This is a genomic window from Kitasatospora sp. NPDC056651 (assembly GCF_042792155.1).
In the GTDB taxonomy this organism is placed as follows: Bacteria; Actinomycetota; Actinomycetes; order Streptomycetales; family Streptomycetaceae; genus Kitasatospora.
The window spans coordinates 1-42,690 of sequence record NZ_JBHTWX010000079.1 but is presented as its reverse complement, the minus strand read 5'-3'; the positions used below and the strand labels follow the sequence as shown (position 1 = coordinate 42,690).

General features: G+C 74.2%; 38 protein-coding genes. 13 read left to right on the top strand and 25 right to left on the bottom strand.

What is annotated here, in order from left to right; translation table 11 throughout:
• Positions 1-403 precede the first annotated feature (403 nt).
• Entirely contained in the window at positions 404-1,408 is a 1,005-nt protein-coding gene (locus tag ACFRAR_RS26895; protein WP_380700773.1) for a stage II sporulation protein M, read from the bottom strand.
• Between the two features lie 355 nt (positions 1,409-1,763).
• On the opposite strand from ACFRAR_RS26895, the gene ACFRAR_RS26890 reads away from it, so the two are divergent.
• Positions 1,764-2,795, top strand: coding sequence for an RDD family protein (locus ACFRAR_RS26890; protein WP_380700772.1), 1,032 nt, complete (start codon positions 1,764-1,766; stop codon positions 2,793-2,795).
• Positions 2,796-2,827: 32 nt separating this feature from the next.
• Here ACFRAR_RS26890 and ACFRAR_RS26885 read toward each other — a convergent pair whose 3' ends face one another.
• Positions 2,828-3,466 (bottom strand): hypothetical protein, encoded by a 639-nt coding sequence (locus ACFRAR_RS26885; protein ID WP_380700771.1) that lies wholly within the window; start codon positions 3,464-3,466, stop codon positions 2,828-2,830.
• A 107-nt stretch (positions 3,467-3,573) separates the two neighbouring features.
• On the opposite strand from ACFRAR_RS26885, the gene ACFRAR_RS26880 reads away from it, so the two are divergent.
• Positions 3,574-4,086: a SigE family RNA polymerase sigma factor gene (locus ACFRAR_RS26880; protein WP_380700770.1), complete on the top strand. Its 513-nt coding sequence runs from the start codon at positions 3,574-3,576 to the stop codon at positions 4,084-4,086.
• A complete protein-coding gene (locus ACFRAR_RS26875) occupies positions 4,083-5,093 on the top strand; it encodes a hypothetical protein (RefSeq protein WP_380700769.1) in 1,011 nt (336 codons plus the stop codon). Before ACFRAR_RS26880 ends, ACFRAR_RS26875 begins: the two co-directional genes overlap by 4 nt.
• A 75-nt stretch (positions 5,094-5,168) precedes the next feature.
• Here the strand turns inward: ACFRAR_RS26875 and ahcY are convergent, their stop codons facing one another.
• The 6 genes from ahcY to ACFRAR_RS26845 all read right to left on the bottom strand — a co-directional run bounded on the left by ahcY (position 5,169) and on the right by ACFRAR_RS26845 (position 11,573).
• Positions 5,169-6,617 (bottom strand): adenosylhomocysteinase, encoded by a 1,449-nt coding sequence (ahcY, locus tag ACFRAR_RS26870; protein WP_380700768.1) that lies wholly within the window; start codon positions 6,615-6,617, stop codon positions 5,169-5,171.
• A 334-nt stretch (positions 6,618-6,951) separates the two neighbouring features.
• Entirely contained in the window at positions 6,952-7,929 is a 978-nt protein-coding gene (locus ACFRAR_RS26865; protein ID WP_380700767.1) for a cation diffusion facilitator family transporter, read from the bottom strand.
• A 78-nt stretch (positions 7,930-8,007) separates the two neighbouring features.
• A complete protein-coding gene (locus ACFRAR_RS26860; protein ID WP_380700766.1) occupies positions 8,008-9,249 on the bottom strand; it encodes an SIS domain-containing protein in 1,242 nt (413 codons plus the stop codon).
• A 153-nt stretch (positions 9,250-9,402) separates the two neighbouring features.
• The gene (locus tag ACFRAR_RS26855) at positions 9,403-9,585 is read right to left on the bottom strand and encodes a Trm112 family protein (protein WP_350509615.1); all 183 of its coding nucleotides are present in this window, start codon (positions 9,583-9,585) and stop codon (positions 9,403-9,405) included.
• Positions 9,586-9,694: 109 nt separating this feature from the next.
• Positions 9,695-11,077 (bottom strand): phosphomannomutase/phosphoglucomutase, encoded by a 1,383-nt coding sequence (locus ACFRAR_RS26850; protein WP_380700765.1) that lies wholly within the window; start codon positions 11,075-11,077, stop codon positions 9,695-9,697.
• A 127-nt stretch (positions 11,078-11,204) separates the two neighbouring features.
• A complete protein-coding gene (locus tag ACFRAR_RS26845; protein ID WP_380700764.1) occupies positions 11,205-11,573 on the bottom strand; it encodes a DUF3499 domain-containing protein in 369 nt (122 codons plus the stop codon).
• Positions 11,574-11,737: 164 nt separating this feature from the next.
• Here ACFRAR_RS26845 and ACFRAR_RS26840 point away from each other — a divergent pair, with 164 nt between their 5' ends.
• Positions 11,738-12,190: a metallopeptidase family protein gene (locus tag ACFRAR_RS26840; RefSeq protein ID WP_380700763.1), complete on the top strand. Its 453-nt coding sequence runs from the start codon at positions 11,738-11,740 to the stop codon at positions 12,188-12,190.
• Positions 12,191-12,231: 41 nt separating this feature from the next.
• Here the strand turns inward: ACFRAR_RS26840 and ACFRAR_RS26835 are convergent, their stop codons facing one another.
• The 3 genes from ACFRAR_RS26835 to ACFRAR_RS26825 form a co-directional block, all read right to left on the bottom strand.
• Positions 12,232-13,941: a DUF5719 family protein gene (locus ACFRAR_RS26835; RefSeq protein ID WP_380700762.1), complete on the bottom strand. Its 1,710-nt coding sequence runs from the start codon at positions 13,939-13,941 to the stop codon at positions 12,232-12,234.
• Positions 13,942-13,947: 6 nt separating this feature from the next.
• Positions 13,948-17,802, bottom strand: coding sequence for a glycosyltransferase (locus ACFRAR_RS26830; RefSeq protein ID WP_380700761.1), 3,855 nt, complete (start codon positions 17,800-17,802; stop codon positions 13,948-13,950).
• A gap of 237 nt (positions 17,803-18,039) precedes the next feature.
• A complete protein-coding gene (locus tag ACFRAR_RS26825; RefSeq protein WP_030062195.1) occupies positions 18,040-18,312 on the bottom strand; it encodes a WhiB family transcriptional regulator in 273 nt (90 codons plus the stop codon).
• A 623-nt stretch (positions 18,313-18,935) separates the two neighbouring features.
• On the opposite strand from ACFRAR_RS26825, the gene ACFRAR_RS26820 reads away from it, so the two are divergent.
• The 3 genes from ACFRAR_RS26820 to ACFRAR_RS26810 are packed head-to-tail and all read left to right on the top strand — an operon-like array spanning position 18,936 to position 21,902.
• Entirely contained in the window at positions 18,936-19,613 is a 678-nt protein-coding gene (locus ACFRAR_RS26820; RefSeq protein WP_380700760.1) for a cysteine dioxygenase, read from the top strand.
• 40 nt (positions 19,614-19,653) lie between these two features.
• The gene (cofD, locus tag ACFRAR_RS26815) at positions 19,654-20,613 is read left to right on the top strand and encodes a 2-phospho-L-lactate transferase (protein ID WP_380700759.1); all 960 of its coding nucleotides are present in this window, start codon (positions 19,654-19,656) and stop codon (positions 20,611-20,613) included.
• Positions 20,610-21,902 carry a coenzyme F420-0:L-glutamate ligase gene (locus ACFRAR_RS26810; protein WP_380700758.1) on the top strand — a complete coding sequence of 431 codons (1,293 nt, stop codon included), beginning with the start codon at positions 20,610-20,612 and terminating at the stop codon, positions 21,900-21,902. The genes cofD and ACFRAR_RS26810 overlap by 4 nt, the downstream gene beginning before the upstream one ends.
• 3 nt (positions 21,903-21,905) lie before the next feature.
• Here ACFRAR_RS26810 and ACFRAR_RS26805 read toward each other — a convergent pair whose 3' ends face one another.
• The 4 genes from ACFRAR_RS26805 to ACFRAR_RS26790 all read right to left on the bottom strand — a co-directional run bounded on the left by ACFRAR_RS26805 (position 21,906) and on the right by ACFRAR_RS26790 (position 24,857).
• Complete coding sequence (locus tag ACFRAR_RS26805; protein ID WP_380700757.1) at positions 21,906-22,175, bottom strand: type II toxin-antitoxin system RelE/ParE family toxin; 270 nt, start codon at positions 22,173-22,175, stop codon at positions 21,906-21,908.
• Entirely contained in the window at positions 22,172-22,444 is a 273-nt protein-coding gene (locus ACFRAR_RS26800; protein ID WP_380700756.1) for a type II toxin-antitoxin system Phd/YefM family antitoxin, read from the bottom strand. The genes ACFRAR_RS26805 and ACFRAR_RS26800 overlap by 4 nt, the downstream gene beginning before the upstream one ends.
• A 47-nt stretch (positions 22,445-22,491) precedes the next feature.
• Complete coding sequence (locus ACFRAR_RS26795; RefSeq protein WP_380700755.1) at positions 22,492-23,403, bottom strand: DNA-3-methyladenine glycosylase family protein; 912 nt, start codon at positions 23,401-23,403, stop codon at positions 22,492-22,494.
• Between the two features lie 203 nt (positions 23,404-23,606).
• Complete coding sequence (locus ACFRAR_RS26790; RefSeq protein ID WP_380700754.1) at positions 23,607-24,857, bottom strand: peptidoglycan recognition protein; 1,251 nt, start codon at positions 24,855-24,857, stop codon at positions 23,607-23,609.
• 112 nt (positions 24,858-24,969) lie between these two features.
• On the opposite strand from ACFRAR_RS26790, the gene ACFRAR_RS26785 reads away from it, so the two are divergent.
• The 3 genes from ACFRAR_RS26785 (at position 24,970) to ACFRAR_RS26775 (ending at position 28,919) form a co-directional block, all read left to right on the top strand.
• Positions 24,970-25,761: a TIGR03089 family protein gene (locus ACFRAR_RS26785; RefSeq protein WP_380700753.1), complete on the top strand. Its 792-nt coding sequence runs from the start codon at positions 24,970-24,972 to the stop codon at positions 25,759-25,761.
• 36 nt (positions 25,762-25,797) lie between these two features.
• Positions 25,798-27,087 carry an LCP family protein gene (locus ACFRAR_RS26780; RefSeq protein ID WP_380700752.1) on the top strand — a complete coding sequence of 430 codons (1,290 nt, stop codon included), beginning with the start codon at positions 25,798-25,800 and terminating at the stop codon, positions 27,085-27,087.
• Between the two features lie 215 nt (positions 27,088-27,302).
• Positions 27,303-28,919: an LCP family protein gene (locus tag ACFRAR_RS26775; protein ID WP_380700751.1), complete on the top strand. Its 1,617-nt coding sequence runs from the start codon at positions 27,303-27,305 to the stop codon at positions 28,917-28,919.
• 137 nt (positions 28,920-29,056) lie between these two features.
• Here the strand turns inward: ACFRAR_RS26775 and ACFRAR_RS26770 are convergent, their stop codons facing one another.
• The 5 genes from ACFRAR_RS26770 to ssuE all read right to left on the bottom strand — a co-directional run bounded on the left by ACFRAR_RS26770 (position 29,057) and on the right by ssuE (position 36,591).
• Positions 29,057-30,097, bottom strand: coding sequence for a glycosyltransferase family 2 protein (locus tag ACFRAR_RS26770; protein WP_380700750.1), 1,041 nt, complete (start codon positions 30,095-30,097; stop codon positions 29,057-29,059).
• A 160-nt stretch (positions 30,098-30,257) separates the two neighbouring features.
• The gene (locus tag ACFRAR_RS26765; protein WP_380700749.1) at positions 30,258-32,249 is read right to left on the bottom strand and encodes a hypothetical protein; all 1,992 of its coding nucleotides are present in this window, start codon (positions 32,247-32,249) and stop codon (positions 30,258-30,260) included.
• 185 nt (positions 32,250-32,434) lie between these two features.
• Positions 32,435-35,005, bottom strand: coding sequence for an ABC transporter permease (locus ACFRAR_RS26760; RefSeq protein ID WP_380700748.1), 2,571 nt, complete (start codon positions 35,003-35,005; stop codon positions 32,435-32,437).
• A 19-nt stretch (positions 35,006-35,024) separates the two neighbouring features.
• On the bottom strand, positions 35,025-35,807 hold the full coding sequence (locus tag ACFRAR_RS26755; RefSeq protein ID WP_380700747.1) for an ABC transporter ATP-binding protein: 783 nt from the start codon (positions 35,805-35,807) through the stop codon (positions 35,025-35,027).
• Positions 35,808-36,036: 229 nt separating this feature from the next.
• Positions 36,037-36,591 (bottom strand): NADPH-dependent FMN reductase, encoded by a 555-nt coding sequence (ssuE, locus tag ACFRAR_RS26750; protein WP_380700746.1) that lies wholly within the window; start codon positions 36,589-36,591, stop codon positions 36,037-36,039.
• A 745-nt stretch (positions 36,592-37,336) separates the two neighbouring features.
• Between ssuE and ACFRAR_RS26745 the strand changes: the two genes are divergently transcribed.
• Complete coding sequence (locus ACFRAR_RS26745; protein ID WP_380700745.1) at positions 37,337-38,305, top strand: LCP family protein; 969 nt, start codon at positions 37,337-37,339, stop codon at positions 38,303-38,305.
• Between the two features lie 40 nt (positions 38,306-38,345).
• Positions 38,346-38,819, top strand: coding sequence for a hypothetical protein (locus ACFRAR_RS26740; protein WP_380700744.1), 474 nt, complete (start codon positions 38,346-38,348; stop codon positions 38,817-38,819).
• Here ACFRAR_RS26740 and ACFRAR_RS26735 read toward each other — a convergent pair.
• From ACFRAR_RS26735 to ACFRAR_RS26725, 3 genes are all read right to left on the bottom strand, one after another.
• The gene (locus ACFRAR_RS26735) at positions 38,816-39,388 is read right to left on the bottom strand and encodes a hypothetical protein (protein WP_380700743.1); all 573 of its coding nucleotides are present in this window, start codon (positions 39,386-39,388) and stop codon (positions 38,816-38,818) included. The genes ACFRAR_RS26740 and ACFRAR_RS26735 overlap by 4 nt on opposite strands.
• Before the next feature lie 270 nt (positions 39,389-39,658).
• Positions 39,659-40,162: a peptidylprolyl isomerase gene (locus ACFRAR_RS26730; protein ID WP_380700742.1), complete on the bottom strand. Its 504-nt coding sequence runs from the start codon at positions 40,160-40,162 to the stop codon at positions 39,659-39,661.
• 66 nt (positions 40,163-40,228) lie between these two features.
• Positions 40,229-40,882, bottom strand: a complete 654-nt coding sequence (locus tag ACFRAR_RS26725) for a class I SAM-dependent methyltransferase (RefSeq protein ID WP_380700741.1) — start codon at positions 40,880-40,882, stop codon at positions 40,229-40,231.
• Between the two features lie 71 nt (positions 40,883-40,953).
• Here ACFRAR_RS26725 and ACFRAR_RS26720 point away from each other — a divergent pair, with 71 nt between their 5' ends.
• Complete coding sequence (locus ACFRAR_RS26720; RefSeq protein ID WP_380700740.1) at positions 40,954-41,550, top strand: NAD(P)H-dependent oxidoreductase; 597 nt, start codon at positions 40,954-40,956, stop codon at positions 41,548-41,550.
• On the opposite strand, the gene ACFRAR_RS26715 is transcribed toward ACFRAR_RS26720, so the two are convergent.
• Both ACFRAR_RS26715 and ACFRAR_RS26710 read right to left on the bottom strand, forming a co-directional pair.
• Positions 41,543-42,022 carry a GNAT family N-acetyltransferase gene (locus tag ACFRAR_RS26715; protein ID WP_380700739.1) on the bottom strand — a complete coding sequence of 160 codons (480 nt, stop codon included), beginning with the start codon at positions 42,020-42,022 and terminating at the stop codon, positions 41,543-41,545. The genes ACFRAR_RS26720 and ACFRAR_RS26715 overlap by 8 nt on opposite strands.
• Before the next feature lie 80 nt (positions 42,023-42,102).
• Positions 42,103-42,690, bottom strand: a 588-nt coding sequence (locus ACFRAR_RS26710; RefSeq protein ID WP_380700738.1) for an acyl-CoA dehydrogenase family protein, incomplete at its 5' end; no start/stop codon positions are given.

Sequence of the window (42,690 nt, the reverse complement as noted above, 5' to 3'; positions counted from 1 at the left end):
CGCTGTTGAGTTCTCAAGGAACGGACGCTTCCTTCGGACTGCCTTCCAGCAGGCCCTCCGGGCTTCGTTCTTTCGTGTTTCCAGCTTACCAGACGTTTTCCGCTCCGTTTTCCGGAGTTTCATTCATCCGATTCCCACTGGCGGGATTTCCTGCGAACTTCGTCCCGAAGCTTATCAAAGCTTCCGGAGTGGTCAGTCCGTGGGATTTGCTTCGTCGGAGGGTGCGCATTTCGTGAAATGCGCTCGCCTCGATTCGGCGGTGTCGTAGACACTAACGCCCGGGCCCGACTGTTGTCCAGTCAGTCCCAACCGTTCAAACCTACTAGCCCACCCTCACCACGTCAATGGTTTCGGCCGGGGTGAGAGAAGACTAGCAGGTCAGAGACGTGTTGATCGCCATGGCTCAGGCCGCGACCGGCTGGAGGTCCGCCCGGTCGGCGGCGTCCAGGTCGCCGGACTCTCCGCCCTCGGCGGCCCTGCGGCCCAGCACCAGGGCATAGAGGAGGAAGGCCGCCTCGGCCAGGACGCCGATGCCGATGCGGGCCCAGGTCGGCAGGCCGGACGGCGTCACGAAGGCTTCGAGGACTCCGGAGACCGCCAGGACGGTCGCCAGACCGATCGACATCCCGATGATCGCTCGGCCCTGTTCCGCCAGCGCCACCGCGCGGGTCCGCGGGCCGGGGTCGATGACGGTCCAGCCGAGGCGCAGGCCGAGGCCGCCGGCCACGAAGACGGCGGTCAGCTCCAGCAGGCCGTGCGGGATGAGCAGTCCGAGGAAGACGTCGAGGCGGCCGGCGGAGGCCATCAGCCCGATGCCGACGCCGAGGTTGAGCACGTTGGTCCACATCACGTAGAGCACCGGAATTCCCAGCGCGATCCCGAACAGCAGGCACTGCACGGCGATCCAGGCGTTGTTCGTCCAGACCTGTGCGGCGAAGGAGCCGGCCGGCCGGTCCGAGTAGTACGCCTCGTACTGGCCGCCGGGGCGGGTCAGCTCGTCGAGGTGCTCCGGTGCGACCAGGCTGTTGCGGACCTCGGGGTGGGTGGCCGTCCACCACGCCAGCAGTGCGGTGGCGACCAGCGAGACGATCGCGACCGGCACCCACCAGCGGCGCGCGCGGTAGAGCGCGGCCGGGAAGCTCACCGTGTAGTAGCGGGCGACGTCCTGCCAGCCGTTGGTCCGGGCCCCGGTCACCGCGCTGCGGGCGCGCGAGACCAGGCCGGTCAGCCGGCTCACCAGCGCCGGGTCCGGCGCGGCGGCCTGGACCTTGGCGAGGTGGCCGGTGGTGCGCTGGTAGAGCGTGACCAGTTCGTCGGCCTCCTCCCCGCTGAGCCGGCGCCGACGGGCGAGGGCGTCCAGCCGGGCCCACTCCCCCTGGTGGGTGGCGACGAAGACGTCCAGGTCCATTTCGGCGGCTCCATGATCGGCGGCGGGCGCGGACGGGCAGGTGCGGACGGGTGTGCCCGGGTCGCGTGCCCGGGCCACGTGCCCGCCCCGCGTGCGCGGGACTGCGGCCACGGCGGGCCCGGGCGGACACGTCCGGCCCAGCATGCCAGCAGCGGCCACCGCGTCGGCCGTCGGGATCTCACTTCCCGTGCGCCCGCCGGGACCCGTATGTTTGCGGCTGCTGATCAGACTGCGGAGAGCGGGTCACGGGGAGCCGGTCCGGGGTGGCTCCCTCCCCCGGGTGCCGCCGCCCGCGCGGTCCCGGATCTCCATGGGCGAGCCGCACGGGCTCCAAGAGCGTGAACGGACAGGTGTCTTGAGCGACCTGGTGACGGGTGAGGCGATCGTCCTCGGCCTCCAGACGGCGAAGCTCCCGAGCAGGGCGCTGGCGATCGTGATCGACCTGCTGGTCGAGTTCGCCGCCCTGCTGGTGTTCACGCTGCTGCTGAGCCTCGCCCTGATCGGCCTCGACGGCGCGGCCCTGGCCGCCACGATGATCGGCCTGACGGTGTTCTTCCTGGTGGCCGTGCCCGTCATGGTCGAGACCTTCACCCGCGGCCGTTCGCTCGGCAAGGCCGCGCTCGGCCTGCGGGTGGTGCGCACCGACGGCGGGCCGGTGCGGTTCCGGCACTCGCTGGTGCGCGGGCTGGTCGGCTTCTTCGAGCTCATCATGCTGAGCGGGGCCCCGGCCGTGATCACCTCGGCGGTGCACACGGAGGGCAAGCGGCTCGGCGACATCTTCGCCGGGACGGTGGTCGTCCGCGAGCGCACCCCGGGCCCGGGCGGCTCCGTCTCCCCGCTGCCGCCGGTGCACCCGCACCTGCTGCACTCCATGGGCCGGGAGCTGGTCGCGATGGACCTCTCCGCGGTACCGGAGCCGCTCTGGCTCGCCATCCGCCAATTCCTCGCCCGGGCAAGCCAGTTGGACCCTGAGGTGATGCACCGGATGTCAGTCGGGCTGGCCGGGGACCTGTCCGCCCGGATCGGCCACCCGATCGCCCCGGGGCTGCACCCGGCGGCTTTCCTGGGCGCGGTGCTGACCGAGCGCCAGCGCCGGGAGTGGACGCGGGTCCAGGAGCGGCAGTGGGCGGCCGGGCCGATGGCCGCCCAGGTGCCCGCGCCCCGTCCGGCCTCCGGCCCGTTCCCCGCGCCGGTTCCGACCGGCGCGGCGCCCGAACAGCCCGTCCGGGTCCTCGGCGTGCCGCCGCAGCCCGCGCCCCTGGCGACCACCGCGCCGGTCACGCCACCCGCGCCACCGCAGCCCGTCCCGGCCGCGCCGACCGCACCCGCCGCGCCGACCGCACCGTCCCTGGACAAGCCCGGCCCCGGCTTCGCCCCACCCGCCTGAGGCCCACCCCGGGCGGGAGCGGACGCGCCCCGTCACTCCTCCTCCGCCCCCACCCGCCAGGCGTTCGGCGACGACTCCAGCTCCTCCAGCTCGATCCCCGCCGCCGCCAGCACCACGTCCCCCGCCAGGTGGACGACCTGCTGCTCCCCCGTCTCCAGGTCCGCCACCTGGTACCGCTCGACCAGCAGCGGCCCAGAATCCGTCAGGTGGGTGTCCACCCCCTCCAGCAGCCACCCCTGGTCGAGGGTGCGCGGCGCCAGCACCGGCTCGGTGAACGCCACCAGCCGCACCCGCGCGCTCGCCCCCTCCTCCAGCCGCAGCAACCGGGCGGTGGCGACCAGGAAACCCGGCGAGCGGCCGGTGAAGGCGTGCGCCCGGTCGTGCCCCTCCGCGGCGTGCTCGCCGCGGGGGTCGGCCGCGTCGGTCCGCACCCAGGCCACCCCGTCCACCGCCCCGCCACGCACCTGCCAGCCCCCGGCCCGCAGTTCCATCCGCAGCGGCCGGGCGCGCGAGTCCAGCGTGAGGTCGGTGCTGCCGAGCACCCGGCCGTCCGGCGCGTAGGTCTTGGAGACGTACCGCCACCCGGCCGCCCCGGGGGCGCAGCTGAAGCGCTCCTCACCGAGCGGAACGTGGTCGTGCGGGTCGTGGAGCGAGTACCGGCCGTTGGGCATGCCCGAAAGCCTACGTGCGCACCCGCGTGCAACCTTCCGCACCGGCGCCGCATTAGAGCGGCGGACGGCGCGCCAGTGCGCCGACACCACGACGAGAGGGGGTGCGGATGGCGAAGCAGAAGCGCGACGTGGAATTCACGGAGTACCTGGCCTCCAGGAGCGGCTGGCTGCGCAAGGTCGCCTATCTGCTGTGCGGGGACTGGCACCGGGCCGACGACCTGGTGCAGGAGTGCGCGACCAAGCTGTACGTGAACTGGTCCCGGGCCGGCCGGGTCGAGAACCTGGACGGCTACGCCCGCCGGGTGCTGGTCAACACCTTCCTCGCCGAGCAGCGTTCGCCCTGGTGGCGGCGGACGGCCCGGACCGCGCCCACGGAGGACGTCGCCTCGGTGGTCGCCGACCTCGACGTCCAGCTCGACCTGCGCAAGGCGCTGGCCGCGCTGCCGCCCAGGCAGCGGGCCACCGTGGTGCTCCGGTACTACTGCGACCTCACCGTCGACCAGACCGCCGAGGCGATGAACTGTTCCTCGGGCAATGTGAAGAGCCAGACCTCGCGTGCCCTCGCCACCCTCCGGACGACGCTCGCCGTCCGCCCCGCCACCGCCGAGAGGACGTCATGAGGACGCACGAGCAGCGTGATCTGACCACCCGGCTGAGCTTCCTCGCCGAGACCCCGGCGCCGCCCGCCGTCCTCGACCCCTCGGCGGTGATCGCCCGCGGCCAGGCCCGGCTGCGCCGCCGCCGGCACGCCCTGGTCGGCGTGGTGGCCGGGTCGACCGCCGCCGTCCTGGCCGGCGTGCTGCTGCTGCGCCCGTCCGGCGGGGTGCCCGCGCCGGCCGCCCCCGCTCCCCCCGCCTCGTCGTCCCCGACCGCCGCGCCGACGGCCGCCAATGGTCCGCTGAGCACGGAGGTCCGCTTCGGCTGGCTGCCGTCGTGGCTGGCCGGACCGTCGTCCGTCGGCTACGCGAACACCGACGGGCGGTCCGTCGCCACCGCGTCCACGAGGACCGCCGTCCTCAACGCGGTCCCCGACCTGAAGCTCGAACTGCTGCGCGACACCGAACAGACCCTCGCCCCCGGGCTGCACACGGTCGCCGCTCCCAAGGTCTCCGGCCGGGACGCCCTCTGGCTGGTCACCGACGAGTCGGGATCCACCACCGGCCTGCGCTGGATGACCGAATCCGGCCGCTGGGCCCAGCTTCGCGCCACGCTGTGGCTGAACGCGAAGGTCCAGGACGACCTGCTCCGGGTCGCGGCCGATGCCCGGTTCGGCAGCTCGGACGTCCCGTTCCCGGTGAAGCCGACGGGCGTGCCCGCCGACCTCAGGCTGCGGACCGCCGAGGTCCACCGGCCCACCAGGGACTCCGAGCCCCCGTGGAGCGCCATGCTGTCCTACACCGTCGGCGACAAGTGGCTGAGCGTCACGGTCCAGCCGGACGGCTTCGGGAGGTTCGTGGACGGCCGCCCGAACGGTGGCACCCCGCAGTGCCGGGTCGAGAAGGGCGTCCAGCTCTGCGCCAACGGCACCGCGGCGGGGATCCCGTCGGTCCAGGCGGTCGGCGGGCTCACCGGCCTGCTCAAGCAGTTCGACGTGCCCGGCGCCGACGAGGCCTCCTGGCCCCGCTGACGCGCCCCGCACACGCCGACGGCCGGCGCCCCACGAGGGGAGGGCACCGGCCGTCGGCGTTCGACGCTCACCGCATCAGTAGCGGTACTGGTCCGACTTGAACGGGCCCTCGACCGGGACGCCGATGTAGTCGGCCTGCTCCTGGGTCAGGGTGGTCAGCTTCACGCCCAGCGCGTCGAGGTGCAGGCGGGCGACCTTCTCGTCCAGGTGCTTCGGCAGCACGTAGACGCCGATCGGGTACTGCTCGGTCTTCGTGAACAGCTCGATCTGGGCGATCGTCTGGTTGGCGAAGGAGTTGGACATCACGAAGGACGGGTGGCCGGTCGCGTTGCCCAGGTTCAGCAGGCGGCCCTCGGACAGCATGATGATGGTGTGGCCGTCCGCGAAGCGCCACTCGTGGACCTGCGGCTTGACCTCGGTCTTCACGATGCCGGGCAGCTTCGCCAGGCCCGCGATGTCGATCTCGTTGTCGAAGTGGCCGATGTTGCCGACGATCGCCTGGTGCTTCATCTTCTCCATGTGCGAGGCGAGGATGATGTCCTTGTTGCCCGTGGTGGTGATGAAGATGTCGGCGATCGAGACGACGTCCTCCAGGGTGGCGACCTGGTAGCCGTCCATCGCGGCCTGCAGCGCGCAGATCGGGTCGATCTCGGTGACGATGACGCGGGCGCCCTGGCCGCGCAGCGACTCGGCGCAGCCCTTGCCGACGTCGCCGTAGCCGCAGACGACCGCGACCTTGCCGCCGATCAGGACGTCGGTGGCGCGGTTGATGCCGTCGATCAGCGAGTGGCGGCAGCCGTACTTGTTGTCGAACTTCGACTTGGTCACCGAGTCGTTGACGTTGATGGCCGGGAACAGCAGCTTGCCGTCACGGTGCATCTCGTACAGGCGGTGGACACCGGTGGTGGTCTCCTCGGTCACGCCCTTGATCGTGGCGGCGACCTCGGTCCACTTGTTCGGGGTGTCCTTGAGGGTGCGGTTGAGCAGCTCCAGGATGATCCGGAACTCGTCGTTGTCCGCGGTGGACGGGTCCGGCGCGGCACCGGCCTTCTCGAACTCGACGCCCTTGTGGATCAGCAGGGTGGCGTCGCCGCCGTCGTCCAGGATCATGTTCGGGGTCTTGCCGTCGGGCCAGGTCAGGGCCTGCTCGGTGCACCACCAGTACTCGTCCAGGGTCTCGCCCTTCCAGGCGAAGACCGGCACGCCCTGCGGGTTCTCCGGGGTGCCCTCCGGGCCGACGGCGATGGCGGCGGCCGCGTGGTCCTGGGTGGAGAAGATGTTGCAGGAGCACCAGCGGACCTCGGCGCCGAGCGCCGTCAGGGTCTCGATCAGGACTGCGGTCTGGATCGTCATGTGCAGCGAGCCGGTGATCCGGGCGCCGGCCAGCGGCTGCGCCTCGGCGTACTCGGCGCGGATCGCCATCAGACCGGGCATCTCGTGCTCGGCCAGCTGGATCTCCTTGCGGCCGAACGGCGCCAGGGAAAGGTCGGCGACCTTGAAGTCACCGGTGATGTCGGTCGACATGCGTCTGCTCCTCGCTGATGGGGGGTGGGGCCGAAGGTCCGGGCGTGCGTCGCGTGCGTCAGGCCGTACGGGTGCACGGCCACGCCGGGGCCACCGGGTCCTGGTGGACCGGCTCCCCGCTGCGCGGCACAAACCGTCGGAGGACCTCTCTCCCTCGACCGGCGCGCACCCCGGGAGGTGCGGACCGCCGATCGACCGCCATCAGCAGCGACGTTCTGGCTCTGGTGACGAATCTACACCGATGGCCCCATCGGCCGTCCGCGGATGACCGATTTCGGCCCCCGGTCCGACCGGGGCTCGACCCGGGCCCCAGGCCCGGCGGGCCCGCCGCGCCTCAGTGGTCGACGGCCGGGCCGGGGCCGCCGGGCGTGGCGGCCGGGTCCTCGCCCGCCGCGGCCTTCTCGGCGCTGTAGACGTCGGGTTCCAGGTAGATCGCCCGGGCGATCGGGACGACCGCGCGGACCCGCGCCTCGGCCGCGTCGATCGCCTCCACCACCCGGGCGGCGCTGTCCTCCGCGTTGACGGCGATCTTGGCGGCGACCAGCAGCTCCTCCGGACCGAGGTGCAGGGTGCGCATGTGGATCACGGCGGTGACGGCGTCGCCGTCCACCAGTGCCTCCCGGATCCGGCGCACCGACTCCTTGGAGGCGGACTCGCCGAGCAGCAGCGACTTGGTCTCCAGGGCGAGCACCACGGCGATCACCACCAGCAGGACGCCGATGCACAGGGTGCCGACGCCGTCCCAGACGCCGTTCCCGGTGATCACGGTGAGGCCGACGCCGAACAGCGCGAGCACCAGGCCGATCAGCGCGCCGCTGTCCTCCAGCAGCACCACCGGCAGCTCCGGCGCCTTGGCGGTGCGGACGAACTGGGCCCAGCTCTGCTTGCCCTTCGCCTTCTCCGACTCCCGCACCGCGGTGAGGAAGGACCAGCCCTCCATGGCGATGGCGAAGGCCAGCACGCCCACCGCCCAGCCCCAGGAGTCCAGCACCTCAGGGTGGCTGACCTTGTGCCAGCCCTCGTAGATCGCGAACAGACCACCGACGGTGAACAGCACGATGGCCACCAGGAAGCCGTACACGTAGCGCTCGCGGCCGTACCCGAAGGGGTGCTCCTCGTCCGCCGCCCGGCGCGCCCGCTTTCCACCGATCAGCAGCAGCACCTGGTTGCCGGAGTCGGCCACCGAGTGGACGCCCTCGGCCAGCATCGAGGAGGAGCCGGTGAAACCGAAGGCGGTGAACTTGGCGGCCGCGATCGCGAGGTTCGCGGACAGCGCCGCCACCAGAGCCTTGGTGCCGCCTTCGGTACTCATGCCACAGCTTCCTCACGGTCGGTCAGCGTCATCGAGCGCCAACCGTACCGGCCGGACGGCCCCGCCCGGCCGACCGTCTCAGGACTGCGCGGCGGCGAGCCCCAGGTAGACGGCGGCGAAGTCGGTCAGCGCGACCAGGTCGGCCAGCGCGTGCAGCGCGTCCGGGCGGGCGCTCGCGTACTCGGTCAGCCGGACGTCGTGCGCGGCGGCCAGCCGGTGCGCCCGGGACACGCCGAAGCTGCGCGGTCCGGCGTCCTCCTCCGGCACCTCGGCCGGGCCGTCCCGCCCGTCGTCCGCCGCCGAGCCCGGGGCGTGCCGCAGCAGCAGCACCTGGAGGTGCAGCGGGTCCGGCTCCTCGACCCGGTCGCGGAAGAAGTCGTCCGGGTCCGCGCCCGCGCCCAACTGGCCGGTGAACATGCCGCGGTGGGCGGTGAGCACCTGCGGCAGCGGCCCGGCCAGGGCCGGGCGCCCGGCCCGGTCGGCCAGCTGGGCGGCGAACCGGGCGGCGGCCGCCCCGGCGATCGGGCCCTCGGCCCAGAGCAGCGGAACCGTCCCGGCCAGCCGCGCGGCCAGGCCCTTGGCCGGGTTGGTGTACGCGGCGGCGTCCGGGCGGCAGCGCACGGCGGCGGCGTCCAGCAGGTCGGCGACGCCCGGCAGCGCGTCGTACGGGAGCTGGGTGACGCCGATCTTCTGGGCGAGCGCCAGCATCGGGGTGAGGTGGGACCAGAGCGCCGCCGGGTCCTCGGCCGGCAGGTCCGGCTCGGCGGGCGCGACGGGGGTGAGGTCCTCGGGCAGCACCGAGGCCACGAAGGGCAGCGGCAGCGCCCGCACCTGGAGCGCGGCCTCGGCCAGCGCGCTGCCCGCCGGGGCGGTGACGACGATCGCGCAGCCGCGCGCGTACGCCTGCTCGGCGAGGCTGACCAGGCCCTGCTCGCCGCCGTCGGCGGAGCTGATCACCAGCAGGTCCAGCGGGCCGGCCCAGCCGGGCAGCTGCCAGCCGAGGCCCGCGGTGAAGGCGGGCCGGGCGCCGGCCCGGTCCACGCGCGGGGCGGCCGCCTCGGTCGGCGGCAGCGGGGCGACCAGGGACGCGGTGCCGGCCAGCACGGCCAGCATCTCGGCCGCGGTCAGCGCGCTGCCGTGCCCGGCGACCAGGACGGCGCGCGGGCGGCCGTCCGGGCGCAGCCGGTCGAGGCCGGCGGCCTCGGCCTGGCGCAGCGCGGTGCGGACCCGTGCGCCGGCGCCGGCCAGCGCCAGCAGCGCGCGGTCGTGGTCGGCGCGCTGGAGGGCGGCCGGGTCGTCGAGCAGGGTGTCGTCGAGCATGCGGCAAGCCTCCGGCTGCGGTCCTGGGCGCGCGCTCCGTCGGCGCGCCGGGCGGTCGGGTGGGGCGGCTGACCCCCCGCGGGTGCGGGGAGGACCTTTCGCGACTTGCGGTGGGACGGTCGAGCGTCGGGGTCGGGGCTCTCGCCCCCAGGATCAGGCCGGGCGGCGGGCCTCGTCCACCAGGAGGACCGGAATGCCCTCGCGGACCGGGTAGGCGAGACCGCAGTCCGCGCCGGTGCAGAGCAGCTCGGGCTGCTCCTCGGTGCCGCCCTCGACGAGCGCGGCCCGGCACTGCGGGCAGACCAGGATCTCCAGCAGGAAGGATTCGAGCTTCATGGGGCTCTCCAAAGTTCGGGGGTGGCACGGAGGTGCCCCGGCCGATAGGAAACCCTACCGGCCGGGGCGCCGGGGCCCGTGGTCAGGCGCGTGGCCCGGCCCGCGGGGCTCAGCCGCGGACGATGGCGAGCACGCCGTCGCGCAGCTCGGCCATCTTCGCCGGGTCCTTGGCCTCGACGTTCAGGCGCAGCAGCGGCTCGGTGTTGGAGGCGCGCAGGTTGAACCACCAGTCCGGGCCGGCCACGGTCAGGCCGTCCAGCTCGTCCACCGAGGTGCCCTCGCCGGCGTAGGCGGCACGGACGGCGGCGGTGCTGGCGGCCTGGTCGGCCACGGTGCTGTTGATCTCGCCGGAGGCGGCGTAGCGGTCGTACTCGGCGGTGAGCGCGGACAGCGTGCCCGGCTGTCCGCCGAGCGCGGCCAGCACGTGCAGCGCGGCCAGCATGCCGGTGTCGGCGCGCCAGAAGTCGCGGAAGTAGTAGTGCGCGGAGTGCTCGCCGCCGAAGACGGCGTCGGTCTCCGCCATCTCCTGCTTGATGAAGGAGTGGCCGACCCGGGTGCGCACCGGCTTGGCGCCGAGCTCGCGGACCACCTCGGGGACGGTCCAGGAGGTGATCAGGTTGTGGATGACCGTCGGCTCGGCCTCGCCGGCGGCCCGGGCGCGGGTGATCTCGCGGACGGCGACCAGGGCGGTGATCGCCGACGGGGAGACCGGCTCGCCGCGCTCGTCCACGACGAAGCAGCGGTCGGCGTCGCCGTCGAAGGCCAGGCCCACGTCGGCGCCGACCTCGCGGACCTTGGCCTGGAGGTCGACCAGGTTCTTCGGGTCGAGCGGGTTGGCCTCGTGGTTCGGGAAGGTGCCGTCCAGCTCGAAGTACATCGGGACGAGCTCGATCGGCAGGCCGTCGAACACGGTCGGCACGGTGTGGCCGCCCATGCCGTTGCCGGCGTCGACCACGACCTTGAGCGGGCGGATCCCGGTCAGGTCGACCAGGCCCAGCAGGTGGTCGGCGTAGCCGCGCAGGGTCTCCTGGCCGGACAGTGCGCCCGGCTTGACGTCCCTGGCCGGGACGGTGACGGTGTCGTCCTCGGCGGTCCAGGACTCGACCAGCTCGCGGATCTCGGCCAGGCCGGTGTCCTGGCCGACCGGGGCGGCGCCGGCCCGGCACAGCTTGATGCCGTTGTACTGGGCCGGGTTGTGGCTGGCGGTGAACATCGCGCCGGGCAGGTCGAGCTTGCCGCTGGCGTAGTACAGCTGGTCGGTGGAGCACAGCCCGATCTGCACCACGTCGGCGCCGTAGGCCGCGGCGCCCTCGGCGAAGGCCAGGCTCAGCGACGGGGACGAGGGGCGCATGTCGTGCCCGACCACGATCGCGGACGCGCCGGTGACCTGCACGAACGCGGCGCCGAAGGCCCGGGACAGGCTCTCGTCCCACTGGTCCGGGACGACGCCTCGGACGTCGTACGCCTTCACGAGCTGCTTGAGGTCGCGCACTGCGGCTCCACCCTGGTCTCAGAACTGATCAGATGCCGCCGGACCACCACCCGTACGGTCGACGGGCGTGGTGACGGTAGACGGGCAGCGTACCCGGGCCGGACGAACGACCCGTGCCGGGTGAGCCTCAGTTGTTGTCGGGAGAGCGCAGGACCCGGAGGTGGCCGCGGCGGCTGCCCTCGGTGGACTCGCCCTCGACGCCGCGTCCCTGACGGGGGGTCTGCGGGCGGGCGGCCTCGCGCACCGCGTTGGCGAGGGCCTCCAGGTCGTCGCTGCTGCGGCGCAGCGGCCCGGCCTCGGCGATGAGCCGGACGACCTCCCAGCCGCGCGGGGCGGTGAGGCGCTCGGCGTGCTCGGCGCACAGGTCGTAGCAGTGCGGTTCCGCGTAGGTGGCGAGCGGGCCGAGGACGGCCGTCGAGTCCGCGTAGACGTACGTCAGCGTCGCGACGGCCGGTCGGCCGCACGCGGTCCGCGAACAACGACGTACAGAGCTCACGAGGGTGGACGGTACCGCACTCCTCGCCGGGGAGCGAAGACCGCCTGCCCGGAGGGGGTGCCGTGTCGCCGTCCGGGCGCCGGGGCCGCGTCTCCGCCGCCCCGTGCGATTCCCCGTCGGAGTGGTCCACTTCCGACCGTCCAAGGACTACCCTCGGCAGTGATATGGACAGCTCCGCACCGCAGTCATCGACAGGCCCAGCGCGCCGCCCCCGGCACCGTGACCGGCACGGCAGGGGCCTGCGCGGCCCGTTGGCGCCGCCCCAGGTGCCGATCTCGCTCACCCGCTCCGAACTGTTCGACGACTACGTGCGCGAGTCGGTCGAGCGCCTCGAACGGCGGTGGCCGCAGTTGATCGAGGTCGAGTTCGCCGTCCAGGAGGTGCCGCTGCACGAGCCGGACGCCGCCGACGCCGAGGACGGAGTGCCGCTCGGGCGGGTGTCGCCGGGCGGGCAGGGGCGCAAGAGCCAGATCGTGGTGTACCGGCGGCCGGTGGAGATCCGGGCGAAGACCCGGGAGGACCGGGCGGCGCTGGTGCACGAGATCCTGATCGAGCAGGTCGCCGAGCTGCTCGGGCTGTCCCCGGACGCCATCGACCCGCGCTACGACGAGGACTGACCGACCGGGGCGGGCGCCGGAGGGCCCGCCCCGTCGGCCGCTCAGCGCAGGACGACGCCCGGGTCCTGGCCGGCCTGCGGGACCTTGACGGTGCTGCGGTCGTCGCGCAGCGCCTGGACGGTGAACATCGGCACGTCCTTGGCCGGCAGGGACAGCATCCGGGCGGCGGCCACCGGGCCGCCGGAGACGGTCTCCACGGTGAGGGAGAAGACCCCGTTCAGCCCGGCGGGCTCGGGCGCCGGCAGGGCGACCGTGCCGCCGGCCGGGAGCTGGACCTCCTTGGTGGCCGGGGTGCCGCCGCCGCTGCCGGCCGAGGCGGTGACCCGGACCGTGGCGGCCTCGCCGGTGGAGGTCAGGAAGAGCGTGGAGGCGCCGGCCCGGTTGTCGGCGACGGTGGCGCGGGCGCCGACCGGGTTGCTGCCGGTCAGCCAGGCCGCGTCGGTCTTGCCGTTGGCCGCCGCCCGGTCGACCCGCAGCCCGGCCACGACCGGGGTGCGGTGCTTGTCGTCGCTGGGTGACAGCCGCAGCCCGGCGACCTCCTCCCGGGTGACCTTGCCGAGGTCGACGGCGGCCACCATGCCCGCCTTGACGTGGATCGACTCGTTGCCGGCCGGGCTGAACCAGCCGTTCTTGCCGGACAGCTGGATCTTCAGGTCGGCGTCGTCCTCCGGCGGCGCCCAGACCACCAGGCGGGCCGCGGCGGTGTCGGCGGGCAGGCCGGGCAGCACCTGGGTGGGGGCCGGGTCGGCCGAGGCCGGGACCCAGTCGGCGCCCTTGCCGCCGTCGGCGGCGTGCAGCGCGGCGCCGATCCGCCCGGAGCGCACCACCACGTGCACGGCGAGATCGGCGACCGCGCCCTTGCTGAGGGTCGACAGCAGGACGGACTGGGAGCTGCCGGGCGCGACGGTGAGTCCGTTGGCGGCGTCGTTGTCGATCAGGCCCTTGTCGCCGTACAGCTTGATGTCCACCACGGCGGCGGTGGACTCGGTGTTGACCAGGCTGAGGTAGTCGACCCGGTCCCCGGCGGTGCCGGCCCCGGCGAACCAGAAGCTCGTCCCGGCCGGGGTGCAGGTGAGGCCGGACAGGCCGAGGCCGCGCTGCTCGGTGACCACGGTGGTCTGGGTGACGGTGAAGCCGGGGGCGAGGGCGCCGTTGGCGACGGCCCCGGTGCCGGGCGCGGCGTCGCCGTTGGCGGCCGGGCCGGTGGCCGGGGTGCCGGGCTTGGCCAGGGTCAGCCGGGCGTCGGCGGGCGCCGCGTTCTTGTCCTGGGCCGGCCCGCTCGGGGTGCCCGAGCCGGTCGGGGCCGGGGTGGCCGGGGCCGGGGCGGCCGGGGCGGCGGTGGTCGGCTGGGCGGCGGGCACGGCGGGGGCCGCCGCGTCGGAGAGCCAGCCGGCCCCGCCGGTGGCGGAGCCCGTCCCGGGCGGGGTGTAGGCGGTGAGCGTGGTCGAGCCGGTCAGGCCCTGGAGCGGCTGCGGGCAGACCGCCGCCGTCCGCTCCACCTGCGCGGTGGCCGGGGCCGTTCCGGCGCCCGCCTTGGCGGGGGCAGCCGGCGGGCGCAGCTCGGCGATCCCGAACACCGCCGCGAGCACCACGGCGGCGGCGAGCAGGGACTGGGTGGTCTTGGCCGCGCCGTTGCCGGCTCCGCCGAACCGGCCCGGACGGGCGGCGGCCGGGGCCGCGGACGCGCGCTTCGCGGGCGCGGCGGGGGCCTCGCCGGCGCCGGACTTCTTCCTGAATGCGGGCTTCTTCATCGCGGGTCAGCTCCCCGATCCGTGCTGGTGCGGGTACCGGCCGGGGCCGTTGGGGTCGTTCGGGTCGTAGTAGGGCTCGGCCTGCTGCCCGCCCGGCACCCAGGGCTGCTGCCCCGGCTGCTGCCCGCCGTCGTACCCGTGGGCCTCGTAGCCGTACGGCTGCGGCTCGGGCTGGTACGGCTGCTCGTAGCCCTGCTGCGGGTAGGCCTGCCCCCCGCCGTCGTACCCGTGGGTGTCGTAGCCCTGGCCTCCGTACGGGGCGGCGACCGGCTGGGCCGCGTACTGGTCGTAGCTGTACGGGTCGGCCTGCTGGTACGTCTGGTACGGGTCGGTGTACTGCTCGGCGTCCTGGACGGCGGCGGCCGCCCGGACGGCTCCGGTCACCGGCTCGCTGGCCGGCTGCGCCGGGATCGCGCCCGGCCGGCCCTCGTACACGCCGCCCTCGTCGGCACCGCTCTCGGTGCCCTCGCCGCGCTCGGCCATCCGGCGGGCCCGGCGGCTGCCGGGGGCGGGGGCCTGCGCCTGGGCGGCGGCGGCCAGCGCGGCGGCGGCGACCACCTCCTCGGGCAGGTCGTCGTCCTTGTGGCTGCGGCGGCCGGGCAGGGCCAGCACCAGGATGGTGAGGCCGAGCAGCACCTGGGCCCAGATCCAGCCGGTGTGGGCGGCGCTGCCCTCCCGGGTGACGGTCAGCTTGCCGCCGGCGGCCGGGAGCTTGAAGCCCTGCGCCCAGCCGTCGACCGTGGTGGGCTCCAGCGCGGTGCCGTTCACGGTGGCCTTCCACTCGGTGGCGGCGGACTCGGCGAGCCGCAGCACCCGGCCGTCCGGGCCGGCCGGGACGGTGGCGGACAGGTCGCGGGAGCCGGACGGGACGACCACCGGGTTGGCCCCCGGCGCGGTGATCACCGCGCGGACCGCGGGGGCGCCGTTGACCTGCCAGAGCGCGGCGGCGTTGTCCTGGTTGGCCTTGACCAGGCCGGGGGTGGTGTCCAGGACGTCCTTGAAGGTGTCGACCACCGGCTGCTGGACCAGGACGTAGGCGATGCCGTAGCCGGCCAGGGCGCTCGCCTGGTCGGCGCCGGAGCCGGCCAGCAGGCTGCCGACCATCTTGTCCACGCCGTCCCGGGTGCCGGTCGCCGGGTCGACGGTGGACTCGGCCTGGCCGAGCGTCAGACCGGCGCCGCGCAGCACGGTGTAGCGGACCGCGCCGCCGCCCTTCTCCCCCGTGACGACCAGGGTGCGGGCCCGGTCGGTGGTGCCGGCCTCCTCGGCGATGAACGCGGGGACCTGGTCGCCCAGGCCGCGGTGCAGCGGGCCGCCGGCGCCGGTCAGCGCCCACCACAGGCCGGTGCCCAGCGGGGCCAGCACGGCCGAGGCCACCACCAGGGCGGCCACCGGCTGGCGCCAGCCGAAGGCGATCCCGGCCACTCGGGTGTTGGCGCCGTCGGCGCCGATCGCCGCGGCGGCCAGCAGGGCGATCCCGGCGATCAGGGTGGCCGGGCCGGCCCAGGCGGGCACCGCCGGGCCGCCGGAGGCCGGGGTGACGGAGGTGCCCGCCACCGCGACCGAGAAGACCAGTCCGGCACCGGCCGCGCCCCAGGCGGCGAGCACCGCGCGGCGGCGGTCGGCGCGCAGCAGCGCGGCCAGCGCGGCGAGCACGACACCCGCCGAGAGCCAGACCGGCGGCACTCCGGCGCCGCCCGGGTTGACCAGCAGCAGGCCGGCCGCGCTCGCGCCGGTGCCGTGGTGGCCGGGCAGCCCGGCCTCCAGCAGCAGCGACTTCGGGTGCGACAGCACCTTGAGCGACCAGGGGGCCAGCACCGCGACGGGCACCGCGAGGATCACCAGGACGCGCAGGCCGAGCAGCCGCAGCGCGCTGACGCCGGAGCCGAAGGCACCGCCGCGCACGATCGCGACCACCAGCATCGCCAGGCAGAGCGGCACCGCGAGCGCCCACGTTATCGGGACGAAGGCGGTGGCCAGGGTGAGCAGCAGGACGGTCATCCAGACCGGGCGCCAGCCCGGGCGGGCGCCCTGGGCGGCGCTCTCGTCGCGGATGCCGAGGCCGGCCGCGATGGCGGCGGCGCGGGCCAGCGGCGGCAGCAGCACGGCGAGCACCGCGGTGCCGATCCGGCCCTGGGCGAGCGCGCCGGTCGCGGCGGGCAGCAGCGCGTAGGTGGCGCTGGCCCAGGCGCGGACCAGCTTGGAGTCCAGCAGCGGCCGGGACACCAGGTAGGCGCTGACCGCGGACAGCGGGACGGCGAGCACCACGATCAGGGTGAGTGCCAGGTCCGCGTGGTCGAACAGCAGCCAGGAGAGCACCGCGAGCACGCCGAGGTACGGCGGTGCGGCGGCGGTGGAGCCGGTGCCGACCGGGTGCCAGGCGTCCGCGTACATCGCCCAGAGGCCGCCGGCGCCGTCGGCCGCGGGCAGCAGGGCGCCGCCGAACAGCGAGCCGCTGCCGAGCAGGCCGCGGCAGGCGACCAGGGCGAACACCAGCAGGACGGCGAACAGCACCGGCGCCGGGCGCCGGGCGAGCTTCCTGACCAGCGCGAACTGCTCGACGACCAGGTCCTCGGCGTCCTCGTCGCCGCCGGCCTCGGCCGAGCCGTGCCGGCTGCCGGCGTCGTCGGCGCCCCCTATCCCGAGCGAGCCGATGACGCCCTCGACCGCCTGCCGGGTGGTGGCACCGGGGGCCGGGAAGAGCGTGCGGTCGTCCAGGGCGTCCGCCGACCTGGCCTTGGCCCGGCGCTTGCGCGCGGCCAACAGCCTCGGGAAGCGGACGAGTTCGTGGCTCAGCCCGGCGAGCTCGTCGACCGCCTGGCGGGGGTCCTTGCCGAGCAGGTTGGTGACGGCCCGCAGCAGGGTGCCGAGCACCAGCCGCAGCAGGACGTAGGGGAAGAGCGCGCCCTTGCAGTTGGTGAGCAGGGTGTAGACCGCGCCGGCCTTGTCCACCCGGTGCGGGTGGGCGGGCCCGCAGTCGATCGCGCGGCGCTCGCGGCTGGCCGCCTCGGCGTGCCGCAGCACGGCGTCGGGGGCGACCACCACGCGGTGGCCGGCGGCGTTGACGCGCCAGCAGAAGTCGGTGTCGTCCCGCATCAGCGGGAGGGCCCGGTCGAAGCCGCCGAGCTGTTCGAAGACGTCCCGGCGCACCAACATGCCGGCGCTGGAGACGGCGAGCACCGGGCGGACCTGGTCGTGCTGGCCCTGGTCCTGCTCCCGGCGGTCGAGGCCGGTCCAACGGCGGCCGGAGCGGGCGATGGTGACGCCGACCTCCAGGAGCTGGCGGCGGTCGTACCAGCTGCGCAGCTTGGGGCCGACCACGGCGGCGCTGGGGGTGGAGTCGGCGACCTGGAGCAGCCGGCGCAGCGCGTCGGTCTGCGGCTCGCAGTCGTCGTGCAGCAGCCAGAGCCACTCGACCGGCTGGGTCTCGCGCGGGCCGCCGCGGCCGAGGTCGTCCTCCTGGGCGAGCGGGTCGCCGAAGTCGTCCCAGCCACCGGTGACCGGGTCGTAGCCGGACGGGTCGAGCCGGTACGGCAGGTCCTCGGGGCGCAGCCGCGGGCTGCCCGCCACGGCCTCGCCGACGGCGGTGCCGAAGCCGGCCCGGCGGCCGAGGAGCAGCGGGCCGCTCTCCGGCAGCCAGTCGGCGAGGGTGTCCGCGAGCAGTTGCGGGGAGTTGTCGGTGGAGCCGGTGTCGACCGCGAGGATCCGCTGCACCTGCCGGTCCTGACCGAGCAGGCCGGCCAGGGCCTGCGGGAGCCAGCGGGCGCCGTCGTGCGAGACGACCACGGCGGTGACCAGGTGGCGCGGATAGGCGGGCGGCCGGGAAGCGGTGGAGCCGCTCTGGTGGCTGTAGACGGTCATCGCGTGCGCGGGCCCCAGTTCTCGGTGGACACAGCCGGTGAACGGCAAACCGGATGGCGCACCACACTAACGGCTTCCGATGGCCGCTTCGTCCGGGGTGCCGGTGCGAACCGGTGCGGAGACGGTGAAGGGGTCCCGGGAACACGAAAGCGCCCCACCATCGCGGTGAGGCGCCCGTACGGCCGTGCGGTCGTCCCTCCCTGTCGGAGGGTCAGCGGGGGTCAGCGGCCACCCGGGTCAGACCGCGCTCTTCTTGAGCCGGCGGCGCTCGCGCTCGGAGAGGCCGCCCCAGATGCCGAAGCGCTCGTCATTGGCGAGGGCGTACTCCAGGCATTCCGAGCGGACCTCGCAGGCGAGACAGACCTTCTTGGCCTCGCGGGTCGAGCCGCCCTTCTCGGGGAAGAAGGACTCCGGGTCGGTCTGGGCGCACAACGCGCGCTCCTGCCAGCCGAGTTCCTCCTCGTCCTCCGCGATGCCGTCCCCGATCAACAGCTCAAAGAGCTCGCTCATGTGGCGCGCCTCCTCTGCCCCTACTTGGCGTCCCCGTGGTTGCCGTTGCCTCGTGCGGCTGACGACACGAGTGAAATTACAGTTGCGTCACTCTGGCCCAGTCAAGCCGAGCTCTGGTATTGGGGCCGGGATTCACTCCCTGGCACCAAGCCGTTACGAATAGTGTACATATTCGGACACATCGGACCTTCAGCCTCAAGGCCTCGAACACTTCCGAACCATCCGCAACCATTCACCGGGTGACGTTCGGTCACCGCCACAGGTCGGTCATCGGGCTGCCTTCCCGGCGATCTTCCCATCGAAACATAGAGAGTGATGAATCACCCCATCCGGGAAAGATCTGGACCTAACCCACTCGAATGCCGCATCTTTCGGTTTGACACGGCCCCTGCGGATGCGGTGTCCTTGCTTCCATGTCAGAGTTCGCCAGCCCCCGGAGCGGTTCCACCCTCCGCCGTGCCGTGAACTCTTGTTGTCGCCTCTGCTCCTGCTGTATCTAGGCGCCCGCGTCCCACCGCGCGCCGCCCCCAGGAAGCACAGAGGCCGCCCGCGATTCCCGTCCCAGGACATCTCGGATCCGGCTGATCCCGACCGGCCAGCCGACTCCTCCGAGGACGACTCCCGTGCGCATGAGCCGCATCCGCAAGCGGAACCGCGACCGCAACAAGCCCGCCCGCCGTGGCCCCGCCACCACCCGTACCGACACCACCCGTACCGACACCCCCGCCGCCGCCCGGCCGTGGGCCGACGGCCTCAGCGACGTCTCCATCGCGGGCGACCCGCTCGCCTTCCCCCACCTGGCCCGCACCGACCTGCCGGCCCACCCCACCACCGTCGCCGGGTACGCCCGGCTGGTCCGCGAGATCGCCGCCGACCGCACCCGCTGGGAGCCGCTGGTCCGCTACGACGCGCTGACCCGCTGGTACGCCCGGCTGGAGACCGGCCCGGGCTACGAGGTCTGGCTGCTCAGCTGGCTGCCCGGCCAGTCCAGCGGCTTCCACGACCACGGCGAGTCCTCCGGCGTGATGAGCGTCGTCCGGGGCGAGCTGATCGAGCGCTCCCTCACCCTCCCCCAGCCCTCGGCCGGGGCGACCCCCAGCGGCTCGGGGGCCCGGGTACTGCGGCCCGGCGGCCAGCGCGTCTTCTCCTCCGGCTACCTCCACGAGGTGGTCAACGGCGCGCTCGAACCCGCCGTCTCCATCCACCTCTACGCCCCCGGCCTGACCGAGATGAACCAGTACGGCGCCACCGCCGTCCCCGAGCAGCACCCGGAGCGGCAGGCGCAGGCCGAGTCCCACTGACCGCGGCTGACGGCGAGTCCGACCGTGGCAGGATGACCCCATGCGCATCGTGGCACTGGCAGGCGGAATCGGCGGAGCGCGCTTCCTGCGCGGACTCCGCGCGGCGGTCGGACCGCAGGACGAGATCACCGTGATCGGCAACACCGGTGACGACATCCACCTCTACGGCCTCAAGGTCTGCCCCGACCTCGACACCGTGATGTACACCCTCGGCGGCGGCATCCACGAGGAACAGGGCTGGGGCCGGACCGACGAGACCTGGTCGATCAAGGCCGAGATGAAGGAGTACGGCGTCGGCCCCGAGTGGTTCGGGCTCGGCGACCGGGACTTCGCCACCCACCTCGTCCGCAGCCAGATGCTCACCGCCGGGTACAGCCTCAGCCAGGTCACCGAGGCGCTGTGCGTGCGCTGGAAGCCGGGCGTGCGGCTGCTGCCGATGAGCGACGACCGGGTCGAGACCCACGTGCGGATCACCGACGAGCAGGGCACCCGGGCGATCCACTTCCAGGAGTACTGGGTCAAACTGCACGCCGCGGTCGACGCCGAGGCGGTCGTCCCGGTCGGCGCCGACACCGCCAAGCCCGCGCCCGGCGTCCTGGAGGCGATCGCCGAGGCGGACGTCATCCTCTTCCCGCCCTCCAACCCGGTCGTGTCGATCGGCACCATCCTCGCCGTCCCCGGCATCCGGGAGGCGGTCGCCGCCGCGCCCGCGCCGGTCGTCGGGCTCTCCCCGATCATCGGCGGGGCGCCGGTGCGGGGCATGGCCGACAAGGTGCTCGCCGCCGTCGGCGTCGAAGCCACCGCCGAGGCGGTGGCCCGCGACTACGGCTCCGACCTGATCGACGGATGGCTGGTGGACACCGTGGACGAGGCGGCGGTCACCGCCGTCGAGGCCGCCGGGATCGCCTGCCGGGCCGTACCGCTGCTGATGACCGACGTCGAGGCCACCGCCGAGATGGCGCGCGCGGCGCTGGCGCTGGCGGAGCAGGTGCGCACGTGACGCTGGAGGTCCTGGGAGTCGAGGGCATCCCCGAGATCGAGGCCGGGGCGGACCTCGGCGAGCTGATCGCCAAGGCGGGGACCTACCAGGACGGCGACGTCCTGGTGGTCACCTCGAAGATCGTCAGCAAGGCCGAGGGCCGGCTGCTGCGCGCCGCCGACCGCGAGGCCGCGATCGACGCCGAGTCCGTCCGGCTGGTCGCCCGGCGCGGGCCGGTCCGGATCGTCGAGAACCGCAACGGCTTCGTCATGGCCGCCGCCGGCGTGGACGCCTCCAACACCGCCCCCGGCACCGTCCTGCTGCTGCCCGAGGACCCGGACGCCTCCGCGCGGGCGCTGCGGGCCCGCCTCCAGCAGCTCACCGGCCGCCGGCTCGCCGTCCTCGTCACCGACACCTTCGGGCGACCCTGGCGCAACGGACTGACCGACGTGGCGATCGGCGCCGCCGGGCTCAGCGCCCTGGAGGACCACCGGGGGCGCACCGACGGCTACGGCAACACGCTGGAGCAGACCGTCGTCGCGACCGCCGACGAACTCGCCGCCGCCGCCGACCTGGTGAAGGGCAAGACCAGCGGCGTCCCGGTGGCGGTCGTGCGCGGGCTCGGACACCTGGTCACCGCCGAGGACGGCGAGGGCGTCCGGCCGCTCGTCCGGCCCTCCGTGGACGACATGTTCCGGCTCGGCACCTCCGAGGCGCTGCGGCAGGCCGTCACCCTGCGGCGCACCGTCCGCTCCTTCACCGCGGAGCCGGTCGACCCGGCCGCAGTCCGCCGCGCCGTCGCCGCCGCCGTCACCGCGCCCGCCCCGCACCACACCACGCCGTGGCGCTTCGTGCTGCTGGAGTCCGCGGACACCCGGGTGCGGCTGCTCGACGCGATGCTCGACGCCTGGCGGCGCGACCTGCGCGAACTCGACGGCTGGGACGAGGCGCGGATCGCCCGCCGCACCGCCCGCGGCAACGTCCTGCGCGACGCGCCGTACCTGGTGGTGCCCTGCCTGGTCACGGACGGCGCCCACGACTACCCCGACCAGCGCCGGGCCGCCGCCGAACGGGAGATGTTCACCGTCGCCGCCGGCGCCGCCGTGCAGAACCTGCTGGTCGCGCTCACCGGCGAGGGCTACGGCTCCGCCTGGGTCTCGTCCACCATGTTCTGCCGCGCCACCGTGCGCGAGGCCCTGGACCTCCCGGACGGCTGGGACCCGATGGGCGCCGTCGCCGTCGGCCGCCCCGCCGAGGCCCCCCGGGCCCGCCCGGAACGCGGCGCGGAGGCGTTCATCGCGGTGCGGTAGGGATCAGAGACCGCGGAAGACGCCGCGGCGGTTGCCGACGTGAACGACGAGGATGAGCAGGACGTCACCACGGATCTGGTAGACCGCGCGGTAGTCGCCCACCCGGAGCCGGTAGAGGCCGTCGTTGCCGGACAGCTTCTTGACGTCGGGGCCCTCCACGAACGGGTCATCCCCCAGCGCGGTGAGCGCCGTGAGGATGCGCATCGCCGCGAGCCGGCCGATCCCTCGTAGTTGACGCCGGGCGTGCGGAGTGAACCCGAAGGCGTACTTCACGCAGCGCTCCCGGCGGAGTCCTCCGGTGAACCGAACAGGTCCACCAGCAGCTCGGCCATGGTGATGACCGGTTCGTCCAGGTGCTTGCGCGCCTCGCGCGCCAGGAGTTCGTCCTCCGCGTCCTCTATGGCGTCGAGGATCTCGATCGGCACGACCGCTCCGACGCGCTCGCCCTTGCGCGTGATCACGGTGATCTCGCCGGCCTCGGCCCGGGTGACCACCTCGGCCAGGCGCGCGCGCAGTTCCCGGATGTTCAGTGCGTCAGTCATGACTAAAAGCGTACACACACATGCGTACACATCGCGGCGCTTTCCGGTCAGTGGTGGCGGTGGTCGTTGGGGGTGAGCCGGGGGCCGTAGCGGGGGGCGCGGGCGCCGGAGGCCAGGAGGAGGCGGCAGACGCGGTGGCGGTGGGGGCGGTAGGGCTCCAGCAGGGCGAGCATCTGGTCGTCGTCGCTGCGGGGGCGGCCGGCCAGCGCCCAGCCGACCAGGTCGGGCAGGTGGAAGTCCCCGACCGAGACCGCGTCCGGGTCGCCGTTGCTGCGCTGCAGGGTCTCGGCCGCCGTCCAGACGCCGATGCCCGGGACGGCGGTGAGGCGGGCGAAGGCCTCCTCGTGGCCCATCGCCGAGGCCTCCTCCAGGCGCGGCGCCAGCCGGACCGCGCGCATCACCGTCGCCGAGCGCTTCGGGTCCACGCCCGCCCGGTGCCACTCCCAGCTCGGCACCATCGCCCACTCGCGGGCCGACGGCGCCACCCGCATGCCCTCGGCCGGGCCCGGCGCCGGGGTGCCGAAGTCGCGCAGCAGGGTGCGCCAGGCGCGGTAGGCCTCGTCGGTGGTGACCTTCTGCTCCAGGACCGCCGGGACGAGCGACTCCAGCACCAGGCCGGTCCTGGCCAGCCGGACGGCGGCGGTGCGGCGCTGGGCGTCCCGCAGCGGGCCCGGCGGCAGCACCAGCGACTCCGGGGCGTCCTCGGCGCCGAGCAGGGTGGGGAGGCGGTCGAGCAGCCAGTCCGCGCCCGGACCCCAGGCGCTCGCCTCGACCTCGCCGGTGGCCTGCCGCGGCAGCACCCGCAGGGTGCCGATGCCGGCCGGGGTGCGGGAGGCGCGCCAGACGGCGCCGTCGGCGGTGCCGCGGTGGGCGGGGTCGGCGGGGCCCCGGCGCAGCGGCAGCAGGGTGCGGGCGACGTCCACCGGGAAGCCCGGCCGCCAGCGCCGTACTGCTTCCACTGCTGTCGCCTCCCGTGTCGGCCCCCGGATATGAACGATACGCGGGGGGTCGGACGGTCCCCGGGGGACGAGTGGCCCTCCGGCCGACCCGCCGCGCACGTCTCCCCGCGCCTCTGACGGGGCGCGGGGAGACGGAGCGACCGGGCACGGGGGCACGGGGAGGGGGCGGGGGGTTCGTGGAGACGGGCGGAGCGCAGGAGGGATCAGGAGACCTGGAGGCCGGCCGCCGCCGCGCGGAGGTCGGGGAGGTGGGCGTAGAGGGCGCCGCCGGGGCATTCGGTGCTGACGCCGTCGCGGTGGCCGGAGATGGTGGCGAAGTCGACGACGTCGCCCTTGGTGAAGCGGGTGCCGCTCGCGCCGACGGTGAGCCCGGTGCTGCCGTCGGCCGGCTGGGAGGTGAGGCCGAGCTTCCAGGCGGCGATGGCGGCGAAGCCGCCGAGGAGGCTCTGGGGCGGCTGGTCGTCGACGAAGGTGCCGAGCGCGGCGACGCCGGAGGTGTCGGTGTTGAAGCCGAGGGTGTGGGCGCCGTGGACGGGCTGGTCGACGCCGCCGGCCCGGCCCTCGTAGATGGTGCCGCAGCGGTCGATCAGGAAGTTGTAGCCGATGTCCCGCCAGCCGTTGGTCTTCACGTGGTACTGGTAGATCGCCCGGATCATCCGGGGGGCGTCGGAGCAGTCGTAGTCGTTGGTGGTGTCGGTGTGGTGGACGAAGACCGCGCGGACCGGCCCGGTGTAGTCGAAGTCCTGGGCGCGCAGTGATTCGTCGGCGCCCCAGCCGGCCCGGGTGACGATCCCCGGGCGCGGCGCCTGGCCCGCGGCGAGCGTGGTGGGTGCGGCCGGCGTGGTGGGTGCGGCCGGCGTGGCGGGTGTCGCGGGCGTGGTGGGTGTCGTGGGTGGCGTGGGCGTGGCGGGTGGCGTGGGCGTGAGCGTGGCGGGCGGCTCGGCCGGAGGCAGGACGGGCTCCTGCGGGGACGGGGTCCGGACCGCGGCGGCGTCCGGGGCGGCGCCCCGGCCCGGGTCGACCAGGTCGAGCCGCAACCCGGGCGGCGGCCCGGCGGGCCCGGGCCGGAGCTCGACCGCGACGCCGTCGCTGCGGCCGGTCCACAGCGGGGCGGTGGCGCCGCGGGTCGCCCGGTCGGGGCCGTCCTCGGTGTCGGCCGCCAACCGGTGCCAGTCGGTCCAGCGGCCGGTGGCCGCGTTCCGGGTGCGGACCCGGACCACCGCGCCGGCGAGCGCGTCCGGCGGGCCGTCCCAGCCGAGGCCGAGGAGTTCGAACGGTTCGGTGCCGCGCGGGGCGAGGCCGGTCCCGGCGGGCAGCGGGAGCGAGGTGGTCGAGCCGCCGCCGGCGAAGTCACGGCGCTGCGGACCCGGCCCGGGGGTCGCGGTGGCCGCGGGCTGGAGGAGCAGGGCAGCGGTGCAGCCGGCCAGCAGGGCGGCCGGAAGTGAGAGGCGCATGGAACGGATCGTCGCCGCTGTCCGGACCTCCCGCCACGCCGCGCGCGCCCGTTCGGCCGCCCCTCCCCGACCTCCCGGCCTCCCGCCCGAAGGCCGTAGGCTGGGGCGCACCATGACTGCGCCTTTCGCTGCCGATGCCCGCACCCCCGTCGAGCTGCTGCACGCATTCCTGCGCGGCGGCACCCCTTCGGTCGATCCCGCGGCCCCGCTGGTCACCTTCTACGACGACGCCACCGGCGAGCGGGTGGAGCTGTCCGCCCGCACCTTCGACAACTGGGTGGCCAAGACCGCCAACCTCCTCCAGGACGAGCTGAACGCCGGCCCCGGCGACCGGGCGGCGCTGCTGCTGCCCGCCCACTGGCAGAGCGCCGTGTGGCTGCTCGCCTGCTGGTCGGTCGGGGTGACGGCGGTGCCGGGCGGCGTCCCGGCCGCCGCCGACCTGGTGGTCAGCGGCCCGGACGGCCTGGAGGCCGCCCAGGCCTGCGAGGGCGAGCGGGTCGCGCTCGCCCTGCGCCCGCTCGGCGGCCGCTTCCCGCAGCGCCCGGACGGCTTCCTCGACTACGCCGCCGAGGTGCCCGGCCAGGGCGACCGCTTCGCGCCGTACTCCCCCGTCGCCCCGGACGGGCAGGCGCTGGAGACGGCGGTGGACGGGCTGCCGCTGAAGCTGACGGGCGAGCAGACCGTGGCGCTGGCCCGGGAGGGCGCGGTCCGGCTGGGCCTGAAGCCCGGTGACCGCGTCCTGTCCGCCCTCTCGTTCGAGGACTGGAGGGGCCTGGAGGCCGGTCTGCTGGCGCCGCTGGCCGCCGGGGCCTCGGTGGTGCTGTGCCGCAACTCGCAGGGCCTCGACGCGGAGCAGTGGGAGAAGCGGGTGGAATCCGAACGGGTGACACTGCGTCTGGGCTGACCCCGGACGGCGGCCCGGCGGGTAGGGATCCCTGCCATGGCCGAGGACGACACCGAGCACCCCCCGACCGACGAAACCCCTCCGACGGACGCTCCCCCGAGCGGGTCCGGACGCCCGCGCAGGCGCCGGCGGTGGCTGCTGATCACCGCCGGTGCCGTCGCGTTCCTGCTGGTCGCCACCGGCGCGCTGCTCTGGATCGCCTACCGCGCGCTGGACCGCAACATCCGCACCGACTCGGAGACCGACCGGCTGCTCGCCCGGCTGGAGGCCGAGCGGCCGAGCCGCACCGCCGGGGCGCGGGGCGCCGAGAACCTGCTGCTGATCGGCAGCGACGACCGCTCCGGCGCGAACGGCTCGTACGGCGGCGAGGCGGGCACCGCGCGCTCGGACACCACGATCCTGCTGCACCTGGCCGCCGACCGGAAGCACGCGACGGCGGTCTCCGTCCCGCGCGACGTCATGGTTTCCGTCCCCGCCTGCGAGAGGCCGGACGGCACCCTCAGCAAGCCGGCCCTGATGCAGTTCAACTGGGCCTTCGAGACGGGCGGCCCGGCCTGCTCGATCCGGGCCGTGGAGCAGCTGAGCGGCATCCGGGTCGACCACTACGTGATCCTCGACTTCAGCGGCTTCAAGACGATGGTGGACGCGGTCGGCGGGGTCGAGGTGTGCGTGCCGCAGCCGATCCACGACAAGGACGCCAGGCTCGACCTGCCCGTCGGCCGGCAGACCCTGCACGGCGAGCAGGCGCTCGGCTACGTCCGGGTCCGGGAGACCCTGGGCAACGGCAGCGACACCCAGCGCATGGGCCGTCAGCAGCAGTTCCTGGCCTCGCTGATCCGCAAGGTGCAGTCGCAGGACGTGCTGCTGAACCCGGCGAAGCTGTGGCCGGTGCTGAACGCCGCGACCTCCTCGGTCCGGGCGGACGGCGGGCTGTCCTCGCTCGGCGCGCTGTACGACCTCACCCAGGACCTGCGCGGGATCCCCTCGACGGACGTGGTCTTCCTGACCGCACCGCGCCGCCCGTACCGCTACGACTCGGACCGGGACGAGTTCGTGCAGCCGCAGACCGGTCAGCTGTTCGCGGCGCTGCGGGACGACCGGCCGGTCGCCGTCCGGCCGCCCGGGTCCGTGCCCTCGCCCGGTCCGGGCCTCGGCCCGAGCCGGAGCCCGGGCGCGAGCCCGAAGCCGGACCGGAGCCAGGGGCCGGGCGTCGGGGTGGATCCGGCCGCCGAGATGGCGGCGTCGGCGAGCGCGTCACCCTCGGCGACCGACCCGCCCACCTTCGAGGGACGGACCGCCGACGTGGACGCCTGCGCGGCACACTGAGCCGGTCGGCCGGGGCCGCCCGGGGGGAACGGCGCCGAGCGATCCGGACGGTTCCGCAATTGCTCGGCCACGAACGGTATTTGCCATCGCTTTGCCGGAACATGGCGGAGATCACACCGGGAACGGCCTCCCCGTTCGGCTCGTCTACTGTGTCCGGATCGGCCCGTTCCGTACGGGCGGGCCGGAGCCGTGACCGGTCGACAGTTGGGGAACCCGTGCACGAGGAGCAACCGGAAACCGGCCGGTACCGCGTGGACCCGGCCCCCGGTGTCCCGCGACAACGCCGCCGGACCGCCGGGACACGGACGGGCACTCAGACCGAGCCGCCCGCCGAGGGCCGCCGGGACAGCCGGCGGCGGGCGGCCGCGCTCGCCCGGCGCCACCGCCGCAAACGGGTGCTCAAGTGGACGGCCGGGGCGGGCGCCCTGGTGATGGTGGCGGGCTGCGGCGGGGCGTACTACCTGTACCGGCACTTCAACGACAACCTCACCTCCGTCAAGGTCCAGCTGGGCGACGAGTCCGAGCGCCCCCAGGCCGCCGGGGAGGCGCTGAACGTCCTGGTGATCGGCACCGACAGCCGGGAGGGACTCGGCCGCGAGTACGGCGACGAGGGCAGCGCCGGGCACGCCGACACCACGCTGCTGTTCCACGTCGCCAAGGACCGGTCCAACGCGACGGTGATCAGCCTCCCGCGCGACCTGATGGTGCCGATCCCGGAGTGCCAGAACGCCCAGGGGAAGAAGGTCCCGGGCTCGGCGCGGGACCAGTTCAACGTCAGCCTCGGCCAGGCGGGACGGGACGCCGGCTGCACCTGGAAGACCGTCGAGAAGGTCACCGGCATCCGGGTCGACCACTTCGTGCAGGTCAACTTCGAGGCGGTGAAGACCCTGTCCACCGCCGTCGGCGGGGTGGAGGTCTGCGCGGCCAAGGACATCAACGACTCGGGCTCCCACCTCAGGATGACGAAGGGCCGGCACGTGGTCCAGGGCGAGGAGGCGCTGGCCTTCGTCCGGACCAGGCACTCGGTCGGCCTGGGCGGCGACCTGACCCGGATCCCGCTCCAGCAGCAGTTCATCGGCTCGATGATCCGCAAGATCAAGAGCGACGACACCCTGACCAGCCCGACCAAGCTCTACAAGCTCGCGGACGCCGCCACCAAGGCGCTCACCGTGGACTCCGGCATCGGCAGCGTGGACAAGCTCAAGGACCTCGCGCTGGACCTCGGCACGGTGGATCCCAAGAACATCACCTTCACCACCGTCCCCGTCCTGGACGACCCCAAGGAGGACGGCCGGCTGGTGCTCAAACAGCCGGACGCCGGGCAGGTGTTCGCGATGATCGCGGGCGACCGCTCGCTGACCGAGACCGCGCCCGCGCCCGCCGCCGGGGCCCCGGCCACCGGCACCGCCGCGCCGGCCGCCCCGGAGGCCGCCACTCCCGCCGCCACCGCCGCGGCCGCCGCAGCCGTCGCCACCAAGGACACCCAGCTGACGGTGCGCAACGGCAGCGGCAAGCGCGGGCAGTCCGGGCCGACCGTGGAGAAGCTCCGGGCGAAGGGCTTCGACCGGGCCGCGGTGGGCAGCGACGCGGCGCTCGCCGAGACCACCACGGTGACCTACCAGGCCGGACTGGAGGCCCAGGCGAACGCCCTGGCCGCGGCCCTCGGGCTGCCCGGCGACGCCGTCCGGCCGGCCGCGAAGCCGGATCCGAAGGGCGGGCTGCTGCTGGTGCTCGGCAAGGACGTGCTCGCCGTCCCCGCGGCGGTGCCCACCGAGGCGCCCGAGGACCTCCAGCGGGTGCAGGGGGACGACGTCGACGTGTGCGCCAAGTAGCCGGGCCGGCTCGGCCCGTCGCCGCGGACGACCGCTCCCACCCCTGACCGACCGTCCACCCCTGACCTGCCGTCCGCCCCTGGCCGTCCGTCAACTGCCGTCGCGCACGCCGCCGGTCACGGCGGTGGCGAAACGAATCAGCTGGTCCTGGAGAGCACGTCCCTGGAGGACGGGCCGACACTGGCGATCACTCTCCGGGCCAGCGAGCGCGGTGAGGTCAGGAAGCCGAAGCCCCAGCTGAGGTGCATGGTCGCGAGGGCCACCGGCAGCAACGCCCTGGCCTTGACCGACAGCCCGCGCCCCTCGACCAACGCGCCGCCGACGATGCCCAGCAGGTAGGCGCCGGGCACCGCGAGGAAGGCTGGGTGGACGGCGACGCCGAGCACCAGCCCGAGGACCACCGCCGCCAGCGCGGCCGGCGGGGCGAGGTAGCGCAGGTTGACCGAGCCGCGGTGGTAGCGGGTGACCACCCGGCGCCAGCGGCCGTAGTCCTTGTACTGCTTGGCCAGCGCCCGCATCGAGGGCCGGGGCCGGTACGTCACCTTGAGCTGCGGGGTGAACCAGACCAGGCCGCCGTCCTGGCGGATCCGGTAGTTCAGCTCCCAGTCCTGGGCGCGGATGAACTCCTCGTTGTAGCCGCCGAGCCTCTCCAGCACCTCGCGCCGGAAGACCCCGAGGTAGACGGTGTCCGCCGGGCCGGCCAGGCCGCCGGTGTGGAAGGCCGCGTTGCCGACACCGATCTTGGAGGTCATCGCGGCGGCGACCGCGTTCTCCCACTCCGTCTCGCCCTCGGCGTGCATGATGCCGCCGACGTTGGCCGCCTCCATCTCGCCGAGCAGCCGGACCGCCGTGGTGATGTAGCCGGGGGTGAGCAGGCCGTGACCGTCCACCCGCACGACTATCGGGTGCCGGGAGCCCCGGATCGCGGCGTTCAGTCCGGCCGGCGTCCGGCCGGTGGGGTTCTGGACCGTCCGCACCCGCGGGTCCTCGGCCACCAGCTCGGCCGCGATCTCCGCGGTGCGGTCGGTGGAGGGGCCGAGGGCGATCACCACCTCGATCGGCCCGGGGTACTCCTGATCCAGGATGCGCCGGACCGCCGTGCGCAGGTGACGTTCCTCGTTGAGCACCGGCATGATCACGGAGACAGCCGGCAGCTCCTCAGCAGCCTTGGTGTTCATCGGGGCCAACCGTACCGGTGCGGACGCGTCCCCGTCTTGTCCCGGTCAGGGCCACCGCGGACGCCTCGCGGCGCGCCGACGGCGCTGTGATCAAGGACACCGTACTACCCCGGCGGCTCCTTCCGAAGCGGTGGGGATCCGGTGCCGGACCGGGGTGGATTCAGAGGGCGTAACGGACGACGGTGAACACCGCGTATCCGGCCAGTGCGCAGAGGTTCACCAGGTGCTGGGGGCTGCCCAGCCGGTCCGGCAGGACCTGGCGCGGGCGCAGGTCGGGGCGGTGGGCGGCGGTGGCGACGGTCCGGGCCAGCGCCACCCGGTCGTATCGGCCGCCGAAGACGCCGGCCAGCCAGAGCGCCGGGCGGCTCAGGAGGGAGAACTCCCGGCCGCCGCGCAGCCGGACGGTGAGCGTGTTCCGGTGCACCGCGGCCGCCGAGACGTCCGCCCACCGGAAGGTGCGGGTGCGCAGCCCGGTGGCCATCCGCAGGCCGTCGCGGTCCACGACCAGCTGCCAGGACAGCGTGTGGCCGCAGGCGATGATCGCCAGCGAGCCGATCCACAGGGGGCGCAGCAGTCCGCCCCACCAGCCGTGTTCGTCGAGCAGTACGACGGCGGCGGCGGCCAGCAGTGCCGTCACCGGTCCGGCCGCGACCCGCAGCGGCAGCGGCATCTCCCAGCGGCCGGCGGCCAGCGGTTCGGTGTCGGGGCCTTCCGCCGGGGCGGCGGCGACCGCCTCGGCGGTGAGCGAGGCGACGGCCAGTTCGTCCTCGCGGTAGCGGCCGGAGCGCCGGCCCAGCCGCGGGGCCCGGGCGGCGGGGGCGACCACGGCCGCCACCCAGCGCGGGTCGCCGTCCAGCACGCCGGGGCGGACCAGGAGCTGGCGGTCGGTGCCGTCCGGGCCGCCGTACAGCACCGCGGGCACGGTGCGGCCGGCCCGGGACAGCCACTCGGCGGCCTCGGCGGGCGTCGCGCGGTCGAACAGCTCCGCGTACTCCTCCTCTTCCTCGTCGTGGTCGACCACCGGGTCGGGGTAGTCGGCGTCCTGGTCCTCGGTGGTCAGGGGCTCGGGCACCCAGGCCGAGCCCTCGCCGTCGGGGGCGGCGTGGCGGGCCCAGCGGTAGCGGTCGCGCTCGACCAGGCGCCAGAGCCCGGGGCCGTCCGGCGGGCCGTCCAGCGGCAGGACCAGCAGGTCGCCCTGGGCGTCGGCGCGCACCCGGACGGCGAGCGCGGGGGCGGCGCCGACGAAGGCGGGCCTGGCCCGGCGGGTGCTCGCGACGGCGGCGGAGCCGAGCAGCAGCAGGCCGGGCAGGGCTATCAGGCCGCCCATGACCAGCTGGCCGGTGATGTCGTAGTCGTCGCCCAGGGCGCGCACCGAGTCGTCGTCCACCAGCAGCGGCACGGGTTCTCCGGGCTGTGGCCGGCGCTGCCACCAGACGTCCAGGGCGGCGGTGCGTTCGGGGCCGCCGCCCGGCTGCTGGAAGCGGACGGTCAGCGCGCCGTCCCCGTCGCTCTCGCCCGCGGTGCCGGTCACCCGGGTGGCCTGCTCGGCGGCGGTGTCCGCGTGGGCCTTCGCCCAGAGGCCGTACGCCGGGAAGGCCACGGCGGCCGTGAGCAGCAGGACGCCGAGGACACGGCGCAGCGCGGGCGGGCGGTCCGGGAGGACGGGCGAGGGCGCGCCGGCGGCCGTCCAGGGGTAGGGGACGGGCGGGGCCATCAGCTCGTCCAGCTGCTGGCGGGCGCGGCGGCGGCCGGCCTCGGCTCCGAGCAGGACGGCGGTGAGCAGCAGGTGGACCAGGACCGCCGACCAGCGGCCGAGCGGGGTGACCAGGCCGTCCGGGAGGTACCAGAGCAGCGCCAGGACGACCGGCGGGACCAGCACCCGGATCCGGGCCCGACCGGCCAGCAGGATCACCTCGGCCGGCACCGTCCAGCCGGCCAGTGCCGAGCCCCAGGGATCCCGGCAGATGCCCTGGGCGTTGCACTGGAGCGTGTCCGGCTCCACCGAACCCGCCAGGGCCACGAAGGCGACCGGCACCAGCGCGAGCCAGCGGCTGTCCAGCCGCCAGAGGGTGCGGGCGGCGCGCCAGCGGGCGGCGGACGCGGTGGTGAGGGGCGCGGCGGTGGGCAGCGGCGGACCGTCCGAGGGGAACATCGGACGATCATCTCAGCACCCCGGAAACCGTCCGCACCCCCGGGGAGTTCACGGACGGGGGGCGCTCCGGGAAGGGAACGGGGGCGCGCCGGAAACGGGAGCGCGCACGGCGCGGGGGCCGGGCGCTGTGCGCACCCGACCCCCGCCTCCCCCGTGTTCCGGACCCGGCGCCCCCCGACGCCGGGTCAGTCCGTCGCGATGGCCGCGAGGACGTTCATCCGTCCGGCCCGGAAGGCCGGGACGAGGGCCGCGAGCAGACCGATCACCACCGAGGAGACCAGCGTGATCGCGACCGTGGTGGTCGGGACGGAGAGCGTCCCGAGGCCCTGGTCCCGCAGCACCCGCTGGGCGGTGACGCCCCAGCCGAGGCCCAGCCCGGTGCCGAGGACGGCGCCGAACACCGCGATCACCACGGACTCCAGCCGGATCATCCGGCGCAGCTGGCGGCGGGAGAGCCCGATCGCCCGCAGCAGGCCGATCTCGCGGGTGCGCTCGACCACCGACAGCGCCAGGGTGTTGACCACGCCGAGCACCGCGACCGTGATGGACAGGGCGACCAGCCCGTAGATCAGGTACAGCAGGGTGTTGATCTGGGACTGGACGAGCTCCTTGTAGCCGGCCTTGTCCTTGATGGTGAGCTGCGGGTACTCCTTCAGCCCGTCCTCCAGCGCGGTCAGCGTCCGGTCGGCGTCGGCGCCGGCCGAAGCCTTGGCGAAGAAGGTCCACACCGGCGGCTGCTCGGCGGCCGGGACGGCCTTCTCCATGGTGTCCATGGCCACGAAGGCGCCGTCACCGAACAGTTCGCCCTTGCCGAAGACCGCGCCGACGGGCAGCTCCTGGGTGCGGCCCTGACCGTACTCGACGGTGACCCGGTCGCCGACCTTCAGGTTGTGGTCCTTGGCGAAGGCCGCGCCGATGCCCAGCGAGCCGTGCTGGACGGAGTCCACCGCGCCGGCGTCGACGGTCGGCCGGAAGTCGCTGCCGAAGAAGGTCGGCGGCACCGCGGTCAGCTGGGTCTTGGCCTGCTGCCCGTCCGCCGACCGGACCTTCGCGCCGTCGAAGAACCGCTGGATGGTGACGTGGTCGATGCCCGGGGTCCTCCGGACCGCGTCCAGCATCTCGGGGGTGGCCGCGGTGCGGCCGCCGGAGATGATGTAGTCCACGCCCACGGACTTGTCGATCTGCGCGCTGGTCGAGCTGACGGCCGAGGAGCTGAACACCGCGGAGGCGATCACCAGCGCCAGGCCGATCATCAGCGCGGCCGCGGTGGCGCCGGTGCGGCGCGGATTGCGCATCGCGTTGCGCTGGGCCAGCTTGCCGGACGGACCGAACAGCGCCGGCAGCAGCGCGCCGAGCACCCGGACCACGGCCGAGGCCAGCAGCGGGCCGAGCACCACGAAGCCGACCAGGGTGAGCACCACGCCCAGGCCCAGGTACCGGCCGCCGGTGGCCGCCTTCTCCGCCCCCGCGCCGAGCACCAGCAGCGCGCCGCCGCCCGCCGTCAGCAGCAGGCCCGCGACCGTACGGATCACGTTGGCACGGGTCTCGGCCGGGGTGCCGTGGTCGCGCAGCGCGGCCATCGGCGAGATCCGGCTCGCCCGGCGGGCCGGGAACCAGGCGGCGACCAGCGTGACCACGATGCCGAGCGCGTACCCGGCCACGAAGACGTCCGGCCCGATCTTCAGGTCGGCCGCCTTGAGGCCCATGCCGATCGCGTTCATCAGCTTGATCAGGCCGACCGCGACGCCCAGGCCGGCCGCGATCCCGAGGGTCGAGCCGAGCACGCCCAGGATCAGCGCCTCGACCAGCACCGACTGGTTGACCTGCCGCCGGCTGCCGCCGATGGCGCGCAGCAGGCCGATCTCACGGGTGCGCTGGGCGACCAGCATCGAGAAGGTGTTGACGATCAGGAAGGCGCCGACGATCGCCGACACGAAGGCGAAGCCGAGCATCGCGTACTTCATGAAGTCGAGGCCGGTGCCGAACTGCTCGGTGCTGTCGGCCTGTTGCTCGGCCGCCGTCTTGATCCGGTAGCCGTTGCCGAGCTTGGCCAGCGCGTCCGCCTTGAGCTGGTCGTTGCTGCGGCTGCCGTCGCCGTACGCCGCGACGGAGCTGAAGGCCCGCTCGCCGAGCAGCACCTGCTGGGCGGTCGGGGTGTCCAGGAAGGCCAGCGCCGCACCCGGGTTGGTGGTGGTGAAGGTGGCGATGCCGACGATGGTGAAGTCGTGCTTGCCGGCGGCGTTCTCGACCCGGATCCGGTCACCCGTGCCGAGCTTGGCCTTCTTCGCGGTGTCCGCGTCCAGCACCAGTTCGGTCGGGCCCTGCGGGGCGTGGCCGGAGGTGATCTTCACCGGGCTGTTCGGGGCCCCGGTCCAGTTGCCGGCCATGGTGGGTGCGCCGGTGGTCGGGCCGACCAGTTTGTTGGTGGCCGGGTTGATCAGGACGGCGTTCTCGACCAGGACCTGGCCGACCGCGGTCCGCACCCCGGGCAGCGCGGCGACCTGCTGTTCCAGCGCGACCGGGACGGTCGGCGGCTTGACGGCGGCCTGCTGCATCTCGTCCTCGGCCGGCTTGGGCGGCTGGACCGAGACGTCGGAGGCGGTGGCGGCGAAGAGCTTGTCGAAGGTGCCGGTGGCGGTCCCGGAGAACACCAGGGTCCCCGACACGAAGGCCACCGAGAGCACGACGGCGATGAGGGAGAGCGCCATCCGGCCCTTGTGGGCGAAGAAGCTCCGCAGGGAGGTCTTGAGCAGCATCGTGGTGTCGTCCCGTCGCTCAGCTGGTGCGCTTGCCGTCGAAGCGGCGCATGCGCTCGAGGACGGAGTCGGCGGTGGGCGCGTACATCTCGTCGACGATCACGCCGTCGGCGAGGAAGAGCACGCGGTCCGCGTAGCCGGCGGCGACCGGATCGTGGGTGACCATCACGATGGTCTGGCCCAGCTCGTCCACCGAGCGGCGCAGGAAGGTCAGCACCTCGGCGCCGGACCGGGAGTCCAGGTTCCCGGTGGGCTCGTCGCCGAAGATGATCTCGGGGCGGGCGGCCAGGGCCCGGGCCACCGCGACGCGCTGCTGCTGGCCGCCGGAGAGCTGGGTGGGGCGGTGCCTGAGCCGGTCGGACAGGCCGACGGTCTCCACCACCTGGGCCAGCCAGGCCTCGTCGGGCCGGCGCCCGGCGATGTCCATCGGGAGCGTGATGTTCTCCAGCGCGTTCAGGGTCGGGAGCAGGTTGAACGCCTGGAAGATGAAACCGATCTTGTCCCGCCGGAGTCTGGTGAGCTGCTTGTCCTTGAGGCCGGTGACCTCGGCGTCGCCGATCCAGATCCGCCCGGCGGTGACGGTGTCCAGGCCCGCCAGGCAGTGCATCAGGGTGGACTTGCCGGAGCCCGAGGGGCCCATGATCGCGGTGAACCGGCCGCGCTGGATGTCGACGTCGACCGCGTTCAGCGCGGTGACCCTGGTCTCGCCCGAGCCGTACGCCTTGGTCACCTGACGGGCCGACGCGGCGACGGTGGACGCTCCGCCGGGAAGCTGGGGGTCATGCACGACTGCCGTCGCCACTGGGTCTCCTAGGGAAGGTTCGCTCACCCGTTGGCCCCGGTGTCACGACCGGGCCGCTTCCTGGCGGGTGGGGATGTGTGAACCACGTTAGGAGCGGCGGGCGGACGGCTCGTCATCCGCCGGAATGAAGCCTCCCAACCAAGGTTCTACGGGGCGCGGCGCGCCTCCCCCTAGGGGTCGCCGCGGCCCGTCTCGGGGACGCCCCGTACGGGCCCGCGGCGACGGTGCGTCAGCTCGCGAGCGCGGGCGTCGCCAGCCGCTCCAGGGCGGTGGCGAAGCCCGCCACGACCGGGTCCAGCGCGGCCTCGGTCTCGCTCTCCACCAGGGTCGTCCCGTCCTCCCGGGCGGTGATGTGGCGGTCGAGCACGAACCAGCCCTGGGTGATGTGGCCGGCGCCCATCGAGCTGAGCACCGGGCGCAGCGCGTAGTCCACCGCGAGGACGTGGGCGGGCGAGCCGCCGGTGGCGAGCGGCAGGACGGCCTTGCCGGCCAGCGCGTACTGCGGAAGCACGTCGAGCAGGGCCTTCAGCAGGCCCGAGTAGGCGGCCTTGTAGACGGGGGTGCCGATGACCACGCCGTCGGCGCGGTCGAACAGCTCGGTGAGGGCGACGATCTCGGGGTGGCCGAAGTCGCCCGACAGCAGCGCGTGCGCGGGCAGGCTGCGGGCCTCGAAGGGGACGACGTGGTGGCCGCGCTCCGCGAGCCGCGCGTCGACGTGGCGCAGCAGGCGGGTGGTGCGGGAGGTCGCGGACGGGGAGCCGGAAACGGACAGGACGACGGCCATGGGTTCACCTCTGGCTGGAAGCGGGGCGGCTCGACGCGGCACCGGGAGAGGCGTCGCGGGGGGCCGGTGCCGGGCGTGGTGCGCGGGAGCTGGGCCCGGGCCGGCGGACGTGCGGGGATTCGACGGGCGTGTGTCAGCCGCGACAGAGCGAGCAGGCCACACCACGCCGCAGGTCGACGTGCCGCCGACGCGTGAGTGCCCAACGCTGGTCCATGTCCGGAATGCAAACACGCCGCGTTCGAGCTGGTCAAGAAACGTTTCAGCAGGTGGAACGCCGGGTGTCCGGACGTTACGGCGGAACGATCCGGTACGTGCATCAAAACTGCTACAAGAGGCCCGGTGGGCACCCCGGGGGGAGTCAGCCCGGCCGGGGTCGGGCATCCTCGTCGGCATGAACACGTGGCAGGAGGGCCGCCCGGGGGGCGGCGGGAACCCGTACGGCGGCGGTGGTGGAGGCGGCTCGGCCGAGCGGCCGCTGCCGGCCTCGCTGAACCCGCGCGGGCCGGGGGCGCCCGCGCCGCGGCAGCCGGGGCGTCCCGGGGCGTCCCGCTCCGGCGGCGTCCCGCCGCAGGGGCCCGGCGCACGGCCCGGTGGCCCGGGACGCCCCGGGGGCCCGGGTGGCCCCGGGGGTCCCGGCCGTCCTGGCGGTCCTGGCGGTCCGGGTGGCCCGGGCAGTCCTGGTGGTTCCGGAAGCGCCGCCCGTTCCGGCGGAGCCCAGGCCCGGCGCTGGCCGCGCGGACGGATCGTGAAGTGGTCGGTCTTCGGTGTGCTGATCGCCGTCATGGTGACCGCCGTCTCCACCTGGTTCTGGGCGGACTCCAAGCTCAACCACGAGGACGTGCTCGCCGACTACCCCGGCCGCCCGGCCGCGGGCAAGGGCACCAACTGGCTGATCGTCGGCTCCGACAGCCGCCAGGGCCTCACCGACACCGAGCAGGACGACCTGCACACCGGGCACGACACCGAGGGCAAGCGCAGCGACTCGATGATGATCCTGCACGTCGGGGAGAACGGGAACACCCTGATGAGCATCCCGCGCGACTCCTGGGTGCCGATCCCCGAGCACCCGGGCGGCAACGGCAAGCCGGTCAAGGGCACCACCGCGAAGATCAACTCCGCCTTCGGCAACGGCGGCGGCCGGCTGCTGGTCCAGACCGTCGAGCAGAACACCGGCATCCGGATCGACCACTACGCCGAGATCGGCTTCGGCGGCTTCGTCGGCGTCGTCGACTCGATCGGCGGCGTCGAGATGCACATCGACCAGGACGTCAAGGACAAGGACTCCGGGCTCGACCTCAAGGCGGGCGACCAGACCCTCACCGGCAAGCAGGCCCTGGCCTTCGTCCGCCAGCGCCACCAGATGGCCGACCAGGACCTCGGCCGAATGCGCAACCAGCAGAAGTTCCTCGGCGCCCTGGCCCACCAGGCCGCCTCCCCCGGCAACCTGCTGAACCCTTTCACCTTCTACCCGCTGGTCGACTCCGCGCTCGGCACCCTGATCGTCGACGAGGACTGCGGGCTGACCGACCTCGGCTCGTTCTTCCTCGCCATGAAGGACGTCAACGGCGGCAGCGGCAAGTCACTGACCGTGCCGATCGGCAACCCGGACTACCGCACCAAGACCGGCGAGTCCGCCGTGCTGTGGGACACCAACAAGTCCAAGCAGCTCTTCGACGCCTTCAAGAACGACACCGCGGTGCCGGAGTTCAAGTAACCGGCCCCACCCAGGGTGACCGGGCCGCCACAATGGGTGGATGTCACTCGTCACCGCGCTGATCCGCCACCGCCGCCACCGCCTCCTGGGCCGCCTGGTCCAGGAGGCGCTCGCGCTCTACGGGATGGAGGTGCCCGCCGCCTGCGAGATCGGGCCCGGGCTGCTCGTCTTCCACCGCGGCTTCGGCACCGTGCTGCACCCGTACACCACCCTCGGCGCCGGCGTGACGCTCTACAACGGCGTGACCATCGGCCGGGCCGACCCGTGGGTGCCGCAGGAGGAGAGCGCGATGCGGCGGGTGGTGGTCGGGGACGGCGCGGTGCTGTGCGCGGGCGCCAAGGTGGTGTGCAAGGAGGGTGTGCTGACCGTCGGCGCGGGCACCGTCGTCGGGGCCAACGCGGTGCTCACCCGCTCGACCGGGCCCGGGGAGATCTGGGCCGGCGTGCCGGCACGCAGGGTCGGGACGCGGGCGGGCGACTGGGGGGCTTCCTCGCCGGTGCCGGCCCGGCCCTAAACGTAGGGCAGCAGGCCGGTGCCGCACTCCGGGAAGCGGACCAGCCACTCCCCCTCGCCACCGGCCTCCTCGGTGGCGCCCGAGAAGCCGTAGTGGATCGGCTGCCGGACGCCGCTCAGCCACCGGGCGTGGGTCAGCTGCACCGACACCGAGGCCGGGCGGTGGGCGGCGGCCGGCCCGGTCGGGGCGGGCTGCTCCAGCACCAGTTCGTGCCCGGTCTCGCCGGGGCGGAAGGTCACGACGGTCTCGGTGCTCGGGCGGCGCGGGAAGGCGCCCGCCGGATCCGTCCAGTACGCGGCGACCATCACCGCGAGGGCGCCGTCCAGGCTGCCGGTGTCCGGCCGCACGTACTCCTCGTCCGCGACCCAGCGGGCGTGGTGGCGGACCTCGTCCGCGCCCCACCGCTCGTCCCAGCGCACCCAGTAGCCCGCCACCCGCTTGACGGTCATGCCCTCACGGGCGACCCGGACGGCGAACCGCGCCGGGCCGACCGGTTCACAGCCGGCCAGCGAGACCACCGTCACCTGTTCGTAGGTCACCTCGCCGTCGTCGGCGCCCTGCTCCATCATCGGTCAACCACCTTGCCGCAGAGTCGAGTTCGGCCGCGGCTGGGACCGCGTCCGAGTCGAGCGTATGGCCTGGGCCACACCGGGCCGCGCGATTGCCCGGTTCCGGCCCCGGACCGCCCCGCTCCGGGCTACCCTGCCCGCCGCACGTCCGCCGCACGTCCGCCGCACGTCCGCCGCTCCCGCCGTCCGGACGCGAAACCGCCCCGGAGCGGGAGGCCGGAAGCTCCGACGTCCCGCTCCGGGGCGGTGAGTGCAAGGTGGCCGCGGCGCTTACTGGCCCGCGTCGACCACGCCGGACTTGGCGATGGTGACCTTGGCCGAGGTGCGGCCGCTCTGCGAGCCGAGCGACTCGATCTTCTTGACCAGGTCCAGGCCCTCGACGACCTCGCCGAAGACGACGTGCTTGCCGTCCAGCCAGTCGGTGACGATGGTGGTGATGAAGAACTGCGAGCCGTTGGTGTTGCGGCCGGCGTTGGCCATCGACAGCAGGCCCGGGCGGTCGTGCTTGAGGGTGAAGTTCTCGTCCGCGAACTTCGCGCCGTAGATGCTCTTGCCGCCGGTGCCGTTGTGGTTGGTGAAGTCACCGCCCTGGAGCATGAAGGCCGGGATCACGCGGTGGAAGCCGGAGCCCTCGTAGCCGAAGCCGTTCTGGCCGGTGGCCAGCTCGCGGAAGTTGCGGGCGGTCTGCGGAACGACCTCGTCGAACAGCTTGAAGACGATCCGGCCGGCCGGCTCGTCGTTGATCGTGATGTCGAAGAAAACGTTGGAAGACATGCAGGGATCATGGCACGACTGCCGTTCCCACGCGCGCCGCCCCCGCGCGGAGGCCGCCCGGCGCCGTCAGGCCGGGGGCTTGCGGGCCAGCAGATAGGCCTGCGGCGTCGGCTCCGCCCCTTCCGGCTCGCGGACCGTACGCGAGGTGACCGGCAGACCCGCCGTCCGGAGCAGTTCCTCGACCCGCTCCGGCCGCAGCCGGCGGAAGTCCAGCGACACCGGGTGGCCGAAGGGCCGCTCCTGGCGCGAGGGCCGTTCGCCGACCTGGAAGGCGAGCATCAGGTGGCCGCCGGGGGCCAGCACCCGGGCGAACTCGGCGAACACCTCGGGGAGCCGCTCCGCCGGAGTGTGGATGATCGAGTACCAGGACAGCACGCCGGCCAGCTCCCCGTCCCGGAACGGGAGGTCGAACATCGAGCCGACGCTGAACCGCACCTCCGGGTGGGCCTGCCGGGCCAGCTCGACCATCCGCGGCGAGAGGTCGATCCCGTGCACGTCCACGCCGAGCCGGTGCAGCGGGCCGGTCATCCGGCCCGGACCGCAGCCGACCTCGGCCGTCCTGGCGTCCGGCCGCTCGGCGCGGACCAGGTCGGCGAAGAGCGCCAGCATCGCCCGGTCCACCGGCATCCGGCTCAGCGCGTCCCGGAACATGCCGGCGTACTCGGTCGCGACGGCGTCGTAGAACGCCCTGGTCTCGGTGAGGAAGTCCGGCTCGGTCATGGTCCGGGACCCTATCGGGCTCGCGTCCCCCGTAGCATCGATCACGCCAACCAGCCCGAGGGGGAGGGAAGATGAGCAGGATCGGGGTATACCTGGCGCATCCGCGGCCGGACAGCTTCAACCACGCGCTGTACGAGGCGGTGGTGGACGAACTGCGCGGGCGCGGCTGCGAGGTGCGCGCCCACGACCTCTACGCGGACGGCTTCGCGCCGCTGCTGACCGCCGAGGAGACCGGGACGGTGGCCGCGGCCGAGCGGCCCGTCGATCCGCAGCTGGCCCTGCACCGGGCCGAGGTGGCCACCCTGGACGCCCTGGTGCTGGTCCACCCCAACTGGTGGGGCATGCCGCCCGCGGTGCTCACCGGTTGGGTGCAGCGGGTGCTGGTCCCCGGCGTCGCGTACAAGCTCGGCACGGCCGACGGCGAGCCGGTCGGGCTGCTGCGGGCCGGGCGGGCACTGGTGCTGAACACCTCGGACACCCCCGAGGCCCGGGAGCACGAGGAGTTCGGCGACCCGCTGGAGCGGATCTGGGCGGCCTGCGTGCTGCCGTACGTCGGGGTCACCGACGTGCGGCGGACGGTGTTCCGCACCGTCACCGACTCCCCCGACGCCGATCGCGTGCGGTGGCTGCGGCAGGCGCGGGAACAGGCGGCCGCGCTGATCAGCTGAGCGGCGGCAGCTCCAGCGCCGCCACGGTCTGGCCGCCGCTGGTCTCGCCGGTCGGGCGGAAGCCGAGGCCGGCGTAGAACCCCGCCGGGCCGTCCGGGCCCGGGTGGTAGGTGACGGTGGCGCTGCCGCCGCCCCGGCGGCGGATCTCGGCGCAGACCCGCTCGACGGCGAAGCGGCCGTAGCCGCCGCGCTGCCGCTCGGCGTCGATCAGCAGCCGCCACAGGCCCGAGCGGGGGAGGTCGCCGGGGCGGTCGGGGTAGAAGGTGAGGTCGAAGAAGGCCATCACGAAGCCGACCGGCCGATCGCCGTCCAGGATCAGCCGGGGCCAGGCGGCCTCGCCGTACGCGTAGGCCTCGGCCAGCGACGTCGCCACCGGCGCGACCAGGTGCTCCTGGTCGGGGCGGACCCGCAGGGCGAGGGCCGCGTCGATGTTCTCGGGGGTGATCACGGCCAGGCCGAGCGCGGATGACATGGCGGGCAGCCTAGGGAGTGCGGCCGCCCGCCGTCGCGTGGTTTTCCCGCAGGTCGGCGGGGCGCTCGTCGGCCGAGGGGTTACGGGAGGTTGCGGGCCATCACGATCCGCTGCACCTGGTTGGTCCCCTCGTAGATCTGCGTGATCTTCGCGTCCCGCATCATCCGCTCCACCGGATAGTCCCGCGTGTACCCGTACCCGCCCAGCAACTGCACCGCGTCCGTCGTGATCTCCATCGCCGCGTCCGACGCGTAACACTTCGCCGCCGCCCCGAAGAACGTCAGATCCCCGTCCCCACGCTGCGACCTCGCCGCCGCCGCGTACGTCAGCTGCCGCGCCGCCTCCAGCTTCATCGCCATGTCCGCCAGCATGAACTGCACACCCTGGAACTCCGCGATCGCCTTCCCGAACTGCCGGCGCTCCTTCACATACCCCTTCGCGTAGTCCAGCGCCCCCTGCGCGATCCCCACCGCCTGCGCCGCGATCGTCACCCGCGTGTGGTCCAGCGTCCGCATCGCCGTCGCGAACCCCGTCCCCTCCGCACCGATCATCCGGTCCGCCGGAATCCGCACATTGTCGAAGTACACCTCACGCGTCGGCGACCCCTTGATCCCCAGCTTCCTCTCCGGCGCACCGAACGACACCCCCTCGTCGCCCTTCTCCACCAC

Bases quoted from the DNA above. Each gene is read 5' to 3' on its own strand.
- ACFRAR_RS26895 (WP_380700773.1), bottom strand. From the start codon at position 1,408: ATGGACCTGGACGTCTTCGTCGCCACCCACCAGGGGGAGTGGGCCCGG.
- ACFRAR_RS26885 (WP_380700771.1), bottom strand. From the start codon at position 3,466: ATGCCCAACGGCCGGTACTCGCTCCACGACCCGCACGACCACGTTCCG.
- ACFRAR_RS26800 (WP_380700756.1), bottom strand. From the start codon at position 22,444: ATGACTGACGCACTGAACATCCGGGAACTGCGCGCGCGCCTGGCCGAG.
- ACFRAR_RS26725 (WP_380700741.1), bottom strand. From the start codon at position 40,882: ATGACCGAGCCGGACTTCCTCACCGAGACCAGGGCGTTCTACGACGCC.
- ACFRAR_RS26730 (WP_380700742.1), bottom strand. From the start codon at position 40,162: ATGTCTTCCAACGTTTTCTTCGACATCACGATCAACGACGAGCCGGCC.
- ACFRAR_RS26790 (WP_380700754.1), bottom strand. From the start codon at position 24,857: ATGCGCCTCTCACTTCCGGCCGCCCTGCTGGCCGGCTGCACCGCTGCC.
- cofD (WP_380700759.1), top strand. From the start codon at position 19,654: ATGCGCATCGTGGCACTGGCAGGCGGAATCGGCGGAGCGCGCTTCCTG.
- ACFRAR_RS26880 (WP_380700770.1), top strand. From the start codon at position 3,574: ATGGCGAAGCAGAAGCGCGACGTGGAATTCACGGAGTACCTGGCCTCC.
- ACFRAR_RS26855 (WP_350509615.1), bottom strand. From the start codon at position 9,585: ATGAAGCTCGAATCCTTCCTGCTGGAGATCCTGGTCTGCCCGCAGTGC.
- ACFRAR_RS26765 (WP_380700749.1), bottom strand. From the start codon at position 32,249: ATGTTCCCCTCGGACGGTCCGCCGCTGCCCACCGCCGCGCCCCTCACC.
- ssuE (WP_380700746.1), bottom strand. From the start codon at position 36,591: ATGGCCGTCGTCCTGTCCGTTTCCGGCTCCCCGTCCGCGACCTCCCGC.
- ACFRAR_RS26875 (WP_380700769.1), top strand. From the start codon at position 4,083: ATGAGGACGCACGAGCAGCGTGATCTGACCACCCGGCTGAGCTTCCTC.
- ACFRAR_RS26830 (WP_380700761.1), bottom strand. From the start codon at position 17,802: ATGACCGTCTACAGCCACCAGAGCGGCTCCACCGCTTCCCGGCCGCCC.
- ACFRAR_RS26785 (WP_380700753.1), top strand. From the start codon at position 24,970: ATGACTGCGCCTTTCGCTGCCGATGCCCGCACCCCCGTCGAGCTGCTG.
- ahcY (WP_380700768.1), bottom strand. From the start codon at position 6,617: ATGTCGACCGACATCACCGGTGACTTCAAGGTCGCCGACCTTTCCCTG.
- ACFRAR_RS26865 (WP_380700767.1), bottom strand. From the start codon at position 7,929: ATGAGTACCGAAGGCGGCACCAAGGCTCTGGTGGCGGCGCTGTCCGCG.
- ACFRAR_RS26720 (WP_380700740.1), top strand. From the start codon at position 40,954: ATGAGCAGGATCGGGGTATACCTGGCGCATCCGCGGCCGGACAGCTTC.
- ACFRAR_RS26740 (WP_380700744.1), top strand. From the start codon at position 38,346: ATGTCACTCGTCACCGCGCTGATCCGCCACCGCCGCCACCGCCTCCTG.
- ACFRAR_RS26760 (WP_380700748.1), bottom strand. From the start codon at position 35,005: ATGCTGCTCAAGACCTCCCTGCGGAGCTTCTTCGCCCACAAGGGCCGG.
- ACFRAR_RS26825 (WP_030062195.1), bottom strand. From the start codon at position 18,312: ATGAGCGAGCTCTTTGAGCTGTTGATCGGGGACGGCATCGCGGAGGAC.
- ACFRAR_RS26860 (WP_380700766.1), bottom strand. From the start codon at position 9,249: ATGCTCGACGACACCCTGCTCGACGACCCGGCCGCCCTCCAGCGCGCC.
- ACFRAR_RS26735 (WP_380700743.1), bottom strand. From the start codon at position 39,388: ATGATGGAGCAGGGCGCCGACGACGGCGAGGTGACCTACGAACAGGTG.
- ACFRAR_RS26840 (WP_380700763.1), top strand. From the start codon at position 11,738: ATGGACAGCTCCGCACCGCAGTCATCGACAGGCCCAGCGCGCCGCCCC.
- ACFRAR_RS26780 (WP_380700752.1), top strand. From the start codon at position 25,798: ATGGCCGAGGACGACACCGAGCACCCCCCGACCGACGAAACCCCTCCG.
- ACFRAR_RS26770 (WP_380700750.1), bottom strand. From the start codon at position 30,097: ATGAACACCAAGGCTGCTGAGGAGCTGCCGGCTGTCTCCGTGATCATG.
- ACFRAR_RS26715 (WP_380700739.1), bottom strand. From the start codon at position 42,022: ATGTCATCCGCGCTCGGCCTGGCCGTGATCACCCCCGAGAACATCGAC.
- ACFRAR_RS26835 (WP_380700762.1), bottom strand. From the start codon at position 13,941: ATGAAGAAGCCCGCATTCAGGAAGAAGTCCGGCGCCGGCGAGGCCCCC.